The 57,671-nt window shown below is 32.7% G+C and carries 51 protein-coding genes (1 of these 51 running past the window's edge); 28 read left to right on the top strand and 23 right to left on the bottom strand.

What is annotated here, in order from left to right; all coding sequences use genetic code 11:
* The 4 genes from KO515_RS18435 to KO515_RS18420 all read right to left on the bottom strand — a co-directional run.
* Window positions 1–840 carry the 5' portion of a DUF6588 family protein gene (locus KO515_RS18435; protein ID WP_215937817.1) on the bottom strand. It extends 177 nt beyond the left edge of the window, so 840 of the gene's 1,017 nt are visible here — the first part of the coding sequence; it begins with the start codon at window positions 838–840; its stop codon lies off the left edge, out of view.
* Window positions 841–900: 60 nt separating this feature from the next.
* The gene (locus tag KO515_RS18430; protein WP_215937816.1) at window positions 901–3,444 is read right to left on the bottom strand and encodes a TonB-dependent receptor; all 2,544 of its coding nucleotides are present in this window, start codon (window positions 3,442–3,444) and stop codon (window positions 901–903) included.
* Entirely contained in the window at window positions 3,431–4,345 is a 915-nt protein-coding gene (locus KO515_RS18425) for a FecR family protein (RefSeq protein WP_215937815.1), read from the bottom strand. The genes KO515_RS18430 and KO515_RS18425 overlap by 14 nt, the downstream gene beginning before the upstream one ends.
* A 66-nt stretch (window positions 4,346–4,411) precedes the next feature.
* The gene (locus KO515_RS18420; protein WP_215937814.1) at window positions 4,412–4,933 is read right to left on the bottom strand and encodes an RNA polymerase sigma factor; all 522 of its coding nucleotides are present in this window, start codon (window positions 4,931–4,933) and stop codon (window positions 4,412–4,414) included.
* A 195-nt stretch (window positions 4,934–5,128) separates the two neighbouring features.
* Between KO515_RS18420 and KO515_RS18415 the strand changes: the two genes are divergently transcribed.
* From KO515_RS18415 to KO515_RS18405, 3 genes are all read left to right on the top strand, one after another.
* Window positions 5,129–6,181, top strand: coding sequence for a hypothetical protein (locus tag KO515_RS18415; protein WP_215937813.1), 1,053 nt, complete (start codon window positions 5,129–5,131; stop codon window positions 6,179–6,181).
* Window positions 6,182–6,259: 78 nt separating this feature from the next.
* Complete coding sequence (locus tag KO515_RS18410) at window positions 6,260–7,039, top strand: membrane metalloprotease (RefSeq protein WP_215937812.1); 780 nt, start codon at window positions 6,260–6,262, stop codon at window positions 7,037–7,039.
* Between the two features lie 30 nt (window positions 7,040–7,069).
* Window positions 7,070–7,666, top strand: a complete 597-nt coding sequence (locus KO515_RS18405; RefSeq protein WP_215937811.1) for a porin family protein — start codon at window positions 7,070–7,072, stop codon at window positions 7,664–7,666.
* 45 nt (window positions 7,667–7,711) lie between these two features.
* Here KO515_RS18405 and gyrB read toward each other — a convergent pair whose 3' ends face one another.
* Entirely contained in the window at window positions 7,712–9,661 is a 1,950-nt protein-coding gene (gene gyrB, locus KO515_RS18400; RefSeq protein WP_215937810.1) for a DNA topoisomerase (ATP-hydrolyzing) subunit B, read from the bottom strand.
* A 385-nt stretch (window positions 9,662–10,046) separates the two neighbouring features.
* Window positions 10,047–11,708: an asparagine synthase B gene (gene asnB, locus KO515_RS18395; protein ID WP_215937809.1), complete on the bottom strand. Its 1,662-nt coding sequence runs from the start codon at window positions 11,706–11,708 to the stop codon at window positions 10,047–10,049.
* A gap of 270 nt (window positions 11,709–11,978) precedes the next feature.
* Here asnB and KO515_RS18390 point away from each other — a divergent pair, with 270 nt between their 5' ends.
* Together KO515_RS18390 and KO515_RS18385 are read left to right on the top strand one after the other, a co-directional pair.
* Window positions 11,979–12,569, top strand: coding sequence for a DUF2911 domain-containing protein (locus KO515_RS18390; protein ID WP_215937808.1), 591 nt, complete (start codon window positions 11,979–11,981; stop codon window positions 12,567–12,569).
* Window positions 12,570–12,670: 101 nt separating this feature from the next.
* The gene (locus KO515_RS18385) at window positions 12,671–13,207 is read left to right on the top strand and encodes a DUF2911 domain-containing protein (RefSeq protein WP_178984478.1); all 537 of its coding nucleotides are present in this window, start codon (window positions 12,671–12,673) and stop codon (window positions 13,205–13,207) included.
* A 102-nt stretch (window positions 13,208–13,309) separates the two neighbouring features.
* Here KO515_RS18385 and KO515_RS18380 read toward each other — a convergent pair whose 3' ends face one another.
* The gene (locus KO515_RS18380) at window positions 13,310–13,942 is read right to left on the bottom strand and encodes a 7-carboxy-7-deazaguanine synthase QueE (protein ID WP_215937807.1); all 633 of its coding nucleotides are present in this window, start codon (window positions 13,940–13,942) and stop codon (window positions 13,310–13,312) included.
* 184 nt (window positions 13,943–14,126) lie between these two features.
* Between KO515_RS18380 and KO515_RS18375 the strand changes: the two genes are divergently transcribed.
* The 6 genes from KO515_RS18375 to KO515_RS18350 are packed head-to-tail and all read left to right on the top strand — an operon-like array spanning window position 14,127 to window position 18,684.
* A complete protein-coding gene (locus KO515_RS18375) occupies window positions 14,127–15,668 on the top strand; it encodes a helicase HerA-like domain-containing protein (protein ID WP_215937806.1) in 1,542 nt (513 codons plus the stop codon).
* Between the two features lie 18 nt (window positions 15,669–15,686).
* Window positions 15,687–16,244 carry a hypothetical protein gene (locus KO515_RS18370; RefSeq protein WP_215937805.1) on the top strand — a complete coding sequence of 186 codons (558 nt, stop codon included), beginning with the start codon at window positions 15,687–15,689 and terminating at the stop codon, window positions 16,242–16,244.
* 21 nt (window positions 16,245–16,265) lie between these two features.
* Window positions 16,266–16,640 (top strand): cupin domain-containing protein, encoded by a 375-nt coding sequence (locus KO515_RS18365; RefSeq protein ID WP_215937804.1) that lies wholly within the window; start codon window positions 16,266–16,268, stop codon window positions 16,638–16,640.
* Between the two features lie 2 nt (window positions 16,641–16,642).
* On the top strand, window positions 16,643–17,470 hold the full coding sequence (locus KO515_RS18360; RefSeq protein ID WP_215937803.1) for an alpha/beta fold hydrolase: 828 nt from the start codon (window positions 16,643–16,645) through the stop codon (window positions 17,468–17,470).
* A gap of 21 nt (window positions 17,471–17,491) precedes the next feature.
* Window positions 17,492–18,262 (top strand): 23S rRNA pseudouridine(2604) synthase RluF, encoded by a 771-nt coding sequence (gene rluF / locus KO515_RS18355; protein WP_215937802.1) that lies wholly within the window; start codon window positions 17,492–17,494, stop codon window positions 18,260–18,262.
* A 2-nt stretch (window positions 18,263–18,264) separates the two neighbouring features.
* Window positions 18,265–18,684 carry a VOC family protein gene (locus tag KO515_RS18350; RefSeq protein WP_252723911.1) on the top strand — a complete coding sequence of 140 codons (420 nt, stop codon included), beginning with the start codon at window positions 18,265–18,267 and terminating at the stop codon, window positions 18,682–18,684.
* Here KO515_RS18350 and KO515_RS18345 read toward each other — a convergent pair.
* The 4 genes from KO515_RS18345 to KO515_RS18330 form a co-directional block, all read right to left on the bottom strand.
* Complete coding sequence (locus tag KO515_RS18345; protein ID WP_215937801.1) at window positions 18,670–19,404, bottom strand: YwaF family protein; 735 nt, start codon at window positions 19,402–19,404, stop codon at window positions 18,670–18,672. The two genes, KO515_RS18350 and KO515_RS18345, sit on opposite strands and share 15 nt — an antisense overlap.
* A gap of 6 nt (window positions 19,405–19,410) precedes the next feature.
* On the bottom strand, window positions 19,411–20,295 hold the full coding sequence (locus KO515_RS18340) for a bifunctional 5,10-methylenetetrahydrofolate dehydrogenase/5,10-methenyltetrahydrofolate cyclohydrolase (RefSeq protein ID WP_215937800.1): 885 nt from the start codon (window positions 20,293–20,295) through the stop codon (window positions 19,411–19,413).
* A gap of 127 nt (window positions 20,296–20,422) precedes the next feature.
* A complete protein-coding gene (gene ffh, locus KO515_RS18335; RefSeq protein ID WP_215937799.1) occupies window positions 20,423–21,754 on the bottom strand; it encodes a signal recognition particle protein in 1,332 nt (443 codons plus the stop codon).
* Window positions 21,755–22,099: 345 nt separating this feature from the next.
* The gene (locus KO515_RS18330) at window positions 22,100–24,640 is read right to left on the bottom strand and encodes a hypothetical protein (protein WP_215937798.1); all 2,541 of its coding nucleotides are present in this window, start codon (window positions 24,638–24,640) and stop codon (window positions 22,100–22,102) included.
* 101 nt (window positions 24,641–24,741) lie between these two features.
* On the opposite strand from KO515_RS18330, the gene KO515_RS18325 reads away from it, so the two are divergent.
* The 3 genes from KO515_RS18325 (at window position 24,742) to KO515_RS18315 (ending at window position 28,699) form a co-directional block, all read left to right on the top strand.
* Window positions 24,742–25,257 carry an RNA polymerase sigma factor gene (locus tag KO515_RS18325; protein ID WP_215937797.1) on the top strand — a complete coding sequence of 172 codons (516 nt, stop codon included), beginning with the start codon at window positions 24,742–24,744 and terminating at the stop codon, window positions 25,255–25,257.
* Window positions 25,258–25,500: 243 nt separating this feature from the next.
* Window positions 25,501–26,397: a FecR family protein gene (locus KO515_RS18320; protein WP_215937796.1), complete on the top strand. Its 897-nt coding sequence runs from the start codon at window positions 25,501–25,503 to the stop codon at window positions 26,395–26,397.
* Window positions 26,390–28,699 carry a TonB-dependent receptor plug domain-containing protein gene (locus KO515_RS18315; protein ID WP_215937795.1) on the top strand — a complete coding sequence of 770 codons (2,310 nt, stop codon included), beginning with the start codon at window positions 26,390–26,392 and terminating at the stop codon, window positions 28,697–28,699. The genes KO515_RS18320 and KO515_RS18315 overlap by 8 nt, the downstream gene beginning before the upstream one ends.
* Window positions 28,700–28,763: 64 nt before the next feature.
* Here KO515_RS18315 and KO515_RS18310 read toward each other — a convergent pair whose 3' ends face one another.
* Together KO515_RS18310 and argS are read right to left on the bottom strand one after the other, a co-directional pair.
* On the bottom strand, window positions 28,764–30,050 hold the full coding sequence (locus KO515_RS18310) for a carboxypeptidase-like regulatory domain-containing protein (protein WP_215937794.1): 1,287 nt from the start codon (window positions 30,048–30,050) through the stop codon (window positions 28,764–28,766).
* Between the two features lie 169 nt (window positions 30,051–30,219).
* Window positions 30,220–32,001, bottom strand: coding sequence for an arginine--tRNA ligase (argS, locus tag KO515_RS18305; protein ID WP_215937793.1), 1,782 nt, complete (start codon window positions 31,999–32,001; stop codon window positions 30,220–30,222).
* Between the two features lie 800 nt (window positions 32,002–32,801).
* Between argS and KO515_RS18300 the strand changes: the two genes are divergently transcribed.
* Entirely contained in the window at window positions 32,802–34,856 is a 2,055-nt protein-coding gene (locus KO515_RS18300) for a tetratricopeptide repeat-containing sensor histidine kinase (protein ID WP_215937792.1), read from the top strand.
* A 102-nt stretch (window positions 34,857–34,958) separates the two neighbouring features.
* On the opposite strand, the gene ctlX is transcribed toward KO515_RS18300, so the two are convergent.
* Together ctlX and KO515_RS18290 are read right to left on the bottom strand one after the other, a co-directional pair.
* Window positions 34,959–35,891, bottom strand: coding sequence for a citrulline utilization hydrolase CtlX (gene ctlX, locus KO515_RS18295; RefSeq protein ID WP_215937791.1), 933 nt, complete (start codon window positions 35,889–35,891; stop codon window positions 34,959–34,961).
* A gap of 68 nt (window positions 35,892–35,959) precedes the next feature.
* Complete coding sequence (locus KO515_RS18290) at window positions 35,960–36,328, bottom strand: DUF7793 family protein (protein WP_215937790.1); 369 nt, start codon at window positions 36,326–36,328, stop codon at window positions 35,960–35,962.
* 39 nt (window positions 36,329–36,367) lie between these two features.
* Between KO515_RS18290 and KO515_RS18285 the strand changes: the two genes are divergently transcribed.
* The 4 genes from KO515_RS18285 to KO515_RS18270 all read left to right on the top strand — a co-directional run bounded on the left by KO515_RS18285 (window position 36,368) and on the right by KO515_RS18270 (window position 41,664).
* Window positions 36,368–38,125 carry a M14 family metallopeptidase gene (locus KO515_RS18285; RefSeq protein ID WP_215937789.1) on the top strand — a complete coding sequence of 586 codons (1,758 nt, stop codon included), beginning with the start codon at window positions 36,368–36,370 and terminating at the stop codon, window positions 38,123–38,125.
* A 169-nt stretch (window positions 38,126–38,294) separates the two neighbouring features.
* Complete coding sequence (locus tag KO515_RS18280; protein WP_215937788.1) at window positions 38,295–39,740, top strand: RimK family protein; 1,446 nt, start codon at window positions 38,295–38,297, stop codon at window positions 39,738–39,740.
* A 2-nt stretch (window positions 39,741–39,742) separates the two neighbouring features.
* Window positions 39,743–40,969: a glutamate-cysteine ligase family protein gene (locus KO515_RS18275; protein ID WP_215937787.1), complete on the top strand. Its 1,227-nt coding sequence runs from the start codon at window positions 39,743–39,745 to the stop codon at window positions 40,967–40,969.
* A complete protein-coding gene (locus tag KO515_RS18270; protein ID WP_215937786.1) occupies window positions 40,966–41,664 on the top strand; it encodes an N-formylglutamate amidohydrolase in 699 nt (232 codons plus the stop codon). The genes KO515_RS18275 and KO515_RS18270 overlap by 4 nt, the downstream gene beginning before the upstream one ends.
* Here the strand turns inward: KO515_RS18270 and KO515_RS18265 are convergent.
* On the bottom strand, window positions 41,661–42,242 hold the full coding sequence (locus tag KO515_RS18265) for an NUDIX hydrolase (protein ID WP_215937785.1): 582 nt from the start codon (window positions 42,240–42,242) through the stop codon (window positions 41,661–41,663). The two genes, KO515_RS18270 and KO515_RS18265, sit on opposite strands and share 4 nt — an antisense overlap.
* Before the next feature lie 120 nt (window positions 42,243–42,362).
* Here KO515_RS18265 and pyrE point away from each other — a divergent pair, with 120 nt between their 5' ends.
* Window positions 42,363–43,007: an orotate phosphoribosyltransferase gene (gene pyrE, locus KO515_RS18260; protein ID WP_215937784.1), complete on the top strand. Its 645-nt coding sequence runs from the start codon at window positions 42,363–42,365 to the stop codon at window positions 43,005–43,007.
* An 89-nt stretch (window positions 43,008–43,096) separates the two neighbouring features.
* Window positions 43,097–43,492: an SRPBCC family protein gene (locus KO515_RS18255; protein WP_215937783.1), complete on the top strand. Its 396-nt coding sequence runs from the start codon at window positions 43,097–43,099 to the stop codon at window positions 43,490–43,492.
* 26 nt (window positions 43,493–43,518) lie between these two features.
* On the opposite strand, the gene KO515_RS18250 is transcribed toward KO515_RS18255, so the two are convergent.
* Window positions 43,519–44,250, bottom strand: a complete 732-nt coding sequence (locus KO515_RS18250) for a biotin--[acetyl-CoA-carboxylase] ligase (protein WP_215937782.1) — start codon at window positions 44,248–44,250, stop codon at window positions 43,519–43,521.
* A gap of 94 nt (window positions 44,251–44,344) precedes the next feature.
* On the opposite strand from KO515_RS18250, the gene rsfS reads away from it, so the two are divergent.
* From rsfS to KO515_RS18220, 6 genes are all read left to right on the top strand, one after another.
* A complete protein-coding gene (gene rsfS, locus KO515_RS18245) occupies window positions 44,345–44,716 on the top strand; it encodes a ribosome silencing factor (protein WP_215937781.1) in 372 nt (123 codons plus the stop codon).
* A 17-nt stretch (window positions 44,717–44,733) separates the two neighbouring features.
* Complete coding sequence (gene ftsH / locus KO515_RS18240; protein WP_215937780.1) at window positions 44,734–46,722, top strand: ATP-dependent zinc metalloprotease FtsH; 1,989 nt, start codon at window positions 44,734–44,736, stop codon at window positions 46,720–46,722.
* A 109-nt stretch (window positions 46,723–46,831) separates the two neighbouring features.
* Window positions 46,832–47,440 (top strand): LUD domain-containing protein, encoded by a 609-nt coding sequence (locus tag KO515_RS18235; protein ID WP_215937779.1) that lies wholly within the window; start codon window positions 46,832–46,834, stop codon window positions 47,438–47,440.
* Window positions 47,440–48,255, top strand: coding sequence for a phosphatidate cytidylyltransferase (locus KO515_RS18230; RefSeq protein ID WP_215937778.1), 816 nt, complete (start codon window positions 47,440–47,442; stop codon window positions 48,253–48,255). The genes KO515_RS18235 and KO515_RS18230 overlap by 1 nt, the downstream gene beginning before the upstream one ends.
* A gap of 12 nt (window positions 48,256–48,267) precedes the next feature.
* Window positions 48,268–48,921 carry a phosphatidylserine decarboxylase family protein gene (locus KO515_RS18225; protein ID WP_215937777.1) on the top strand — a complete coding sequence of 218 codons (654 nt, stop codon included), beginning with the start codon at window positions 48,268–48,270 and terminating at the stop codon, window positions 48,919–48,921.
* Window positions 48,918–49,184, top strand: a complete 267-nt coding sequence (locus tag KO515_RS18220) for an acyl-CoA-binding protein (RefSeq protein ID WP_215937776.1) — start codon at window positions 48,918–48,920, stop codon at window positions 49,182–49,184. Before KO515_RS18225 ends, KO515_RS18220 begins: the two co-directional genes overlap by 4 nt.
* Window positions 49,185–49,187: 3 nt before the next feature.
* On the opposite strand, the gene KO515_RS18215 is transcribed toward KO515_RS18220, so the two are convergent.
* The 4 genes from KO515_RS18215 to KO515_RS18200 all read right to left on the bottom strand — a co-directional run bounded on the left by KO515_RS18215 (window position 49,188) and on the right by KO515_RS18200 (window position 54,611).
* Window positions 49,188–50,486 (bottom strand): PorT family protein, encoded by a 1,299-nt coding sequence (locus tag KO515_RS18215; protein WP_215937775.1) that lies wholly within the window; start codon window positions 50,484–50,486, stop codon window positions 49,188–49,190.
* Window positions 50,487–50,776: 290 nt separating this feature from the next.
* The gene (locus tag KO515_RS18210; protein WP_215937774.1) at window positions 50,777–52,042 is read right to left on the bottom strand and encodes a hypothetical protein; all 1,266 of its coding nucleotides are present in this window, start codon (window positions 52,040–52,042) and stop codon (window positions 50,777–50,779) included.
* 233 nt (window positions 52,043–52,275) lie between these two features.
* On the bottom strand, window positions 52,276–53,187 hold the full coding sequence (locus tag KO515_RS18205; RefSeq protein WP_215937773.1) for a dimethylarginine dimethylaminohydrolase family protein: 912 nt from the start codon (window positions 53,185–53,187) through the stop codon (window positions 52,276–52,278).
* Between the two features lie 137 nt (window positions 53,188–53,324).
* Window positions 53,325–54,611 (bottom strand): citrate synthase, encoded by a 1,287-nt coding sequence (locus KO515_RS18200; protein ID WP_215937772.1) that lies wholly within the window; start codon window positions 54,609–54,611, stop codon window positions 53,325–53,327.
* A 408-nt stretch (window positions 54,612–55,019) separates the two neighbouring features.
* Between KO515_RS18200 and KO515_RS18195 the strand changes: the two genes are divergently transcribed.
* A complete protein-coding gene (locus KO515_RS18195; protein WP_215937771.1) occupies window positions 55,020–55,598 on the top strand; it encodes a DUF481 domain-containing protein in 579 nt (192 codons plus the stop codon).
* 403 nt (window positions 55,599–56,001) lie between these two features.
* Here the strand turns inward: KO515_RS18195 and KO515_RS18190 are convergent, their stop codons facing one another.
* Both KO515_RS18190 and KO515_RS18185 read right to left on the bottom strand, forming a co-directional pair.
* Window positions 56,002–57,039, bottom strand: coding sequence for a TlpA family protein disulfide reductase (locus KO515_RS18190; protein WP_215937770.1), 1,038 nt, complete (start codon window positions 57,037–57,039; stop codon window positions 56,002–56,004).
* A 25-nt stretch (window positions 57,040–57,064) separates the two neighbouring features.
* Window positions 57,065–57,391, bottom strand: coding sequence for a hypothetical protein (locus KO515_RS18185; protein WP_215937769.1), 327 nt, complete (start codon window positions 57,389–57,391; stop codon window positions 57,065–57,067).
* Window positions 57,392–57,671 lie beyond the last annotated feature (280 nt).

Here is a 57,671-nt window from a genome sequence, read left to right as displayed (position 1 = left end):
CGTAACTCTATAATTTCCTAAAAGGTCTGAATCAGAGGTGCCATTAATTAAACCTAGACCACCATAAAAATTAACTATTGGTAATTTCGTAGAAGCTATCAATTGAAACAACCATGTATTGGTGTCATTTTCAAGTCGTTGATTTTCACCTTCTATTCCAGAAGACTCTGTAAGATTATATGACGCATCTACATGGTTATAAGCAACTAATACCGATAAAGCTACTGGCCAAACCTTGCTTGCCGGAAGCCAATCCGTTACCTCTAATTGCAAACCGGCTCCATACATACTTAAAGTGACATCATCGGTTTCTAATTTAGGTACAAATCGCGCTTTTAACTCAATACCTTTGCTCAGCCCTACTGCACCTTGTACAAAAGCAGTCGGCAATATATTTGCATTACTAGAACCAATTCCTTCAGGAAGCTCAAATTCAGTAGTTTGGGTCCCAAATATTGGATCATCATATTCGACTTGTACAAAAATAGCTGGATTATTCTCTCCTAAAACCGAAGATACCAATTGAGAACTTGAGCCTTCAACAAACTGAACATTGTTATAGTTAGCAGTATTTAAATTGAATACTTTATGATTTTCATTTACTAAAGCAGCATTCGCAACGACTGAAATTTCAAACCCACCTAAAGGTTTCACTTCTGCCGAACTAAACCAATTGGCATTCATACTATGCATTAATCCATTAGATCCTGGAGCTAAATAATCCTTAGCAAAGCGTTGCGCATCATCTATACCAGCTGCCAAAAACACATCGATATCGTTTTGTCCTGTAGCCGATATTGTTGTTATTATAATTAGAATAAAAAGAACTATTTTCTTCATGAGATTATGTATTAAAAGTGCTTATATCACTGTTATATTTATTTAAATTTATCATAGTTTTTAAAAATTACATCTAAAACTAATATTAGGGGTCAAACCCAAAGATTTATTTTTAACTTGAATGGAATTATTTGCATCATTTGGATCAACTTTATAATAACTAGAAATGATATTCTTTCTGTCTAATAGATTTATAACGCCAACTTTTATTGAGGATTTCATATTGCCATTTAGCTTGAAGGTATAATTTAATGACGCATCTAAACGCCTAAAATCCTCTAAATTTTCATTATTAGGTGTATCATAATTTACAAAAGTGCTATTACCATTTTGTACAGTTTCGTTCCCTGCTAAAGGTTTTGTAAAAGGTTGTCCAGATCTCCAAACCCCACCAATAGAAGCTTTTAAATTTTGAAGTACATCGTAGTTAAAAGCTAGTGATACCGAGTGCCTAAGGTCTGCATTGTTAGGAAATACAGATGGTGTTAAGCTTTCAAACTCATAATCATTGGTGCTGTAGGTATAACTTGCCCAAGTACTGTATGAATCCGCTGTTTTATTAATTAAAAACTCAAGACCTTTAACAGTATAGTTCCCTATGGCATTTATAAATTGAAAATTATTATAAAACCCTTGATTAAATGCGGTTATTCCTTCCACGGTTTTATAAAATGCTTCAATATCAACTACAAAATTATTTTTTTGATACTGAAATCCGAACGATCCCTGTTTACTTTCAGAGATAGGAATGGTTTGTTCATTAGCTAAAATCCAACGTCTATTTTCTACGCCTAAAAAATCATCTTGAAAATCTATAATTTGAGTTGCGGATTGGTTTTTAAATTCTCCTTGTAGTTTAACCGCTAAATCCCTTACTAATTGATATCTAAAATTCAGCCGTGGTTCTATGATTAATTTATTAAACTTCTGAAAATAATTAAGACGTACACCGCCTCTTAGAAAGAGTGATTTAGTCTTCAACTCTATTTCACTGTAAAAGGCATGATTTAATAAGACTTCTTTTTTAGTTTTGCTGTAATCAGGATTATTAACCGTTGTGCCATTTAAAATCCCAACTTCAGTAAATTGATACCCATTTAGAAAATTCAAGTTGTTGTGAATCTTATAATTTGTATTCAATTTCAATCCTGTTTCAAGCACTTCATTGGCTTGGGTTAATTGTTGATTTGTTTCCACACGATAATCTACAGCATCCACGTTATACTTAGAATAATATGAACTTAAATGGGTTTCAAAGCGCGAATTCCATTTAGCTTCCCAATACCCACCAAAACCTAAATTTTCTTGTTTTAAATTACTAGTTTTAGATTCACTTTGGTTGGCTGTATTAGTGAATTCCTCTTCATAATCTAAGTTATTACTAATACCTATTACATGTGCTCTAAACTTATGTTTTTCATTTAAATCAAATAATAATTTTGCAGAATAATCATAAAAATAAAACTCAGAATCTGTCGCTACCTCGCTAATATCAGCACTTGTTGTTGTAAGCTCAGTATCTTGAAAGCTCCGTTCAAAATAATTAGCATAGGTCGGCGAATTAAAAACATCTGTAAAAGAGCGTCTACCTGACACGTGTAGCGCCATTTTTTTTTTACGAATTGGAACTTCTAAGAAAGCATCTGTATGAAGTAAATTCGCGCCAAAGCCACCAGAAAACTCTTGATTCACTTTATCTTTTGTAAACATATTAATTGTACTTGAAACACCATCACTATAGGCACTTGAGGTCCCATTTTTGGTCACTATAACTTTAGACGTTAAATAGGGATTATAAGCAGAAATAAGTCCAAAAAAGTGCCCAGAATGATACATTTTTATACCATCCCAAAGCATTAAGTTTTGATCGTTAGTACCACCGCGAACATTAATATTAGCAATACTTTCATTTATGCTTTCTACACCTGGCAAAGCCTGTATAGACTGAAGCACATCGGGTTCTGTAAGTCCAGGAAGGATTCCAAATTTATCCGTATTTAATTGGGTACTTCCATCCCTACGCTGTTGTAAACCTGTGGTTAAAAACTTTGAAATTACAATTTCATTTAGTGCTTCGCTTTTCGATTTCAATATAACCGTTGCACAATCTTCATTCCCTCTTAATTTTAACGCTTGTATAATTTTAGTCTCGAAGCCTAAAAATGACATCGTGATGTTGTGGCTGATATCAATATTATGTAATATAAAGTTCCCGTTTTCATCTGTAACTACACCTTTTGAAGCACCTGAAACGTATACAGATGCCCCATATAAGGACTCAGACGCTTCGGTTTTTAAAACACCACAAATTGATATGGTTTTTTCAATAGTAGATATTGTAATGTAACGTGCTGTTAGAAACTTGAAGTTTAATAAGGTCGTTTCGTTTAAATCTGAAATAATGGATTCTAAAGATGCGTCTTCATTTGGCCTGACCACCAAAACCGAATTCACCTCATCTAAATTATACGAAAATTTAACGTCGAATTTTACTTCTAACTCTACAATGAGATTTACTAATACCAATTCTTCTTTAGTTTGTGCGATTACCGTAAAACCTAAGAATAAGAAATAAATAAAATAAATCTGTTTAGTGTGAATCATAATTATAGAATTCAACATTATTTCCATCTATAATATAACTCAGTTTTAATGGAATTGTAACCGATTTTAAGGCAATATTTTTATCCGTATGTGTAAAAGTACCAGAGAATAAAATCGATGTATTTATGGCTTTTGTTGAAATTGTGATATCGTAATGAATTTCTAATTCATCTATCACTTGCCAAAGTGGTACGTTATCAAAACTCGACTCTTGGACTAACCAAGCAGGGTTTTTATAATTAAATTCCTTAACTATAACTTGTTCTCCTTTTACAATTCTTAATGTTTTTCCTGGTGTTAATATCGTCTTTTCGCTGGCGTAGGTAACACTAACAGAACCTTCGTAACATTTAACTTCAAAATAATCTTGGCGTTCTTTTACATTAAACTGCGTTCCTAAAACTTGAACTGTACCTACACCAGTTTGTACGGTGAATTTTTCACCTTTAGTAACTTTGAAAAAAGCTTCTCCCTGTAAATCTAAAGTTCTATTTTTTTTCCAATCTTTTCTATTAAAACTCAACTGAGATTTTGAATTTAATATAACTTCCGAATTATCAGGTAAATTAAACCGTTCGATTTGCGCAATTTTGGTTGAATATGATGTGGGATTATTAAAAAACAAGACATATGAAGACCCTAACATTACAATTAAAATCGCAGCAATCTTTAAGAACGATTTAAAATTTAGAGGCACGACTTTAGTCGTCTTCTTTTTAAGTTTTCTTGTCTTAAAATCTTCTAAAGCTTTTTGCGCATCAATTTGAGGCAACTCAAACTGTTTTGAATAAAACTGTGATTTCTCTAACGTAGAAAAATCTTCATTAGGATAACGATTCTTTAACGCTTCGGTAGTGATCTCACCGTTAAACCATTTTAAAATGTCATTTTCTCTATTCATTGTTTTAAGCTCTTCAAAAGTAAGACACGTCAATTACTATTTACCCTACGTAATAATTAAAATTAATTAAATATTTACGCCTTTAATCTTTTCTCTTATAGCCTTAAGTGCGCCTGACATTCGTTTCTCAACTGTTTTTTGAGAAATATTTAATAAGTCAGCAATCTCTCTGTACTTTTTATCTTCCATTCTATTTAATAAAAAGACTTCACGCTGCTCAACACTCAACGCTGCAATAACCGTATGAAGTTTTATTTTAAACTCTTCCTCTTCTAAAAGATATTCTGGACTTAAATTTGTTTGGTCTAAATACGGGGATTCCTTAGCGTAAGTGAACACCACTTTTTGATGCCTCACCACATTTAAAAATAAATTATTAACCGTTGTAAATAAATAACTTTTTGCTTTATTAAAATCTATTTGAGAACAATTTTCCCAAATTTTAGCAAAAGCATCTTGCACCAAATCTAAAGACTGTGACTGATCACCACACTTATAGTAGGCAAAATTAGTCACAGCACGAATATGATCTAAATAAAAAGAATTGAAGTGCTTTTCTTCACAGAGTTGAGACTTGGGCTTACTCATAAAACAGAATTACAAAGATATAAATGCAAAAATAAGAATAAAAAAAAACAAATTTTTAATCCTTGATTGTCAGTGCATTAAAAAAAATTATAAAAAAAAACCATAGGGTAAAGAAGAGTTAAAGCGTCTTAATTATAGAAAGCGTAAAACACGCTATTTAATTTTACAATAATATTTAACCCAAAAATCAATAGTATGAAAAATTCAAAATTCTTAACCGCATTATTATTTATGTCCGTATTGGTAGTTACATCATGTCAAGATGAAATTGATAACGAAAATGGGGATAACCCAAACACTAATTCTGCCAATTCTACCACAGCTAGTAATTTAGAACGTTCTGCAATGTACGATGGTAGCTTTGACGACTTTTTAGATGGAATGTCCTGTTCTTCCGTTTTATTACCAGTAACTGCAACAATAAACAATACACAAGTAACACTGGTTACCTCTTCAGATTACAGCTTAGTATTAGATATCATCGGAGAATTTACAGACGATGATGATTCCGTTCAGTTTCAATTCCCATTAACTGCTAAACTAAGTAATTACACAGAAGTGTTAGTTGCTAATCAATCAGAGTTTGATGCTTTAATAGAAGCTTGTGAAAATGCTGAAAATGAGGCTGAGAATGCTATCAATTGTTTAAATATAGATTTCCCAATAACCATTTTAACCTATGATGTTAATGTAGAACAAACAGGAAGCGTGGTTATCGAGTCTGAGCAACAGTTATATGCCTACATAAATAACTTTGATGACACCGCATTCTTTGCTGTGAACTATCCGATAACCGCAACCTTAAATAGCAACACTGCTGCAGAAATAACTAGTGATGCCGATTTGCAAAGTTATATTAATGAATGTTTAACTATGTATGACGACATGGAGGATGCCGAAGAAGATGCTGAAGCCTTAGAAGACATTTTAGTTTCAGGTTTATTTACAATAGATACTTTTGTTACAGCAGGTATTGACACTGCAAATGACTTCAGTGAATTTACCTTAAACTTTGGCAATGATTTAACAATAACAGCAGAGAATACAGTTAACGCAGCTATTTCAGATGTCAATGGTACTTACGAAGTAGCCTCTGAACTTGATATTTTCTTATCATTAACGTTTTCTCAAAATGCCAACTTTGAACTCCTAAATAATACATGGGAAGTTACAAGTTATTCTGAAAGTACCATCTCCCTGCGCAGTACAACTAATGCTGCAGTTACTTTGGTTTTAACCCAAATATAAAACCAGCTTAGCAATAGTAACGTACATGTTATGGCAAAGCAGCTACTGCCATAGTAGATGCTTTTAAAATTAAAAAAGATGAAAAATTATAAACACCTATTTGTTCTTTTAATATTAACAGTGACCACAAGTTGTTCTACCGATGAATCCACTATTAATTCTGAAAATCTAGACATTAATATAAACCTCAACAGACAAAGCGTTGGCAATTCTGCGAATGATTTTTTATCAGACAGCAAATTCACTAGTTTGGTTATAGAACTTGTATATGTAGACGGTTTTGAGCCTAATGCAACCTCCATCAGTAATTTTGTTTCTTTTATTGAAAACAGAACCTATAAACCGAATGGTATTACGGTTGAAAAGAGAGGGATTATTTCACCAGGCCTTGAAAATTACACCATTCAAGACATTGCAGATATTGAGATTCAACAGCGTCAAAATTACAACTCAGAAAATAAATTGACCCTTTGGGTATTTTTTGCAGATGGAGAAGCAGCGACAAATACTGATAGTAGCAGTGTATTAGGTACAGCATATTGGAATACGTCCTTTGTTATTTATGAAGAAACTATTCAAAATCTAAGTAATAGTCCTTTTCAACCCAACCGGTCGGTTTTAGAAACCACCATTATAACGCATGAGTTTGGCCATATTCTTGGACTCACAAATTTAGGATCACCCATGGAAGTTGATCATGAAGACTTAGAACATCCTAAACACTGTAATGATGAAAATTGCCTAATGTTTTGGGCTACTGAATCTTCAAATGGTCTCGATGCTATGGCAAATATGACCTCAGCGCCAGCATTGGATAACGCATGCATTAACGATTTGATCGCCAATGGTGGTAAATAAATATTCTAATTAATTTAAAAAAACAACACAATGAAAATAACACTTATAACAATATTCACATTATTATGTATTGTAGGTAGTATTAATGCACAAGGTACAGATACCGATAAAAATAAATCTAATGCAGGTTTAAAATTTGGTTACAATTTAGCCGCTGTAAGTTTTGATGAAGATAGTGAAACAGGTCAGCGCCATGGTTTCCATGTTGGTTTTTATGGCGAATCTTTTGCGACTAAAAATATAGCGCTTCAGGTAGAATTATTGTATTCTCAACAAGGCTATGAAGTAAAAGATGACAGTGGCACCTTCACTCAGAAATTGAATTATATCATTCTACCTTTAGTACTAAAAGTTTATCCTTCAAACAATTTCTTTTTAGAAGCAGGTCCACAAATTGGGTTTGCTGTTTCCCATAAAGAAGAATTTGATAGTAATTTTAATCTTTTTGACACCGAACGAGAGTTTGAACCAAATAATTTTGATTGGGGTGTGAATTTTGGAGGTGGCTTTAAAACGGAATCAGGAATGAGTTTTGGGGTAAGATATCACTTAGGCTTAGGTGATATTTATGACGAGGGAAGTCCAAAAAATAGAGTATGGCAGTTCTCTTTAGGCTTTGACTTTTAAGAAAAAAAAAACGCATATTAACTATGCGTTTTTTTTTGATTATGATTACGCATCAATATTAGCATAAATAGCGTTCTTTTCAATAAACTCTCTACGAGGTGGTACCTCATCTCCCATTAGCATAGAGAACACTCGATCTGCTTCTACCCCATTTTCAATATGAATTTGACGTAATGTTCTAAACTCAGGATTCATCGTTGTATCCCAAAGTTGTTCAGCATTCATCTCACCAAGACCTTTATAACGTTGAATTTTTGCACCATCACCATATTGTCCCATAATCTCAGCTCGTTCTTCATCGTTCCAAGCATATTGTTTTTTAGCGCCTTTTTTAACTAAATATAAAGGAGGTGTTGCAATATAGATATGACCATTTTCAATCAACTCCTTCATGTAACGGAAGAAGAAGGTTAAAATTAAAGTTTCAATGTGAGACCCATCAATATCGGCATCACACATAATCACTATTTTATGGTATCTTAATTTTGAAAGATTCAGTGCTTTACTATCTTCTTCAGTTCCGATAGTCACCCCTAAAGCTGTAAAAATATTTTTGATTTCTTCGTTTTCAAAAACCTTATGTGTCATCGCTTTTTCCACATTAAGAATCTTACCTCTTAATGGAAGTATCGCTTGAAACATTCTGTCTCTACCTTGCTTTGCCGTTCCACCTGCCGAATCTCCCTCAACTAGGTATACTTCGCATTTTGCAGGATCTTGCTCAGAACAATCTGATAATTTCCCAGGTAAACCTCCAATACTCATTACCGTTTTACGCTGCACCATTTCACGTGCCTTTTGAGCTGCGTGACGTGCTTGCGCTGCCAAAATTACTTTTTGGACAATCGTTTTTGCGTCTTCTGGATTCTCCTCTAAATAATCTGTAAGCATTTCAGAAACCGACTGGCTTACTGCTGCAGAAACTTCACGGTTTCCTAATTTAGTTTTAGTTTGCCCTTCAAATTGTGGCTCTTGAACTTTTACAGATACGATTGCAGTTAACCCTTCACGAAAATCATCTCCAGCGATATCAAACTTTAACTTGTCTAACATACCAGATTCATCAGCATACTTTTTAAGGGTATGGGTTAATCCACGACGAAATCCAGAAAGGTGTGTTCCACCTTCATGCGTATTAATATTATTTACGTAGGAATGTAAATTCTCTGCATAAGACGTATTATAAACCATAGCTACTTCAACAGGTACTCCGTTTTTTTCACCTTCAAAAGAAATAACATCTTTCATTAAAGGTTCTCGATTACCGTCTAAGAATTTAATAAACTCACTTAATCCTTCTTCAGAATGAAACGTTTCTCCTTCGAATTCACCATCCTCTTTTTTGAAACGTTTATCAATTAAATGAATTGTAATCCCTTTATTAAGATAAGCTAATTCTCGTAAACGACTCGCTAAAGTATCGTAGCTATACTCTAAGGTCTGTGTAAAAATTGTTGGATCTGGCTTAAAAGTAACAATAGTTCCTCGCTTTTCTGTATCTCCAACTCGTTTTACTGGATACATCGCTTTTCCACGTTCGTACTCTTGCTCCCAAATTTCACCTTTTCTATACACTGTGGCTTTTAAATGTTCTGATAGAGCATTTACACAACTCACACCTACACCGTGTAAACCACCAGAAACTTTATAAGAATCTTTATCGAATTTACCACCTGCACCAATTTTAGTCATTACAACCTCTAATGCAGAAACCCCTTCTTTTTTATGTAAGTCTACAGGAATACCACGACCATCATCTTCAGTCGTAATAGAATTATCTTCGTTTATAATTACAGTAATATTATCACAATGACCAGCCAAAGCTTCATCAATAGAGTTATCAACCACCTCATAAACTAAATGGTGTAAACCACGCACACCGACATCTCCAATATACATGGAAGGACGCATACGCACATGCTCCATACCTTCTAAAGCCTGAATACTATCTGCCGAATAATTATCCTTATTAAATTCTTCTCTTTTTTCGCTCATTATTTTGAATACATTTTAGTTCGAATCTTTATAAAAAAAAATCTGCCGCTATACAACAGAATCAATTCAGCTATCATAATTTTTAGCGACTGCTTCTTTAAAATTTAGAGCTTTATTGACATAAAAAAAATGACACAGCTGTATCATTTTTGAATACTAACAAATATACGATTTTCAAACACGATATAAAAGCTTTTAACAGTTTGAAGTCGATAATTATCAACATTTGTTAATTACTTAAAACGACTAAAAAACACCTTAGAATGGATTTCAATGCTTTTATCTTAAGCTCAAACCTTGCGTAAAACGCAAAATCTCGCAGAAGCGAGATTTTGAAATTCATATTTAATGGAATTAAGTCATTTAAAGCTCAATATATATCGTTTTAATACGCCTTGTCATGCACATTAGCAATGGCTCTACCAGAAGGATCATTCATGTTTTTAAAAGCTTCATCCCATTCTAAAGCTGTTGCTGTACTACAAGCTACACTAGCTTCTTGTGGTACGCTTAATGCCGCAGCATCACTTGGAAAATGCCCTTCAAAAATACTTCTATAATAGTATTCTTCTTTATTAAGGGGTGTATTTATTGGAAAACGGAAGGCTGCATTTTCTATTTGTTCATCTGTAACTTCTTTGTCTACGAGTTCTTTTAGTGTATCAATCCAACTGTATCCTACACCATCAGAAAATTGTTCTTTCTGTCTCCAAGCTACGCTTTCTGGAATCATATCTTCAAAGGCCTTGCGAACTACCCATTTTTCCATGCGCTCTCCGTTAATCATTTTATCCTTTGGGTTAATACGCATCGCGACATCCATAAACTCTTTATCTAAAAATGGCACACGACCTTCAATTCCCCAAGCTGCTAAACTTTTGTTAGCTCGCAGACAATCGTACATGTGTAGCTTATCTAATTTTCGCACGGTCTCATCATGAAACTCTTCTGCACTTGGTGCTTTATGAAAATATAAATACCCACCAAATATTTCATCTGCACCTTCACCAGATAATACCATTTTAATTCCCATAGATTTAATAACTCTCGCCATTAAATACATTGGGGTTGATGAACGAATCGTGGTAATATCATAAGTTTCTATGTTATAAATAACATCTTTAATGGCGTCTAAACCTTCTTGTATTGTAAATTTAATTTCGTGATGAACTGTACCAATATGGTCTGCAACTTTTTTAGCTGCTGCTAAGTCTGGAGACCCTTCTAATCCTACAGAAAACGAATGTAATTGTGGCCACCATGCATCCGTTGTATCGTCTGACTCCACACGTTTTTGAGCATATTTTTTAGCTATTGCAGAGGTAACTGAAGAATCTAATCCGCCAGATAATAGAACTCCGTAAGGCACATCACTCATAAGTTGTCTATGTACGGCATCTTCGAGTGCTTTCTTTACTTCCGCGATACTTGTTTCGTTGTCTTTTACGGCATCATACTCTGACCAATCGCGCTTATACCATTTTACAAATTCACCATCTTTACTAGACATATAATGCCCAGGAGGAAACAATTGTATTTTTGTACAGATACCTTCTAACGCTTTTAATTCTGAAGCGACATAGAATGTTCCATTTTTATCCCAACCGATATATAAAGGAATAATTCCCATGTGATCTCTAGCAATGAAATATTCATCTTTTTCAACATCGTAAATCGCAAAGCCGAAAATACCATTCATGTCATCAACAAAGTCGACACCTTTTTCTTGGTATAAGGCTAAAATCACTTCACAATCACTTTCCGTTTGAAAATCGTAATCAGGATATTTAGCACGTAACTCTCTATGGTTATAAATTTCTCCGTTTGCCGCTAATATTAACTTTTTATCAGGACTTAACAAGGGTTGCTTTCCAGATGCAGGATCTACAATTGCCAAACGTTCGTGGGCCATAATCGCTTTATCATCACTATAAATTCCACTCCAATCTGGTCCACGATGACGAATTGTTTTTGCCATCTCTAAAACTTGTGGTCTTAAATCATCTACTTTTTGCTTTATATCGAACGCACATACTATTCCGCACATAACTTTTATCTTTTTTGAATTTGGCTTAATCTATTATCAGCCATATATTATTAATTACAGGACAAATATGAACTTAAACTTTCATATTAAAAACATAAATAACCATAATGGTTTCAATATGAAACTTTAAATTGTAAATAAACATCAATACACAACTAAGACAACATTAAATAAACAGATTACCTATTAATTTGTAAATTTTAATATTTATTTACGACTTAGGCTATCTAACATATTATAATTTAATCAAACCAAAAATTAATTCTATTCATGAAAACATCAAAATTACTTACTACTATTAGCTTATCATTTGTAATGCTTTTGTCATTAAATATTAATGCTCAAGAATTTGCGAAAATGGACAACAGCACAATGGACCGTGCTTACTATCCTTCCAATGCACCAAAAAGAACATTTGAAAAAACTGAGGAAGCTAAGAAGCTATCAGAACCACAAATTAGAGTCACTTACTCTAGACCCGCTAAAAAAGGCAGAGACGTATTTGGCAAGCTTTTAAAATTCGGAAAAGCATGGCGCGTTGGCGCTAATGAGTCTACAGAAATATTATTCGTAAATAATGTGACGTTTGGTGGAAAAGAAATTAAAGCAGGACGTTATAGTGTGATTATTATTCCTACTGAAAAAGAATGGACTTTAAAATTAAACACTGAACTTGACGGTTGGGGAAATTACGGTTATGATGAAACTAAAGATATCGCAAGTGTATCGGTGCCTGTAACTAAAAGTGATAAAACTATTGAAAACTTATCTATAGCGCTTTACAAAGCTTCAGATAACACTGTGAACTTAAAAATAGGATGGGACACAACAATTGCAGAATTCCCAATAACCCTAAAGTAAAATATAAACTTTAACATCTGATTGTGATATTTAATATAATATTAAGACGAATGGGTTTTACCTTTAACGCAATCATATTCACCAAAAGTCAAAAACAAATTATGAAAACCACAAGACTATTAACAACCATTTCATTTGCATTTATGATGCTTATTTCTTTTAATGCTGAAGCACAAAAATTTTCAGGCTTAGACAAAAGTCCTTTAGACGTCGCGTCATTTGGAAGAGGTAGCGATCAATTGATAAAAGTTTATTATGGTAGACCACAACTTAAAGGCAGAACTGTAAAAGAATTAACTCAAAAAGATAAAGTATGGAGAACAGGTGCTAACGAAGCCACTGAACTGATTCTTTTTAAGGATATGAAACTTGGAGGAAAGACAATTAAAGCTGGTACCTATTCATTATTTACTATTCCTGGAGATAAGGAGTGGACTATTATTGTAAGTTCTGACGTAAACAACTGGGGAACTTCAGGATACAAAGAAGATAACACTGTAGCTAGTATTACTGTTCCTGTGACAGAAGGTAAAGAATCATTAGAAGCTCTTTCTATTGCATTTGACAAATCTGATGATGGTGTACATATGTTCATCGGCTGGGGCACAACTAGAGTTGCTGTACCTTTTACTAAATAACTGTTAGCTGACATAAAAAAGTTCCGAGAAAATTTATACTTCTCGGAACTTTTTTATTTATACACTTTTCCAATTTTGAAAACCCAACATCTCGCGTTTAAACTAAGGGATATTCAAATATTTATGAGTCTGTAAGGACACTTTCCATTTCGGATTAGCCATGACATAATCAACAATTTTTGGAATCACTTTATCGCGTTTACTCCATTCGGGTTGTAAATACAAAATGCAATTATCATTTACTTTTGCGGCCTGTTCTTCAGCAAATTTAAAATCGTCATTATTATAAATGATACATTTAAGTTCGTGAGCTTTTTCTAAAACTTCTTCGGTAGGTAATTTCATTTTCTTAGGAGATAAGCATATCCAATCCCATTCTCCAGTTAACTTATAAGCACCGGAAGTCTCTATATGAGTCTGAACACCTTTTGCTTTCAATTGCGCCGTTAAAGGTCCCATATCCCAAGTTAGAGGTTCTCCACCTGTAACAATTATAGTGTCGCTATACTTTATTGCATTTTCTACGATTTTCTCTGTTTCCGTAGGTGGATGTAATTCTGCCAACCAACTTTCTTTCACATCGCACCAATGGCAACCCACGTCACAACCACCAATTCGCACAAAATATGCCGCTGTTCCTTTATGGAAACCTTCACCTTGAATGGTATAAAATTCCTCCATTAAAGGCAGTAGTAACCCTTTATCTATTAATTCTTGTCGTTCTCTTCTTGTCATAAGGCTGCAAAGATAGTTATTTAGTTTTCAGTCGCAGTCTCAGTTTGCTTTAAACTATTGGTAAAATTTAATATTTAAATTATAAAGAATTATGTCTTGAAGAAAGTGAATAAGATAATTATGAAATTGAAATCTATTTCATACGTGATTAAATTACATTATTTTTATGCAAATTTTCTGATAAATGAAGAATTCTGAAGCTTTCGTAAAAGAAATTAACGAAGGAAACACATGTAAAGGCGACTATATTACACTTGGATCTGCAATGCTTGACGGCAAAACCATGACTAATACGTTTGTAAACGTTCCCTTAAAAACCATGAATAGACATGGACTTATTGCAGGAGCCACTGGCACAGGAAAAACAAAAACATTACAAGTTTTAGCCGAAAATTTATCAGAAAAAGGTGTTCCTGTTTTATTAATGGACATTAAAGGAGATTTAAGTGGGTTAGCAAAACCAAGTCCTGGACATGCAAAAATTGATGAACGTCACGCACAAATTGGGTTGCCTTTTGAACCCAAAGCGTTTCCTGTGGAAGTTATGACATTATCAGAACAAGATGGAGTCCGTTTAAGAGCAACTATCAGTGAATTTGGTCCTGTTTTAATTTCAAGAATATTAGATGTTACAGAAACGCAAGCTGGTATTATTTCTGTCATTTTTAAATATTGTGATGACAACCATTTACCTTTATTAGACCTTAAAGATTTTAAGAAAATCCTACAATATGCTACCAATGAAGGCAAAGCAGAATTTGAAGAAGCTTATGGTCGTATTTCAACAGCTTCAACAGGCGCCATTTTAAGAAAACTTATTGAGATTGAACAACAAGGAGGAGATGTTTTCTTTGGTGAAACCTCTTTTGATACTCAAGATTTATTGAGGATTGATGATAACGGTCGCGGTTATATTAATATTATTAGACTGACAGATATTCAAGATAAGCCAAAATTATTCTCCACATTTATGCTGAGTTTATTGGCTGAAATTTATTCAACATTTCCTGAACAAGGAGATAGTGGACGCCCAGAACTTATTATGTTTATTGACGAAGCACATTTAATATTTAATGAAGCTTCGGACGCCTTATTAAGTCAGATTGAAAGCATTGTAAAACTCATTCGTAGTAAAGGTGTGGGTTTATATTTTGTAACCCAGAATCCAACAGATGTACCTGAAGCAGTTTTAGGCCAATTAGGACTTAAAGTACAGCATGCCTTAAGAGCCTTTACCGCAAAAGATAGAAAAGCGATTAAATTAACGGCTCAAAATTATCCAGATACTGAGTATTACGATACCGCAGAAATTTTAACCTCTTTAGGAATAGGTGAAGCTTTAGTCTCTGCTTTAGATGAAAAAGGAAAACCAACACCTTTGGCAGCAACCATGTTGCGTGCTCCCATGAGTAGAATGGATATTTTAACGGAATCGGAATTAGCAAATCTATTATCGCAATCAAAATTGGCTAGAAAATATAACCAAGAGATTGATAGAGAAAGTGCTTACGAAATGTTGAATAAAAAAATTGAGCAAGCCGAAGCAGAAGAAGCAAAACAAAAAGCGAAAGAAGAAAAAGAAGCCTTAAAACGGGCTGAAACTAAAAGAAACACAAGAAGCTCTACAAGAAGACAAAGCACAAGACAAAACCCATTAATAAAAGTATTAACAAGCCCTACAGTAATAAGAAGTGTTCTTGGTATATTAACCAAAATGCTTAAATAATATCAACTACAACCTATTATGAAAAACACCCTATTTGCTGCATTAATTTGTGCAGTTTTAATAACAAGTTGCACCAAAGATGCCTCAGTAGACCCTTTTTTAATCTCTAAAACGCGTATAGGTTTACTAACGGACTCTACACAAGTTAAAGACTTAGATGCTATTTATAGTAATGACTCTATTGTAAGATACGTTTCTGGAGATGAATTTATTGGCTCAGTAAACACCATTGAAATCTTTGAAAAAGGAGGCAAAAAACTTCTAGACTTATCTCCAAGAGAAGCTTTAGATTCAACCTCTGTTATCTCCAGCATAAACATCATTGATTCACGATACCACACCAATAAAAACATATCTAAGTTAAGTACATTCAAAGATATCAAGGCAGCTTATAAAATCTCTAAAATTGACAATCTTATCAATGTTATAGTAGTCTCAGTCAATGAGGTTAACGCGTCCTTTACTATTGATAAAAAAGAATTACCTGCTAGTATGCGTTTTAATATGGATATGACAATCGACCCGATTCAAATTCCTGAGAAAGCTAAGATTAAATATTTTATGGTTCACTGGTAGAATAGAAGTTAATTGAAAAACATGGATAAAAAACAAAAATATAAAATTCAAGATTCGCCATTTCTAGTGCCTACAGAAGATGGTAAAATTATAAAAGAGCATTTTGGTAATGCCACAGATGGCAATTCTGAAATAAGCATCGCGCATATGGTGGCTCCTGCAGGTTGGTCAGAACCTTTTCAAACTCCAGAATTTGATGAATATACTTTTATAATAAAAGGAAAAAAACAATTTATTATTGATGGTGAAACTATCGTATTAGAAGCAGGTCAGTCTATTAAAGTTGAAAAAAATACACGCTTACAATACTCTAATCCATTCACTGAACCATGTGAGTATTTAGCAATTTGTTTGCCTGCATTTTCAATTGAAGCCGTTAATAGAGAAGACCAATAAGTATGAGTAGTTTTGTGATTAAATCTATTGGCAATGCACTTAATGCAACCAGTTTAATTTCGTCTAAGTATGCCGTTAAAAAAGCGATAAACATCTTTGCCTCTCCTAGAAAAGGACGCTATAATGATGTTCAAAAACAGATTATAGAATCAGCATTTTACGAAGAAATTCGTTATAATAATATGGATATCGCAACCTATCGTTGGGTTGGAAAAGGCAAAACTGTATTACTTGCTCATGGCTGGGAAAGTAATGCATCGCGTTGGGCATATATTTTAAAAGAACTCAAGGCACAAGATTACAATATTATCGCATTAGATGCGCCTGCTCACGGAAGATCAGACGGTAAACAATTTAATGCTATTCTATATTCTGAATTCATAAATGTGGTAGCTAATAAGTTTAATCCAGACGTATTAATTGGTCATTCGGTTGGTGGTATGGCTAGTGTTTTTTATATGCACAAACATCAATTACCTTCCATAAAAAAACTTATTCTATTAGGAGCTCCTGCACATTTCACAGGAGTATTCGATCGTTATAAATCGATGATGGGTTTTAATACTAAAATTTCAAAAGGATTGGACAATATTATTATTGAGCGCTTTGGACAACCCGTTTCTTACTTTTCGGCAGCAAACTTCACAGAATCTATTGACGCAAAAGGATTAATTATTCATGATAAAAAGGATCGCATTATACCTTATGAAGATGGTTTATTAATTGCAAATCGCTATAAAAATTCTGAATTCATTTCTACTACCGGTTTTGGGCATGGTTTAAAAGATGTTTCTTTAACACCTAAGATTATTGAATTCATTAATGATTAATCTTTATCGTATTTTTGCATCATGTCACAAGATTTAAAACGCCTAAACAAATACCTCAGCGAAGCTGGCTATTGCTCGCGAAGAGCCGCTGATCGCTTAATTGAAGCAGGACGAGTCACCATTAACGATGTAACACCAGAAATGGGAACTAAAGTAGCACCTGACGATGTGGTTAAAGTAGATGGTGAAATAATCGGTGAGCGCCAACAAGATTTTGTGTATTTAGCTTTTAACAAACCGATAGGCATTGTTTGCACCACTGATACGCGTGTTGAGAAGGACAATATCATTGATTATATTAATTACCCTAAACGTATTTTTCCTGTTGGACGATTAGACAAACCAAGTGAAGGTTTAATTCTTTTAACTGACGATGGTGATATTGTAAACAAGATTTTACGAGCAAGCAATAATCACGAAAAAGAATACATTGTTACCGTAGACCAACCGATTTCTCAAACGTTTATTGAGCGTATGGCTGGCGGTATTTATTTAGAAGATTTAGACAAACACACTAACAAGTGTAAAGTAAAAAAGATTGACAAATTTACATTCAGTATCATTTTAACGCAAGGCCTAAATAGACAAATCCGAAGAATGTGCGAGTATTGTAATTATGAGGTTCAATCTTTAAAACGTATTCGGATTATGAATATTAAACTTGATGTGCCTTCTGGTCAATACAGAGAATTAACCAAAGAAGAGTTTAAAAATTTGACTGATTTAATCGCTGATTCTACTAAGACTTACGAAGCTAAAAAGGAAAGTGAAATGCGGAATACTAGACGATAATTATGGCTTTAGCACCCTTTCATCTGGCGATTCCTGTTCATAATATAGAACCATGTAGAAATTTCTACACCAATATTTTACAACTTGAAGAAGGACGATGTAGTGACCATTGGGTTGACTATAATTTCTTTGGTCATCAATTAGTTATCCATTTTAAAGCAAAGCAAACTGAAGAGGATATTACTAATTTAGTAGATGGCAAAGCTGTACCTGTACCGCATTTTGGCGTGGTTTTAGAATGGGATCGCTTTCATCAATTCTCAGAACGATTAAAATCTAAAGGCATCCAATTTATTATTGAACCTTATATTAGATTTGAAGGACTAGTTGGTGAACAAGCCACCATGTTCTTTAAAGATCCTTCAGGAAATGCTTTAGAATTTAAGGCTTTCAAAGATATAAGTCAGTTATTTGCTAAGTGAATTTTTAAATTTACTTGAAATATAAAATGGCACATACACGAAGAGAAACAAAGGAATTAGTATCAACTGGCCAACTAAAATATAATAAGGCCATTCTCCAAAATAATCTAATACAGACGCCGATTTAGGCTTTTCATTTAAGTAAAAATAATTAGCATCCAATGAATAATTTAGAAGCATCATAAGCACAACATAAACTTGAAGTGCCAAAAAGGATTTGAACACACTTTTAAATGTTGGTTTCATTTTTAATTCCACTATAAAATAAAAAATGATGGATAGCAATCCTAAATGCACCACCCAATACCTAAAATAATCAAAACTAGGAAAACCTTGAGTTATATCTGGTGTAATCACCGCTTGTACAGTGCCACCGATAATCCAAAACACTAAAATCTCATACATCCAATACCTACGATAATACGTAAAGACAGGAATAAATAAAGCCATTAAACTACAAAGGTAAAGTGGTAGATCGGTTTTAAAATTATAATTATCGAAAAGCATTCGATATAAATGAAAGCCAATAAGTGTCACCGAAACAAAGCATCCTAAGTAGTGAACGGTCTTCCGCTTCTGAAATTCATTGAAATTCTTTCTAGAATATTTTATAAGAACAACAGTAAATAGAGTCGCAAATAAAATTGGGATTATATGCTGAAAACTACCTATCGTAACTGAATTATAAACGATAGTACAAAGCCTTGTACATATAATCATCTCATATTACTTATTAGCTTTTCTATGTTGATCTCTTGCTATTAGGGTGTTTTTTAAAAGCATTGCAATAGTCATTGGCCCAACTCCACCAGGAACTGGCGTAATGAAGCTTGCCTTTTTGCTAACGGTCTCAAAATCGACATCACCTGTTATGTAATATCCTTTATCAGAATCGTCTGGTACTCTTGTTATTCCAACATCAACAATAACAACATCGTCTTTTACCATTTCTGCTTTTAAGAATTTTGGAATTCCTAATGCTGAAATAATAATATCTGCTTGCGATGTAATCTGTGTTATATTCTTAGTATGACTGTGCGTTAAAGTTACCGTTGAGTTTCCTGGAAAACCTTTTCTCCCCATTAAAATACTCATCGGACGACCAACAATATGTGAGCGACCAATAACAACCGTATGCTTTCCTTTTGTTTCTACACCGTAACGGTCTAAAAGTTCTAAAATACCAAATGGAGTTGCCGGAATAAAAGTAGACATGTCTAATGCCATTTTCCCAAAATTCATTGGGTGAAAACCATCAACATCTTTATCTGGATTAACAGCCATCAATACTTTTTGAGTATTAATCTGTGGTGGTAATGGCAATTGAATTATAAAGCCATCAATAGCATCGTTATTGTTAAGCTCTTCTATTTTATCTAGTAACTCAACTTCGCTAGTAGTATTTGACATACGCACCATCGTCGATTCAAAACCTACACGCTCACATGCTCTCACTTTGCTACCAACATAGGTTAAACTCGCTCCATCATTACCAACAATAACTGCGGCTAAATGAGGCACTTTTTCATCATTAGCTTTCATCTTATCGACTTCGGCTTTGATTTCGTTTTTAATATCGTTACTTACTTTTTTTCCGTCTAAAATTGTCATGCTTTTGGTTATTGTTTTCTGGCAAAGACGCTGAGGCGCAAAGCTCTAGTTGATTGAATTATTATTTATAAAAGTCGACTGAAGACTGCGTATTATAACTACCTACTGACGACTGAAGACTACAAACTTATTTAGGCATATTCTGCATCATCTGCATCATACGTTTTCCGCCTCCACCTTGCATCATCTTCATCATTTTACTCATCTGCGTAAACTGCTTTAAGAGTTGATTTACTTCTTGAACTGAAGTTCCTGAACCTTTTCCAATTCGTTTTTTACGACTTGCATTTATGACTGATGGGTTAGAGCGTTCTTCTGGTGTCATAGAATGAATAATGGCTTCAATACCTTTAAAAGCATCGTCGTCAATATCAATATCTTTCATCATTTTTCCAGCTCCTGGAATCATGCCTACTAAATCTTTCATGTTACCCATTTTCTTGATTTGCTGAATCTGTTTTAAGAAATCATCAAAACCAAACTGATTTTTAGCAATCTTCTTTTGAAGTTTTCTTGCTTCCTCTTCATCAAACTGCTCTTGTGCACGTTCCACTAAAGACACCACATCTCCCATTCCAAGAATACGATCTGCCATACGTGATGGATAGAAGACATCAATGGCTTCCATCTTTTCACCTGTACCAATAAATTTAATTGGTTTGTTAACTACAGATTTAATAGAAATTGCAGCACCACCTCGTGTATCACCATCTAATTTGGTAAGGATAACACCATCAAAATTTAAAATATCATTGAAGGCTTTTGCTGTATTCACAGCATCTTGACCTGTCATAGAATCCACAACAAATAAAGTTTCTTGTGGTTGAATAGCTTTATGAATATTTGAGATCTCGGTCATCATGGCTTCATCTACAGCCAAACGACCAGCGGTATCAATAATCACCACATTGTGACCATTTGCTTTGGCATGTGCAATACCTGCTTGAGAAATCGCAACAGGATCCGTATTACCTCTATCACTAAAAACCTCAACACCAATTTGATCTCCTACAACATGCAATTGGTCAATCGCAGCCGGACGGTACACATCACAAGCCACTAATAAAGGTTTCTTAGTTTTTTTATTTTTTAAATAATTGGCCAATTTACCAGAAAAGGTCGTTTTACCAGACCCCTGTAAACCAGACATTAAAATCACACTAGGAGTACCAGAAAGATTAATCCCTTCGACATCACCCCCCATTAATTCAGTTAACTCATCTTTAACGAGTTTAACCATTAACTGACCTGGTTGTAATGTTGTTAATACATTTTGACCAAGTGCTTTTTCTTTTACACGAACGGTAAATTCTTTTGCAATTTTAAAGTTAACATCGGCATCTAAAAGCGCACGTCTTACCTCTTTCAACGTCTCAGCAACATTTACCTCTGTAATGCTACCATGACCTTTTAATACGTGTAACGCTTTATCTAACTTATCACTTAAATTATTGAACATGTTTCTAGTCTTCAGTTTGCAGTCTGCAAATAAGCAGTCTGTATTATTTAATAAGCTGCAAATTTAAGAATTTATGAGGGAATTTCTAATGAGTTTATAAATTTGTTTTCATTGGCCGCCCCTTCCGATAGCCATTAGAAGGGACGACCTACTTCTACCCTTTTTTTATTGGCAATTGAAACATAAAATGAAGTCCAGACAAAATGGGAATCTACTACGTTGAACGCTCCGAATTATTAAAACGCCATAACCTAGAAATTCATCATGTATAAAAAAGAGCCACTCATGGCGAATGACTCTCTTCTTAACAACTTAACTTACTAAAATTACTAACTTCTAGTTTCTTTATTCACAGGTTCTATCTAGAACAATTTCGAGGCTGCTATCATTAATATTATGCAATACTAATTGGCTTGCAGTACATTCCACCACTAACCAACTACCATTTATAGCTTGAATATTTGGTCCGGCTACATTTGAAAAATCAATCACAACACCATCACTAGCTTGAGAGGTAGACCACGTTGCATCAATGGTAATTGTATCTGTATATATCACTACAATACCTGAGTTTTGTTCAAAATGAAAATTATAATTACTTAAATTATCGCTTCCATTATAACTAGTGACGTTCCATAAGCATTCTGTTAAAATACCATCAATATCTTCTTCTGTACAACTACCAGCATTACATGTAATAACATTTAATTGAATAGTAAAAATCTCTAATTGATTTTGAATTTCAACCCTAACATAAACGATGGAATTGACATCAGGAGTCGTATATGTTGAAGGCTCTGCAATAGCATTTATACCTGTATCAGCATCGGCTTGAGTTAAATGGTAAGTAACTGCATCTGCACTTGGAGTACAATTTGCAAATGCAATAGGAAGGTTAAATTCATACAATCCATCTGTTCCTTCATCACAAACTTCTATAACAGCATCAAAGCTTTCGAAACATTCAAAATAATTACAATCTTCAACGATTAAGTCAATAGTAAAAATATGTTCTATCACATTATCATATACATTTAGTACAGCAGCGTAAATGACAGTAGGATTATACATATTAGTATAGCTTTCCGGATTGTAAATAGGGTTTACATTATCTTGTAAATCGCTTTCAGATTCGTAATAATAAACTCCATAAATTGCTAAATCAGGACCACATTCTTGATTGGCTTCGGTTAAATTAAACGTAGCAAAACCGTCGTTACCACAAGCTGTAATTTGAGTATTAACAAAGCAATCAAAATTTATACAACTTTCGGTATTGAGATATACATTATAAATTTCAAAATCACCGCTATCAGCTTCAATTCTCAAATAAACCTGTGCTACTAATGTCCCGTATGCCTCTGTATCGGCAATGGGATTTGTATTATTCTCTGCATCACTCAAGGTTTCATGAAACGAAGGGCTAAAAGATTCTGTACAAAGTACAAGTCCAATGGTATTTGCACTTAAATTAAAAACAGGAATGTTATTAGCCTGTATACATTCTACCATTTCGAAATCATCAAAACAGCTAAAAAGATTAGCATTACAGTTTTGCTCAAAGACCAAAGTTTGGTCGCCTCTTGTTAATACAATTCTATCTGTATCACATTCCGCAATTAACCAATCACCTTCAAGAATATCTTGAAAGGCGGTTAAATCTACAAATGTCAATAGGATACCTTCATCTGACACTGATAAATTCCAACCTCCACCAATCGCTGAAGCCGCCATACCTTCCGTAATTTGCAAATCTCCACTGGCATTAAAAATCATTTGATCATTCTCAAAATTACCAGAGCCATCACTAAAATCCCAAGGACATTCTTGTAAAATACTACTAATATCAGTGAGTGAACAGTTTAAATCATCCTCACAAACCTGATTTACAACCATCGTCTGTTCGCCTTTAACAACCTGTAATCTATCCGCTTCACATTCTACAATTTTCCAGTCGCCTCCCAAATCTTCAAAATCGGTTTCTAAGTATACATAGCTTTCGCCATCTGTTGAAATTACAGACCAACTACCAACAACATTATAGGTGCTACCATCTTGAAAAATAGCAAATGTGTCATCGGAATAAAAGACTAAATCAATACCAACAAACTCTGGAAAACTAGAATAGGTCGTTATTTTCCATTGACAGTCTTCTAAATTTAATGCTACAGATTCTTCAGTACAATTAGCATCATTACAACCCTCTCCAGCTAATTCAATAGCATCTGATAATTCTTGATTTGTATTAACCTCTGTAGTATCACCATTAGCATATTCTAATGTTACCGGAAAGTTTAAGCTGACAACCACTGTATTTTCTTCATCTTCTAAACCATTCAGAAAATTATACAATGCTTCATCATTTTCAATAAGGACAGTATCAAGAAGATTAAAGCTAGAATTAAATTCTGAAAACGAAATGGGGTAAACAAAATCAACACATGCAATAGCATCATTTTGGTCACTTGCACATTCACTTATAAAACTTTGTAGTTCTTCTTCATTTTCAATCGCGATTTGACTGTAATCACTAAAAACAATGGAAATCGGAAATACAAAATCTAAGAAATCGTCGTTAATAGAAGATTCATTATATAAAGTCTCCAATTGTTGTAAATCGGATGGTGTTTCAATAATTATTGTAATATCACTAACCACAATTGTAACAGGTAGTTCTACAGAAAAGCAACTAGAACTATCTAAAATATCATCAGCAGCACCAAAATTTGCTATTGTTCTACTCATAAGGTTAGCTAATGTAGAATTTGAAACAATGGTTTCTTGATCGTTTGGAGTTTCAATTTGAGTAATCTCATCTTGACAGGAAGAAAAACAAATTAGGGCAAAAAGGAAGCAAAATAAGAGATGTTTAGAATTGATGTTCATGGCTTTAATGCTATTCTATTTATTATAAAACAGTTGTCCCTCAAAATTTCCTACCCAATAATCTAAAATTTTATTTATAATTTGTGGGCCTATTAAAAACCATGAACAAACCCTTACAAGATAATATTTGCGAATCGCGATTGTTTGAGCACTTATATAAGAAGCACTCTAAAAACCTACACGACTTTCTATACTATAAGTATGGGAATCAACTAAATCCGGAAGACAAAGTTCAGGAAGCATTTATAAAACTCTGGCAGAATTGCGGTAAAATTACTACTGACAAAGCGAAAAGTTATTTGTTTACAACGGCCAATAATTTAATGCTGAATGCCTATGCACATCAAAAAGTAGTTTTAAAACACAGTAAAAAGCCCCAAAAGAGCACTACCAACGAAACACCAGAATTTGTACTTGAAGAAAAAGAATATCATCAAAAATTACAACATGCATTAAGTAAATTAAGTGAAGCACAACGTGTAGCTTTTTTAATGAATAGAGTTGAAGGCAAACGGTTTAAGGAAATTGCAGAGCTTTTAAATATTTCCGTAAAGGGAGTGGAAAAACGTATTTATGGTGCTTTAAAGAAATTAAGAGAAGATATTGATGAACTTTGACAAATGAACATTCAGTATCCGTTTTCAGTTGAGCTATTAATGTAAGAAAAATGACAGATGACAGATGACAGATGACGGAAGACCGAAGAATTTGGAATTGAAAAACCATACAAATATCAAGTAGCTTTGAAACCTTGAAACCTTGAAACTTTGAAACTTTGAAACTTTGAAACTTTGAAACTTTGAAACTTAAATTAAGTAGGAGTTTTCAAACCTAAGCTGTTATATACTTGAAATCATATTATGAAGCGAGACGAACTTATAAAAAAATGGTTAGATCATAATCTAAGTACTGAAGAGCAAATTGCTTTTGAGCAGCTAGAGGATTATAATGATTTAATTAAAATGGATACTGCCTTAAAAGATTTTAAAGCTCCAGAATTCTCTAGTGACCAAGCTTATGAAGCGCTTAAACCAAAACTTAAATCGAAAAACACACATTCTAATCAATGGCTAAAACCATTCCTTAAAATCGCTGCTGTTTTAGCAATAGGGTTTAGTATTTATTATTACACCTCAACTTTAGACACTACCGTTGGCACACTTATAGCACAACAAATAACAGTTACGTTACCTGATAACTCCACAGTAGAATTAAATGCCAATTCAACAGTAACATTTAATAAAAGTCAATGGAGTGAAACCCGAGCAATACAACTTGAAGGAGAAGCCTTTTTTAAAGTTGCAAAAGGTCAAAAATTTGATGTTATGACGTCAGAGGGTATCGTTAGCGTTTTAGGAACACAGTTTAATGTAAAACAACGCGAATCGTTCTTTGAAGTGACGTGTTACGAAGGTTTAGTTGCTGTATCGCACAATAACAAAACCACAACGTTAAAACCTGGACACAGCTTCGTAATCATAGATGGGAAATTGCTTGCTACTGAAAAAGAAAACGCTGTGCAGCCGCAATGGTTGCATGGCGAAAGCAGCTTTAAAAGTGTTCCTCTTAAACATGTAATTAAAGAGTTTGAAAGTCAATACCATCAAACAATAATTACAGAAAACATTGATCTTTCGCGTTTATTTACGGGAAGTTTCACACATAATAATTTAGATTTAGCATTGAAGTCTGTCACAATACCATTAAATTTAAGCTACAGCAAATCAGGAAAATCTATTGTATTAAAGCGTGAATAAAAAACTACTTTGTTTCATTTTCTACTTTTTATCGATTGCCTTTTGTAACCTTAGCTATAGCCAGGAACAAGAAGTAGTAATACCGCTTGTCCAAATTCTTCAAGAATTAGAGAAACACCACAATATTGTATTTTCTTTTGAAACGAAATCAATTGAAGGTATTTCCATCCAACCACCTTCAAACAACCTCTCCTTAAAACAACTATTAAAGCACTTAAACGATGTCACCCCTCTTAATTTTGAAATGTTAAGCGATCGGTTTATTGCCATTACCCCTAAAGACACTAAACAGAGCCAAACTCAACAATTAGAAGAGGTTGTCGTTATTAATTATCTTACTAAGGGGATTTCTAAAACCAATAACGGAACAATAACAGCCGACACCAAAGGTTTCGATATTTTACCCGGACTAATTGAGCCAGATGTGCTACAAATTGTACAAAATCTACCCGGAATTATGAGTGTAGATGAACGCATATCTAATATTAATGTTAGAGGAGGTACCAATGACCAGAATTTAATTTTATATGAAGGCATACGCATGTATCAGTCTGGCCATTTCTTTGGATTAATATCTGCTTTCAATCCGTATTTATCAGAAGACATTACCATTTCTAAAAACGGAACTAGTGCTAAGTTTGGCAATGCTGTATCGAGTACTATCGCTATAAAAAACGCAGATAAATTAGATAAAAAATTTAATGCAGGTATTGGAGGAAATATGCTAAGTGTAGATGGTTTTGCAAAAATACCATTAACAGAGAAAACAGAACTTCAAGTATCAGCAAGGCGTTCTTATACAGATGTTCTAGTTTCAGAAACGTACGATGCTTATTTTGACCGTATATTTAATGATTCAGAACTTAATGCTTCTACGCAAATGAATACGCTTTTAGCACAAGACGAGAATTTTCTATTTTATGACTTTAATGCTAAATTTTTATATGACATAGATAACACATCCAAGTTACGAATTAACGTGATGAACATGTCTAACAATTTAAACTTTGATCAGGTTTTCACCACTATAGATAATGATTTTCAAGAATCTAAAAGTCAATTAAATCAGACGAGCTATGGCGCTAGTGCAACCTATTCAAAATTTATAAATACTGATGTTAATTTATCAGCTCAAGCGTATTACTCTAATTACGACTTAGACGCAAAAAATAATAATGTTAGCAACAATCAATTATTAACTCAAGAAAATAAAGTTGAAGATTTTGGCCTTCGGTTTGACCTTTCAAAGACTGTTAGTAAAGATCTTAAAATTAATGGCGGTTATCAGTTTAATGAAGTCGGAGTTACCAATTATGAAAATGTCATTAATCCTAATTACACAAGTTTAATAAAGGAAATTATAAGAACACACGCGTTATTTGGAGAAGTTGAATGGTTTTCCACATCACGCAACACTTATATTCGCTTAGGTTCTAGACTTAGTTATTTTGGAAAATTATCAGAGTTTTTAATTGAACCACGATTTACTGTAAATTATAAATTCCTCGATTATTTTAGACTAGAAGTTTTAGGAGAATTAAAAAATCAATCTATAACCCAAGTAATTGATTTACAACAAGATTTTTTTGGTATCGAAAAACGCAGGTGGCAATTAGCCAATGGTGATGACGTTCCCTTAATTACAAGTGAGCAAGCCTCTATTGGTCTCAGTTATAATCGCAACAACTTACTCATTTCAGTTGAAGGCTACTATAAAGGTGTCCATAATATTACAGCACGTAGCCAAGGGTTTCAAAACCAATTTCAGTTTATTAACGATAATGGTTATTACTCCGTTAAAGGTATTGACTTCTTAATTAACAAGCGCTTTAGTGACTTTAGTACATGGCTGAGTTATACATTTAGTAAAAATGATTATAACTTTAATACGATTAATAATGGGAATGCCTTCCCAAACACTCTCGATTTAAGACATGTAATGAACACATCGTTTACTTACAATCGCGATAAATTTAAAATCGGCATTGGATTGAATTGGCATTCAGGCAGGCCATATACGTCTCCTTCACCTATCCAAGACCATAGCAATTCTTCAATAGAATATGATGCCCCAAACAACGCTCGTTTAGATAGTTATTTTCGAACAGATATTTCTGCGACATATAAGTTCACCCCTTCAAAAGGTATACAGGCAGAGGTTGGTGCTTCTATTTGGAACGTCTTTAATCAAACAAATATTATTAATCGCTACTACACCTTTAATACGGACGATGTTATAGTAGAAATTAACAATGAATCTTTAAAACTCACCCCCAATTTAAGTTTTAGAGTAAATTTCTAAAGGTGACTTATAAAAAAAAACCTGAACTAAATTCAGGGTCTTTAAATAGTATAAAATCTTCTCATTAACCATTAACGGTTTTTTCCTTTTCTTTCTGCTTTTCTATATTTTTCTTTATTTTATCAATGGCAGACTCTATGGATTTATCTGGTTCTATGAGATTATATTGGCCCCAAAAATCTGGATCCGAAAACCCAGAAATAGCATCTGTAATAATAACCGAAGGTCTTAATTTATCCTTGTTTTTAATTTTCTTATCTGCACTGTTCACCTCCCAATCTGTCACGGCCATTTCACTAGACAATGTGTATACTTTATTAAAGAGTTGACGTTTTTTATTCACCTTAAATGTTAGACTTAAATTAGAATAACTATAGTACCATTTATTACCTTTCTCTTTATAATCTACTTTGTAAATAGCTTCTAAAGGATAGACCACCACATCACTAGGCTTCCTTTTTACTAAAAGATTTTTGGTCTTGTTCATATTGCTGACATCTAGAACGTAATTTGCACTTACTAAGGCCAGCGATTGTACATCGATAAAAAGTTTGCCACTGTAATTAACTTGTCGTTGATTCCCTTTTGGATCAAAATCAACCACAAAAACAGTTCTATTATTTATAGTTGAAGGCGTGCTGAAAGTAAATTTATAATCACTAATACTTTCATCTGTAAAAATATACTCAGGATACTTCATAATATCCAAATACATTGTTGAAAAAGGGCCACCTTGCAACTTTACCGAAACAGTATCTAAACGTTTGTAATCCGTACTTTTTCTTGCTTTACCAAGCTGAATAGCATCGCGTTGCTCCGATGAATTTGGCTGTTTCAGAATATTAACTACAGCCTCTGTTAAGGATACATTTCTATTTCTACGTTTAATGGTTTCTCTGTAAAAGGCTGTCATATAAACAGATTCACTACCGACATTTGTATGTTTATCATCAAAAACTTTTCTCACCAAAGTTTCAGCATCCTTAAATGCAGAAATACTTACAGTAGATAGTTCGGTTACGGCTTCATATAATTCTATGACAGATTTAGTATTGGCTAATTCTGACAATGGTACTACGTAAGTATTATAACCCAAAAAAGAAACGATCACTTTTGAATCTAAATAGTGGTTAGGTACTTTTAATGTGAATTGCCCTTCAGAATTTGTAATTGTACTAATATTGGTATTATTAATACTGAGACTTGCAGCTTCTAGTGATTTGTTAGTTCTGCCATCGATTACTTTACCTTGATACTCCTTAAAATCAGTTTGAGCATTCAAAGCAAATAGTACAAATACCATACAAAGGAATGTACTCATGCAACGTTTTAAAGTGTAAGATTTTTCCATAACAATAAGATTTAATGAACATTATAACCTTACCTAAGATACAAAAAAGCGCAGAATACTCTTCTATTCAATATGTTAAATTCTAAATATCAGATACTAAACCGTGCTTTCAATTCTTAAAATTGATATCAAAACAGACTTAAAAGACTAACATGGTCAATAGCGAAAACTACATACGCTCAGGGACCTCAATCCCTAAAACTTGAAACGCATTTTTTATCGTTTGACTAACCAATTTAGACAAAGCCACTCTAAAATTCTTTTCTTCAGCGGTATCTGCTCCAAGGATAGACACATTTTGGTAGAATGAATTAAAATCCTTCACCAAATCATATGTATAATTAGCAATTAACGCAGGACTGTGCTGTTCAGCTGAATTTTGAATCACCTCTGGAAACAATTCTAATTGTTTGATGAGTTGTTTTTCCTTGTCGTGAAGGGTTGTTTGGTCGCTGAGCGAAACCGAGACGTCATTACCAGAATCAGCCTTTCTTAAAATAGACTGAATTCTAGCATATGTATATTGAATAAACGGTCCTGTATTTCCCTGAAAATCGATGGACTCTTTAGGATCAAAAAGAATACGTTTTTTAGGGTCTACTTTTAGGATGTAATATTTTAAAGCCCCTAAACCAATGGTTTTGTAGAGCGCTTGTTTTTCGTCTTCAGTATAATCTTCAAGTTTCCCTAAATCTTTCGAAATATCTTCAGCGGTATCTGCCATTTCCTGAATTAAATCATCAGCATCAACCACAGTTCCTTCTCTACTCTTCATTTTTCCACTTGGCAAATCGACCATTCCATAACTTAAATGGAATAAATTTTTTGCCCAATCGAAACCTAATTTTTTTAAGATTAAGAATAACACTTTAAAATGATAATCTTGTTCATTTCCAACGGTATAAACCATACCACCAACATCTGGATAATCTTTTATACGCTGAATTGCTGTTCCGATATCCTGGGTCATATAAACAGCCGTACCATCACTACGTAATACTATTTTTTCATCTAAGCCGTCTTCAGTTAAATCACACCAAATAGAACCATCTTCTTTTTTAAAGAATACCCCCGTTTTTAAACCTTCAGCTACAAATTCCTTTCCTAATAAATAGGTGTTACTTTCATAATAATAGGTATCAAAATCGACTCCAATATTTTTATAAGTCACATCAAAACCATCATAAACCCATTGGTTCATTTTCTTCCAAAGGGCTACAACATCGTCATCTCCAGCTTCCCATTTAATAAGCATATCTTGTGCTTCTAATAATAATGGGGCATTTTTCTTTGCTTCTTCTTCAGATTGTCCTTCAGCTATTAATTCTGCAATTTCAGTTTTGTATTCTTGGTCGAACTTCACATAGTAATTCCCAACTAACTTATCCCCTTTTAAATCTTCAGTTGGAGTTTCCCCTGCTCCAAATTTCTGATACGCCAACATACTTTTACAAATATGAATGCCTCTATCGTTAATAATTTGGGTTTTATAAACTTTCTTTCCAGAGGCTTTTAGAATTTCCGCAACGCTATAGCCTAAGAGCACATTTCTAACATGTCCTAAATGCAAAGGTTTATTGGTATTAGGAGAAGAATATTCTACCATAATAGCTTTGTCTTCCTTTTGTTCCACAAAACCGTAATTCGTTTTATCTTTTACAGATTGAAAGAAATCGAAGTAATACGAATCATTAATTTCTATATTCAAAAAGCCTTTAACGACGTTGAAACCTTTTACTAAATCAACATTATCTAGCAAATATTGACCAACTTGCTCTCCTATTACAGCCGGATTTCCTTTGACAACACGTAACATTGGAAACACAACCACCGTAACATCTCCCGCAAACTCTTTACGTGTTGCTTGAAATTCTACCGATTCTAATTCCGATTGAAACAACGCTTTAATCGCTGCTTTCACATGTATTTCTAAAGTCTCTTGAAGGCTCATAAGTCTGCTTTATTATTGTATTTTAAAACGTTGGCAAAGATAGAAGTTTTATTGTTTTTTAAAGATTCTATACTAACATAATTACGCAACCCCATTGACTTTTGGAAAATAGTGAAGCAGGTCATAAATTGTAGAATATAATTGAAGCGAATAAAATACTTGTTTTTATTTTCTTTCAATAATCATAACAGCGTGTTACAAAACTGCTAGCTTTAATATTAAAGATGATGTTCCAGATACATCCGTTTTCATAAAGGGATGAATGTATCGTTTCAAAGTGAGTCAGAACATTACAACAATTAAAACTATTCCAAATAAAATAAGTATCGCATTTTGAAATTAGGCTTCTAATAATGTTGCTTAAAAAGGTCATAAAATACACCGCTAAAAATTGGCTTATTAGAAAACTAATACCTCATCGATTTTAACTTCAAGGCCCATTCAACTTTCAAAACACCCAACAATAACTACTTACTAATCAGTATTCTAAACAAAACATGCATTTCATCGATAAAAGCGTATTACTACCGTTAAATTTACCTTTTATCGATAAGTAAAAATTTAAAAAAACTATATTTGTCACTTCAACTAATATTTTGGTATTAAATCCTAAATATTAGCATATTTGTTTACATAATAGCACTTTTGAAGGGCTATTAATCAATGTCCCAAACATTAATGAAGCTTAATAATCAGACATTAACCCTGTTGTTATTGTTTTGTGTTAACTTACTTTTTTCGTCCCTCCCTAAAAGTTTTTCAATCCAAAACAGCGCAATTCGTTTTAACGCTATTTTAAGATGAAACAGTTATTAACACTAGCTGTATGTCTTATATCGTTATCCGTTTTTTCGCAAAACGAAAAAATAGATAAACTTACGGTACAAATAGCTTATTTAAACGCAGACTCTACAAAGGTAGACATGTCGCTTGTGCTTATCAATGAACTTTATGAAAGTAAAGATTTTGGTAAAGCTTTATTATATATTAATGAAACCTCTAAACTTTCTGAAGATCTTAATTACATTAAAGGCCAAGCAGAAAGCAATTACTACCGCGCCTTAATCTATACAGAACGTAACGATTATTTTAATGCTATAGACAACTACAAAAAATCCAGAAATTTATATTTACAAATAAGAGATACGCTTGGTGTAGCCAAAGTAAGTAATAGTATTGGTCTCATAGAAATTAAAAGAGGAAATTACAAAATAGGCTTACAAAACTCGTTATCTGCCATAGATATTTTTGAAAAGCAATACTTAAATGATGAACTAAGTTTAGCATACAACAATCTTGCAGAAGCCTATCATAAAACCAATCAAATTGATAAAGCCATAGAATATAATTTTAAAGCTTTAGAAGTACGTAAGCAGATTAATGATAAGGAAGGCATTAAAATTTCTACTAAAAATATAGCAGGTCTTTACTCTGAATTAAAAGAACATCGTAAAGCAATAGAGTATTATGAAAAAGCACTAGATATTCTAAACCCTAAAACCGATGAAGATCTACGAGGAGAAATACTCCCTAAATTAGGTAGTGAATATTTACGCTTTAATGAGTATGATAAAGCCTCTGAATACTTAATAGAAGGTTTAAAATACAACAGAGAACAAAAAAATAATGAAGGTCTTTTAAGAGCTTTAAATGCTATTGGACATTTAAATCTTCAAAAGAAAAAAGTTAAACTTGCCGAGAAACAATTAAATGAGGCCTATTCAATTGCTCAGAAAATAGATAACAAAACCGAACTTTTAGAAAATTACAAACTTCATATTGCTTTAGATTCTACTCGTGGCTATTATCAAAATGCTTTTTTCTGGCAAAATAAGTTCTATGATTTAAAAGATTCACTTTCTAAAATTGATCAGCCTGTTTTTCCAACAGATTTAGAACCAATAAATATCATTGACAACAGCGCTGTTAGCAGTAATACTTCCGCTAACGAAAAACAACAAGACACTACACCATCTACTTCATCAATCAATCCTTTTGTTATATATGGTAGTATAGCTGCTTTTGCTTTGCTAATAGGTCTTTTAGTTTATAGCTTATTAAAAACTAAAACTTATAAAGAAGCATTAGAAAAACAAAAAGACATTCTAGCTGAAGAGAAAATAAGAACCGATGCTATTTTAGAACAAACTCATCATTTAGAAGAAGTCAACCAAGTAAAGGACAAACTTTTTTCTATTGTTTCTCACGATCTAAAAGATTCAATCTCTTCTATTAAAGCCTTTTTAGATTTACTAAAAGAAGATAGTATTTCTAAAGATGAATTTTATGAGTTAATTCCTGAGCTAAGCGAAAATGCCAATAATGCCTCCTCACTGTTATTTAATTTGTTGAATTGGTCGAAGTCTCAAATGCAAAATTTAGAGCCTAAGCCAGAACGTTTTAATATTCAAGATGTCTTTCACACTAAAATGGCCTTAGTAGAACAAAAGGTTGAAGACAAACGCATTGTTTTAATTGATGAATCTCAAGACGATTTTGTCTATGCTGATCGGAGTATGGTAGAAATTGTAATTCAGAATTTAATTACAAATGCTGTAAAATTTAGTAGAACTGGTGATGTCATTACCATTTCTAATCAAGTTTTAAATGGCAAATCTCTTATATGCATTGAAGACACTGGTGTTGGAATTTCTAAGAGTAATATAGACAAGTTATTTGCGGCACATAAAAACTTTACAACAACTGGAACTAAAAATGAAAAAGGAACTGGTTTAGGGTTATCTATTGCAAAGGATTTAGTTGAATTGAATAACGGTAGAATTTGGGTAGAAAGTATAGAGAATGTTGGTAGTAAATTCTTTGTTGAGCTACCTAAAACAGAATCTTTAGCTTAATCAATTCGACTCAAGATTCAAAATTCAAAAAAATAAAGTAAAGAAGTTGATGTTATGGAATACCTTAACAGGAAACCATAGAACAACAATCGTGTTTATGATTTAAGCTTTCGGCAAAAACACTTCAGCCATCATACAACGTGCACTTCCACCTCCACACGTTTCAATTGTTTCTAAGGAACTTGATATAATAGGGCAATGTTTTTCAATACTAGCCACCTGGGTTTTAGTTAAACTTTGATGTGCAGCTTCACTCATTACTAAATAACGTTGATCGTTTTCACCGCGCAATTGCAACATATTTCCTGCAAACTGATGCATTTGAGCTTCTGTAATAGAAATGATTTCTTTACCATCTTGCTTTAAATGCTTTACAACGTTTTTACGCTCTTTTTTATCGTCAATAGTATCTAAACAAATCACAGCAAACGTTTCCGCCAAACACATCATTACGTTAGTGTGGTAAATTGGTAAACGCTTCCCTTCTACGGTTTGATTAGCAATAAAAATTACTGGTGTATATTCAAAATCTTCACAAAATTCAATAAACAATTCTTCATCAGCTCGTGCAGATAACGCGCAATAGGCAATTCTATTTTCGCGATCTAAAGCCATACTTCCTGTGCCTTCTAGAAAAAAACCTTCGTGCTCCGCAGATGTATAATCAACAATATTTTCGATTATAAACCCCTCTTCTTCCAATCTAATAAACACCTCATCTCTTCGCTCGCGTCTCCGGTTTTCGGCAAACATCGGATATTTAGCAACATCACCATTCCCATGAAAACTCACCCAATTATTTGGAAAAATAGAATCTGGAGTATCATTAAGTTTATCATCATCTTCAACAACCACATTAATCCCTACCGAACGTAATTTTTCCACAAAAGCATCGAATTCTATTTGCGCTTTAGCGTTGATTTCGGCATTTTTTAAATCTAATTCTTCTTGAAAGTAATTATTAACGGCAGTTTGCTCATTCATCCTAAAATTAACAGGACGAATCATTAAAATGGTATTTGTAGTTTGTTGCATTTATTTACGATTAAGCTTGTAAAATGAAATGCGAAGTTATTATTTTTTAGAAGAAATTAACTATAAAGTCAGTCATGATTTTCTAACCATTCTAGAGCCTCTTCACGCTCCTTAAACGTCTTTATATTCCAATTACTCTCTCTATTCACATTAATTAGAACATCTGTCGCTAATTTAGAAACATAGGCATGTGTTACAACAGCCATAGCTTTTATTCCTTCGATATTTACAATAGATTTTTGAGCCTCAAAGGTATAGGTGTACGAATACTTCTTATTAATTAATAAAGAAAAAGGTGTCTCTAATTTCTCGATTAAGAAAGCGTGATAGTCCTCTACCATTTTCAAATCCATGACAACACCATCATATATTACAACTTCAGCGAGATTAGCCTTAAGTATGGTTATTACACCAAATCCCAGTTTATAAGTTTTCATGTTAATAAATATAAGTAATTTTAGCTAAATTTCTAATCCATGAAAAAACTATTACTACTAGCCTTATTGTTTGTTGCTTGTAATGACAATACTGAAAATAAAGCGTTGAATAACGAGAATATCGAAATTGACTTTACTACCATTTTTGAAAAAAGCGACGGGTTAGAAACCGCAACGTATAATGAGACGATAAAATTTTACCAAGATTTAGCCAACAGTTATCCTGAAATTTCGATCCGAGAGATAGGAGAAACTGATTCGGGGAAACCACTTCATATCGCCACTTTGAATATGACACGTTCGGGTGATAATTTTGAATCCTTACGACAAAACAATAGAATTTTATTAATAAATAATGGTATTCATCCGGGAGAATCAGATGGAATTGATGCCACCATGATGCTCTTTAGAGATATTGCTAAAGGTAAAATTGAAGCACCAAAAAACACCATTATTGTAACTATTCCTATTTATAATATTGGAGGTAGCCTAAATAGAAATTCTACAACCCGAACTAACCAAAACGGCCCAAAATCTTATGGCTTTAGAGGTAACGCTAGAAATTATGATTTGAATCGCGATTTTATAAAATCTGATACTAAAAATGCGAAAGCCTTTGCTCAAATTTTTCATGCGGTACAACCCGATGTTTTTATCGATAACCATGTGAGCAACGGAGCAGATTATCAATATACCCTAACCCATTTATTTACGCAACACAACAAATTAGGTGGTGAACTTGGGCAATTTATACATACCGAGATGATGCCAACTCTTGAGCAAAAATTAGAAGCTAAAGCTTGGGATATCACACCTTATGTTAATGTATTTAATCGCACACCAGATTCTGGGTTTACGCAATTTTTAGATTCACCGCGTTATTCTACAGGTTACACAACGCTGTTTAACACCTTAGGTATGATGGTTGAAACGCATATGCTTAAACCTTACAAACAGCGCGTAGAAGGCACCTATGAATTGATGAAAACCATGATTGAAATCACCGAAGAGCAAGGAGATAAAATCGCACAACTGAGAAAAGAACAAGTTAAATTATGGTCAGCTGGGAAAAGCTACCCGTTAACATGGACCGTGGATACGACCACAACCTCTACTCTTAATTTTAAAGGCTACGAAGGAGACATGATTCCTAGTGACTTTACCGGAGCAAAGCGTTTAAAATATGACAGAACAAAACCATTTACCAAAGCCGTTACCTATCAAAATTATTATAAGGCAACAGATTCCATCACAATTCCAAAAGCGTATATTATTCCACAAGGTTGGCATAACGTCATTGATTTATTAAAATTGAATGCTGTAGAATATACCCAATTTAAAAACGATACCACGTTAACTGTTGAGTCCTACAAAATAGGTAGCTACGAAACCCGAAAATCTCCTTACGAAGGCCATTATCCGCATTACCAAACAACGGTAAACACCTCAGAAAAAAATGTGACGTTTAGAAAAGGAGACTATCTAATCTCTACCGATCAAAATGCTATTCGATATTTGCTAGAAACTTTAGAACCCTCTGCACCTGATTCCTTTTTTAACTGGAATTTCTTCGATACCATTCTACAGCAAAAAGAAGGTTTCTCACCCTATGTATGGGAAGATAAAGCGCAAGAACTTTTAAAGGGAAATCCTAAACTTCAAATAGAATACAATGTAAAAATTAGCTATGATGAAGAATTTGCCAATAATTGGTATGCACAATTAGATTGGTTACATAAGCAGAGTAAATTTTATGAGGCTGCTCATTTGCAATACCCTGTTTACAGGTTAAAATAATAAACGCATACAAAGCGCTATTAATTCAAAAATTAGGAGATATCAAAAAGGGTTAACGGTCATGTTTTCAAACAGGAACACCCTTATAAAAATAATTTTAAACCCTTGTAAAACCAATCAAAAAATAATATACTTTTACTTAAAATTATAATAGCGTAACGCGCTCTAAATGAATAAATACATTGTTGTAAATCAACTTGAAAAATGGAACTTTTCAATTGATAATATTACAGTAATTTCTGCTCAAGATTATCTTACAAATCCTAAGTATTCCTTATTAAAAAACGCAAGAATTTTTAATTTATGCAAGGATTACTCGTATCAATCAAAAGGCTATTACGTATCGCTTCTGGCTGAAGCCAGAGGTCATTTACCAATTCCGACCACAAAGAACATCGTAGATTTAAAAGCCTTAAAGCTCGTTAGAATTGTGTCTGATGAGTTTGATGATGTGATTCAACAAAGTTTAAAAAATATAAAATCTCAAGATTTTACGCTAAGCATTTACTTTGGACAAAACGTGGCTCAGAAATACAAAAGCTTAAGTGCTCTTTTTTACAAGCATTTTCAAGTGCCTTTTCTACGTGTTAATTTTAATCATAATTCAAAGTGGAACATACAAAGTATTAAAGCGATTTCCGAAGCTGAAATTCCAGCAGAACACATGTCTAGTGTGCATGAATTTGCGCATCAATATTTCGCTAAAAAACGGTATGACACAGCAAAAGTGATCAATTACGATTTTGATTTAGCCATATTGATTAATCCAAACGATCCTGCGCCTCCAAGCAACACAAAAGCATTAAAAAAGTTTGTAGACATTGCTGAGAAAATGAATATCTACACAGAGATTATTGAACCTAAAGATTTATCAAGACTCTCTTCTTTTGATGCACTTTTTTTGAGACAAAGTACCGAAGTTAATAACGAAGCTTACACCTTTGCCAGAAAAGCACAACAAGAAGGGATTGCAATAATTGATTATCCAGATTCCATATTAAAATGCTGCAATAAAGTTTATATGGCAGAGGCTATGAAAAATGCTAATATAAGCACACCCAAAACCATTATAGTCCATAGCAATAATAGACATACAGTTTTAAAAGAAATCGGTTTGCCTTGTGTATTAAAAGCACCAGATTCCACATTTTCATTCGGAGTAAAGAAAGCAACCAACACAGCGGAATTTGATACTTTGGTTACTGAAATGCTAAAGGAATCCGATTTAATAATAGCTCAAGAATTTTGTCCATCGGACTATGATTGGCGTATTGGTATTATTGATAATAAACCATTTTATGCGTGCAAATATTACATGGCAAAAGGGCATTGGCAAATTTACAATTGGAAAGCTAGTGACAAAAATGAACAAGACGGAGATGCCGAATGTCTACCCATAGAAGATGTACCAAAAAATGTCATTGATATCGCTTTAAAATCGGCAAAGTTAATGGGGTTAGGTCTCTATGGAATCGATATTAAAGTCGTGAATAATAAACTGATGGTTATAGAAATTAACGATAACCCAAATATTGATTTCGGAGTAGAAGATGCTTATTATGGAGATCTGATTTATACCGAAATTCTTTCGGCATTAAAAAAACGATTAGATTAATTATGAAGAAACCGTTTCACTTATTTGATGTTTATGGCATTGAACTCGAATATATGCTTGTTAAAAATGATAATTTTAAAGTTGCCCCGCAAGTCGATGAACTTTTAACCCTAAAGGCAGGCCAATTAAAAGCAGATATCGATAATGGAGATATTGCATGGAGTAACGAATTGGTGGCTCATGTTATTGAACTAAAAACAAACGGTCCGGCAAAACACACGGATGATTTATCAGAAAAATTTCATAAGAATATTCTAGAGATTAATGCATTATTACAACCGTTGAACTTGCAACTTTTAGGTTCAGCTTCACATCCATTAATGAGTCCGGATACGGATACGCAACTCTGGAAACATAGTTACAGTGAAGTTTATGCACTTTACAACACTATTTTTAACTGCAAGGGTCATGGTTGGAGTAATGTACAGAGCACGCATATAAATTTACCTTTTTACGATGATATAGAATTCGAAAAATTACATGCAGCCATTAGAATAATCTTACCATTATTACCAGGACTATGTGCAAGTTCCCCAATTTTAGAAGGACAAATTACTGGGTTTAAAGACAAAAGATTAGAATTTTACAAAACCAATCAAAAGGAAATACCAGAATTGACGGGCTTAGTAATTCCCGAGCGTGTCTTTTCAAAATTAGATTATCATGCAACGATTTTTGAACCTATAAAAAAAGCGATTCAACCGTATGACAAAAACAAGATTCTAGACCAACATTTTTTAAACTCTCGTGGAGCCATTGCTCGTTTTGATCGCAATGCCATTGAAATTCGTTTAATGGATATACAAGAATGTCCTAAGGCAGATATTGCGATTTGTGCCTTTGTCATCGAGGTTTTAAAAGTTTTAGTTAGTAAAAAACTATGTTCTTTAAAAGCTCAAAAATCGTGGATAAAAGAAGATTTATTTCCTATTCTAAATGATGCGATAAAAAATGCAGAACATTCTAAAATTGACAATAAGGACTACTTAAAATTATTCAAAATAAATTCAGCTTCAACTGTAAACGACGTTTGGAAACACTTGTATAATATCGTAAAATCGAAATTACACAAATCACATCATGAGGCTATTGAATTCATTTTAGAAGAAGGCACCTTAGCCACACGATTATTAAAAGCTGTTGGCACTAACACGTCTGAAGCACACATTATTTCAGTATATCGAACTATGCAGAATTGTCTAAAAACTAACGACTTGTTTCAATCATGAAGCTCATTTTAACATGTGAGCATGGTGGAAATGAAATTCCTGAGACTTACAAAAAGCTCTTCAACAATAATAAAGCAGTTTTAGAATCTCATCGTGGTTATGATTTGGGAGTGTTAAATCTATTTCAACATTTAGAACCGTTGTCTGATGCATCGTATTTTAGTACTACGAGTCGTTTACTGGTCGAATTGAATCGTTCATTATTTAGCAAGCACCTGTTTTCAGAATTTAGCAATGGCTTATCAAAACATGAGAAATCAGCAGTCCTCAAAACATATTATTTTCCTTATAGAACAGCAATTGAATATAACATAGCAGAATACATTAAAAGCGAACAGCAAGTACTGCATTTATCTATTCATAGTTTTACTCAAAACCTAAATGGAGACGAACGCAAAGGAGACATTGGTTTACTTTATGATTCTCGTAATAAAAAGGAAAAAGAATTTTGCAAAGAACTCAAAGTAAAGCTTCTCGAACAAAACCCAAATTTAAACGTGCGATTTAATTATCCATATCTCGGGAAATCGGATGGATTCACCACTTTTTTAAGAAAGCAATTTCCAACAAATTATTTAGGTATTGAGATTGAGGTCAATCAGAAATACAGTGAAAATAATGTCATGGCTTTAAACCTCAAACAAGCCTTGTATAAAGGGATTGAAAGTATTCTCTTTAGCTCAAAGGCTAATTAAACTAAAATTCTAATATTAGCATAACTATTATCCAAAGCTTTTTGAGATGCTTCTGCATCTAACCATTCAACTTTAGTAATGCCTTCATTTTCTTGTGGAAATAACTCACCTTCAAAATCGGTTTTCATTTCAAACCAATGCGTAATTTTTATCCTATGCTTTCCATGACGCTTAAAAATATGGTATGTGGTTGGTAAAGGTTTCGTTATTTTCAAACCAGTAACACCTGTTTCCTCTTCTACCTCGCGTATAGCCGTTTCTTCTATCGTTTCTTTACGTTCGGCCTTTCCTTTAGGTAAATCCCATTTATCATTTCTATATATAAAAAGAATTTCGTTTTTAGAATTATAAGCTTTTCCGCCACCAGCAATCACATTAGGTAAAAGCTTCAAAAACTTACTGAGCAGCTTATCTTCATTCTTATGAATTAAGTGCACTGCTTTTAAATCTGTATTATTTAAGGTTTTTATCACCTTACCAATATTTACAGACTTCAAAAGAAAGGATTTAAAATCAGTTTCTTTTTGAGTTTCAGTAGTTAAAATTATAGGTTTATCTCCTACATATATTGTGTACATCGTTTGCGTATGTTTTAACTTTCCTTCTGTAAAAATATTATTTTTTACAAGAAACTATTTGAAATGAAATTTATTTTCGATTAAAATTTTCTAACCTTGAAAAATCATTATTTTTGTAACATGATTTTTAACAAAGATACCGCCAAAAAAACAGCCGAAGTTTTATTGCAAATTAATGCTATAAAATTACAGCCCGACAATCCTTTTACTTGGGCTTCTGGCTGGAAATCACCTATTTATTGTGACAACAGAATTGTATTATCGTTTCCACCTATTAGAAACTATATTAGAGCAACAATCGCTAAAAATATAGAAGAACTATATGGTAAACCAGATGTCATTGCTGGTGTGGCAACAGGAGCCATTGGTATTGGAGCTTTAGTCGCAGAGTATTTAAATCTACCCTTTGTTTATGTTAGACCAGAAGCTAAAAAACATGGTCGTCAAAACCAAATTGAAGGCTATATAGAAAAAGGACAAAGCGTTGTTGTGGTTGAAGACTTAATCAGTACAGGAATGAGCAGCCTTAATGCGGTAAAAGCTTTAAATGAAGCTGAAGCTAACGTTAAGGGCATGGTTGCTATTTTCTCTTATGGTTTTGATGTTGCTACTAAAAATTTTAAAGATGCAAATGTTCAATTACACACGCTTGGCAACTACGAAAATTTATTAGAGCAAGCTGTTGATACGTTTTATATTACTAAAGAACAGCAAGACATTTTAGCACAATGGAATGCCAATCCTAGTGAATGGAACGCTAATTGATATATTATCTTGAAGTTGTTAAGTCAATTTTATGATGAAATCCCATAAAAGCTTAACTCCTATACAATAAACATCTTAACAGAATACACATGAAATTAGAATCCCCAAAAGTAACCTTAGACAAATCTGCAGAAGACACCTTCAACTTCCTTTCTGATGTGAAAAATTTTGAAAGTTTAATGCCAGAAAACATTAGCAAATTTGAAGTTTTAGAAAATGACAAATTTCTATTCGCATTAAAAGGGATGCCAGAAATTGTTTTAAAGAAAAAAGAAGCTATTCCAAATAGTAAGATCGTTTTAGGAGCGGCTGGCGGAAAGTTAGACTTTGCCTTAGTTGCAGATATCCTAGAAACTGAACCAAACAAAACTGATGTTAAATTAAATTTTGAAGGTGAATTTAACGCCATGATGGCCATGATGATAAAAGGCCCTATCAGCAAATTTATTGAGACATTAGTAACCAATATGAAAACTGAGGTTTAGGCACGATAAGGCAAAGAACGGTTAACTTAATACAGTAACTTAATCTCCTTAAGGTCGAAGGTTTTAATAATATCATCTTCTGTCCAAACTTGTAATTGACCGTTTTCAGTAACACCTTGTATAATCCCAGAAAAGCTATCATCTTTAGAGTTCACAAAAGTTGATGGCTTATTTTTTCTAAAAAGTAGGCTTTCGTATTCCTTTTTAATTTCAGCGTATTTTTTAGATTCTAATAAGCTGAAATGAATTTCTAATTGCTTTAATACTTCTGAAAGCACCTCGTGCTTGTTATAGAGAACTCCTGTTACCAAACTCATTGATGATGCTTGAGGTAAATTTTTAAAAATTTTTTGATTTACATTAAGTCCAAATCCAATTATTGAGCCTTGCAGTTTATTATTTTTTATGACATTTTCTATTAAAATACCACATAATTTGGTGTCTGCTGACAAAATGTCGTTAGGCCATTTAATGCGTAATTGAGGTATTTTAAAGCTACTTAAAGCTTTCGTAATGGCCAAAGAAACTGCCATACTTATGTAAAACTGCTCGGTAACACTAAAAAGCGGAAGACTTTTAAACACACTCGCAGTAAGGTTCTTACCACTTTCAGCATTCCATTTAGCTCCCATTTGCCCTCGCCCTTTTGTCTGTAATTCCGCAACTACGACCGTATAATCTTTTGGGATTGCCGCCGTTGACAGATCTTTTAGATATGAATTTGTGGAGTCAATGGCATTAAGTTTGATTATGTACATTTAATAGGCAATTTTATTTTATAGTTTTCTTATGACATTATGCGCGTACAAGAACTAAAAAAATAATAACTTTGCACAAAATTAATACAAATTAATGACGAAACATAAAATCCCTACAGACCAACTCATTACATCAATTATAGGAGGTATTGAAGATGTTAAAGGAAAAGAGATTACACTATTAGATTTAAGAGACATAGAAAATACTGTTTGTGATTATTTTATTATCTGCGAAGGCTCTTCAAATACGCAAGTAAACGCAATCGTCGGTTCCGTACAAAAACAAGTTAGCAAAACACTTAAAGATAAACCATGGCACGTTGAAGGTACTGACAATGCTGAATGGGTCTTAATGGATTACGTTAATGTTGTTGTACATGTGTTTCAAAAACACATTAGAGAATACTACGATATTGAAGAACTTTGGGGAGATGCAAAAATAACCCGAATAGAAACTAGTTACTAAAACGAGAAACGCTACGAATGGCTAAAGACAATAAAAATTTAAACAAAAAACCGAAATTAAACCCGTATTGGATTTACGGAATTATCATTGCTATTTTCTTATCCTTTCAGATTTTTTCTGGTGGATTTGGTGATTCCACTGGTACACAAACCACTCCTGCACAATTTTTGGATTACCTAAGTCAAGGGGAAGTTTCAAAAATTGAAATAGTAAACAAAAGAGAAGCTCGGGTTTACTTAACACAAGAAGCAAAAGAGCAATCTAAACACAAAAAAACTGAAACGAATTCTATATTCCCCTCAGTTGCAGCAGTTCCAAATTACAAATTTGAATTTGGAGATCTTCAGAATTTTGAAAAGGAAGTCAATGCGGTTATTAAAACTAATAATCTAGACACGGAATTGGTCTATGAAACGGAGCATAATGTTTGGGGTGATTTTCTATTAACCTTATTACCATTTGTTCTAATTATAGGAGTATGGATTTTCATCATGCGTCGAATGTCTGGTGGCGGAGGCGGAGGAGCTGGCGGACAGATTTTCAATATCGGAAAATCTAAAGCAAAACTCTTTGATGAAAAAATAGATACCAAAACATCATTTAAAGATGTTGCAGGTTTGGAAGGAGCAAAAGAAGAAGTTCAAGAGATTGTAGACTTCTTAAAATTCCCTGAAAAGTATACGGCCTTAGGAGGTAAAATCCCGAAAGGAGCGTTATTAGTAGGCCCTCCAGGAACCGGTAAAACCTTATTAGCAAAAGCTGTTGCTGGTGAAGCGCAAGTGCCATTCTTTTCATTATCAGGCTCTGATTTTGTAGAAATGTTTGTTGGTGTTGGCGCGTCTAGGGTAAGAGATTTGTTTAAGCAAGCCAAAGAAAAATCACCTTCAATCATTTTTATTGATGAGATTGATGCTATTGGTAGAGCAAGAGGGAAAAATAATATGTCTGGTTCTAACGATGAACGAGAAAACACCTTAAACCAGCTTTTAACTGAAATGGATGGTTTTGGTACAAATACAAATGTAATTGTATTAGCAGCAACAAACCGTGCAGACGTTTTGGATAGTGCATTAATGAGAGCTGGTCGTTTTGACCGTCAGATTTATGTAGATCTTCCGGATGTGAGGGAACGTAAAGAAATTTTTGAAGTGCATTTACGTCCTCTTAAAAAAGAAGAAACGCTAGATATCGATTTCTTAGCAAAACAAACACCAGGTTTTTCTGGTGCAGACATCGCGAATGTTTGTAATGAAGCCGCATTAATTGCAGCAAGAAAAGGAAAGAAATCAGTAAACAAGCAAGATTTCTTAGATGCCGTTGATAGAATTATTGGAGGTTTAGAGAAGAAAAACAAAATTATAACTCCAGCAGAAAAGAGAGCTGTTGCTTTCCACGAAGCCGGACATGCTACTGTTAGTTGGATGTTAGAGCATGCTGCTCCATTAGTAAAAGTAACTATTGTGCCTAGAGGTCGTTCTTTAGGTGCTGCATGGTACCTGCCGGAAGAACGCTTAATTGTGCGTCCTGAGCAAATGCTAGACGAAATGTGTGCTGCATTAGGTGGTAGAGCTGCTGAAAAAGTAATTTTTGATAAAATATCTACAGGAGCCTTAAGTGACTTAGAAAAAGTGACTAAACAAGCTAGAGCTATGGTGACCGTTTACGGACTTAGTGATAAAGTAGGTAACCTAACGTATTACGATTCTTCTGGACAATCTGAATACGGTTTCACGAAACCGTACAGTGAAAAAACAGCGGAACTTATTGACAAAGAAATTTCAGATATTATTGAAGAACAGTACCAGCGTGCTATCAAATTATTGGAAAACAACAAAGATAAACTTACCGAGTTGGCAGAAGTCTTATTAGACAAAGAAGTGATCTTTAAGGACAATCTTGAAAAAATCTTTGGAAAACGTGCTTTTGAAACTCCTGCAATTATTGAAGCGGAGAAAACAACACCGATTGTTGACATTAAAGACGATATTAAGAAGGAGGAAGAGTAAATCATCCCTACCCTACAATCATATAAAAAACTTAAATTAACCCCATGTTAATTTAAGTTTTTTTATATTTGGAAATCACACCAAAATAAGGATTAATAGCAAATATTGAATGAGCATATTTAGTAAATTCTTCGGAAAAAAGTCTAAACAGACTGAAGAACACATACCAAATCATGAGCGCGGCAAATACATGCCAGAAGTAAAGCTACCTGTAGATGAACGTTTTACTATCAACTTTAAAGGTAATGGTGGTAAGTTTTTGTATTGTGAAAATCTAGAAGAAGTAAAAGAAAGCTTTAACGCCATCCTCGATGAAAATAACTGGCACGATGACAAAGTTTTTCTAATCGATCAGCGATTAACTGAATTATTTAAAGATTTTAACCTTAACAGCACTACAAAACTCTCGGAAAGTGCTTATTTTTTATCTACCTGTGAGTATTTAATCTCAGATGATGGGTCATTATTAATTTCTTCCAATCAAATTGCAGAGAAAAAATTAATAGAATTACCAGATCATTTTATAATCTATGCGACCACAAGTCAGTTTGTAGAAACTATAGGAGAAGGACTAAAAGGCATTAAAGCTAAAAGTCAAAAAAAGATACCAACGAATATTACCACTATAAAGCATTTCAAAACTGCTGATGATAAAGACTTTCTATCTTACGGAAGTAGTTCTAAAAACCTATACCTACTTTTACTAGAGGATTTATAATGAAAGAATTAGCAACAAGAGCCATTTCTGGTGCTATCTATGTACTCCTTCTAATAGGTTCACTTAACTCAGAAATTGCAACAATTATAGTAATCGGTTTGTTTGGGTTTATTTCCTTAACAGAATTTAGTCGATTAATAAAGCTGAAGTCCTATATACAATATGTCGTTTTTTCTATTTTATATGGAGCGTTTTGGTATTTGAGTGTACGAAATTCTACAACATTAATTAGTGATGAAGCCATTCAAATTTTACTCGTAATTACCATATTTGTCAATCTCATTTTAGTTAAAGATTTATTCACATCTAAACGAATTCCTCTTTTTGAGTCTAAACGTTTTATAGTTGCAGCATTCTATTTGGCCAGCGGTTTTGTTTTTATGCTACTTATATCTAACTATCATAATGAGTTTACTCCGCTTTTGTTATTGGGCTCATTTATACTCATTTGGGTAAACGATAGTGCTGCTTATATGGTGGGTAAAAACTTTGGAAAGCAAAAATTGTTTCCAAGTATATCACCAAAGAAAACGGTAGAGGGGTTCCTAGGTGGTTTATTTTTTGCTTGTATATCGAGTTATTTTATAGCATACTATACCGAAACCCTCAGCTTTACACCTTGGTTAATCCTAGCTATTGTTGTAAGTGTCTTTGGGACTTTAGGCGATTTAATAGAATCTAAATTTAAACGCCAAGCCGATGTTAAAGATAGTGGGTCCATAATGCCAGGACATGGAGGTCTTTTAGATAGACTAGATAGTATTATATTTGCATCCCCATTTATATATTTATTTTTAAGAATTATTCACTTTTAAGAAAATTAAGCTATGTTTCATAAAGAAGGTCATAAAATTATATTCATAACATTAGTTATTGTTGTGGGTTCATTTTTTTTAATTGATGAATTTGTTATTAATGAATGGTTAAGAAAAGGATTGATGCTGTCCATTTTAATTTTCTTCATACTAATCTTACAGTTTTTTAGAAACCCTAAACGTAATACTCATCCTAATGAGACCCAAGCCGTATCACCTGTTGACGGAAAAGTAGTTGTTATTGAAGAAGTTCAGGAAAATGAAGTTTTTAAAGACAAAAGAATTCAAGTTTCTGTGTTTATGTCACCAATCAATGTGCACGTCACACGTTACCCAATTTCAGGACATATTACGTTTAGCAAATATCACCCTGGAAAATTTTTAGTCGCATGGCATCCAAAAGCAAGTGAGGAAAATGAGCGTACTACGGTAGTCGTTGAGAATGACAGTTTTGGAAAAATATTATATAGACAAATTGCTGGTGCATTAGCCAAACGTATTGTAAACTATGCTAAAGTTAACGATAAAGTAGAACAAGGTTCGGACTCTGGATTTATAAAATTTGGGTCGCGAGTAGATTTATTCTTACCTTTAGATGCTGATATTAAAGTAGAACTTAATCAAAAAGTTCGTGGTGGTGAAAGTATCATTGCAGAAATGAAATGACTTCCAAAGAATTAGACATAGAATTTAAAGACGCTGTAAATCGTGTAAACGATCATACGGAACCTTTTCCTGCGGATTTTTTACTCCGCCTCTATGCCTATTTCAAAAAAGCAACCAATAATTATGATCGCCCAAGCAGTCGTAAACCTATAATTAATGCGTTTAAAGCAAATGCTTTGTTTCAAATCAAAGACATTACTAAAGATGAAGCTAAGCAAGAATATATCAGCCTTGTTAACAATTACTTTTTGTATCGTAAATAGTTATTAAAACAACGTGTAAGAGGCATTCAATGCAACCCCCTTTAAACCAGCATTATTACCTGAGTCTAAATTTACACCTACTGAATAATAATTAATTTCCATAGCGTACTTATTTAGATAATTTAAACCTATACCGAAATGAAAGCCATGATTATTTTTACTACCGCGATTTTGAGTATCAGGTTTTAGATCGTAAAATATATTTGAATCATTAACAATATTTGTTTGGATACTTTCTTCAGAGTTTAAAGTTATATTTAAAGAATATGCCAAGTGTACATATATGCCATATTCATTATTTCCATAAAAATAACGTCTCAACCCTATTGGGATTTGTATAAATGAATACGATAAATCAGATGTAATTTTAACAGGACCAGAACCAGCTGGTTGATTAGGCTCAAAATAACTCTTAACACCTTTAATTTCAGATACATTTTGATAATTTGGCGATACGAAAATACTCCAGTTATTATTTTGATATGTCAAGCGAAGTTCTAATTCTACCCCAAAATTTAAATTAAAAGCTGTATCATAATCTTCAATTCTTCCTATAGATCTATTAACTTCAGTTGAACCTTCTTGGATACTATATGAGGAAAGATAGTTCGTGTCATTTGTTGGGTGAGTAATAAGATTTAAACCTCCTTTTAGCTTAAAATTAAATTTTGCTTTTGTTCGTTGATCGTATACATTTAAATAATCTTCACCAATACATTCATTATAGTCAGAAAAAAAATTTGATAAATCCTTTGCATTATAACTTATTTTCGAATAAACTTCTAATGTAAATTTAGTGCATTTAAAACCATCAAAAAGTTGTTTTTTAAACAATTCATTTTCCCTTATTATATTGTTTTCATCAATGTATTTTTTGTATTCTAAATAAACTAATATATTATTCTTCTCGTAAAAATAAAAATAATTACCTCGATGATTATAATATTCAAGTAAATCATCATCACCGTCTACCAAAACACGCAAAAAAGCAATATTATCAATTATATCCATCTCCCCAAACATATCTCCAACCAGCTGTTCATCAACATTATATTTAACATAAAATTGATCAGTACCGATAATCCTAAACTCCTTTAACTCACTTATGGGAATTGTAATGATCTCTGAATTTTCACTCAATTTGTAATCTATATATGTTGGGCTGCGCTCTAAATCTTTATTTTCTATTAAACAGCTAACTTTATGGTTATCCTTATCAATAAAGTATCCTTCTTGAAAATTAATTTGCGAGAAAATAGCTGTTGAACTTAATAAAAATAGAAATAAAACAAACTTGCTCATAATACTTTTAGAATTTAAATAAAATATTAAAGTTTAAATAACAGTTATAAAATTTCATGAATTTATTATTATCCATTTAGCCATAAAAAAACGTTTTTTTATTATAGCAATATTTAAAATTGATCAGTTCCTTTTTAAGCTAACAATCATAAAAAATATGAATTTTAAAATCTTATCCCCTAATTAATAGCACTATTGAACAACTTAACGAAACGTCTTAATATTAATAATGAATTCTATGCTCTTGATTAGTAAAAATACAGATAAATTTAAAATTTAAAAAAGTAAATTTAGAAAATAGTATATGAGCCAAAAAGAGATACTGCTCCTTTTGTATCAATGCTTAAATTTTTACCTTCTCGTATGTTTTTTTCGAAATAATAATTAACTCCTAGTGCAAATTTCTTATACGTTATACCAGCACCAAAAAATACATTAAAATTCTTCTTATTACTGCTTCCTAATTCCGAAGAAAAATTAGAGTCAATTTCCTCTAAACCTTGACTATAATCTGAAGATATAATTAAGTTAGTAGACATTGCTAATTGTGTGAAAACTTGTGTGTTTTCGTCTAAATTCATATAATACCTAACACCAATAGGTAGTTCGATAAGTGAAATAGACGATAACTCTATAACATAGTTAAAATGATGTTCTCCAACTTCTTTAGAACCAGATAAAGCAGATAACTTTTGGTATGTAGGTGAGATAAATACACTCCATTTATTTCTGTTTAAAGGTAGAAGTATTTCCACCTCGGCACCATAAGAAAAATTAGTCTGAGCATCAAAATTTATAGCACCATAATCTGAATCATACCCCTTTCCACCTCCAGCGCTAGGAGGTAAATCATATTCAAAAACATAGCTAAATTCATTGCTAAATGAAGGATGTATATTTACGCCTGCAATAGCCTTTAACCTAAATTTAGTCTTAGTTCTTTTATTATAAAAATTATCATACCCTATTCCATTACATGTATTATACTCTAAAAACAGTTTAGTTAATTCACTTTGTCTATAATGCAGTTTCTTAAAAGTCTTTACGGAAAAACCGTCACACTTTAAATTTTTATAAAGTTCACTTTTAAATGTATCAGATATTATTTTACCTTTTTTATTCTTTTTTATGGGTGCAGCTAAAAATTTTAAATCATCATCGCCAAGATTATAAACAAAATAAGACTTGTCATTAAAATATTCATAAAGTGACCCCTCTCCTTTTAATAGAACTTTTAAAAAAATAAAATTTCCCTTGGCTTCTATTACCTCATTTTTCTGATTCTTTAAATCTTGATCTAATTTATATTTAATATAAAACAAATCCGTATTAAAAATTCTAAATTCTTGTAAGTCTTTAAAGTTAATTGTCTGAACGATATCATTTTCAGTTAATTTGTAATCAAAATTTTCAGGGATATTTATCCAATCCTTATTTTTAATTAAACAGCTAACTTTATGGTTATTTTCATCAATAAAATATCCTTTTTGAAAATTCATTTGCGAGAAAATAGTTGTTGAACTTAATAAAAATAGAAATAAAATAAATTTGTTCATTAGTCTTAGAGTTTAGATCGATAAAGAAACAATAAATTATTAAAATTCTAATAGTCAGTTTAATAATATTAGGATTGCATGAAGTAATTTATAATTAAAATAAATTAAGAAATCAACGCCAAGTGCATCAATTTCTAATTATCATTAATAAACTCTTTTTACTTACAGTAATGTTAAAAAGTTAACAGCTCCTAATTCAGCAATAATCCATAAAAGATATGACTATTAAAAACTTATTCTCTAATCAAAGGCATTGTGGAACAACGCAGTAAGCCTTCTTGTTTTGCAATTTCAGTATAAGGCACCTCTTCAACTGTAAAGCCATTATCTCGCAGCCATGTATTTAGCCTTAGAAAGTTTTTTTCAGAAATAATAACATCTTCAGAAATTGAAAACACGTTACTATTCATATGATACATTTCTTCTTTTGTAATTTCAAACACATTCTCTTTCCCGAAGAAATCTACCAACCAGTCGTATTCGCGTTCAATTAAGAATCCATTTTTATGCAGTATCGCTTTGTCCTTTCCAATTGGTTGAAAACAGCAATCTAAATGCAATGCATTTTCTTTTGGGTCTGTGTTAGATTTACGTAACTCAAAAGCCTTAACGGTTTTATGTGGAAACAATTCTTGAATGGCAATAACAGCATCCATATTTGTTCGTGCTGTAATATAATCTGAATAATCATCGCCAGAATAAGTTCCTATAAAGATATAATCGTTATATGGCATAACATCACCACCTTCTACATGGCATTCCTCTGGAAGTATAATGACATGATCCTCTCCAATTTCCGCTATCACATGATGAATGGCTGTGTACTCGCGTTCGCGATCGGGTAATATATTTGCTTTTATTAATTTATCTTCAATTACAAAAGCAATATCTCTTGTAAATATTTGATTGTAATCCTTTATAACTTCAGGTCGGTAAACTTTAACATCATATTTTTTAAACACCTGAGCAACAGCTTCCATTTCCCTTTGCATATCGCTTTCTTTAGGATATGTACCAGCCTTTATATGTTGAATAGATTTAGGATCGTAAGCGTCATGTATGGACGGAATAGACCCTATACTTTCAGCTGTTCCTAAGACAACCGCTCTCAATCGGGATGTTTCGTTTTGTATGTTTAACTTCATGTGCTAAAATTAGTTATTTCTTTTATAGTCTCATAGAACATCCATATTATGATTTTTATGGTAATTGCATCATTAAATTGAGACTAAAAAAAAGCTTCATATTATGTATGAAGCTTTTTTAAATCTATAAAAAATAATTATCTATTTTCAATCGCTTTAAATGGTCTGTGTGTTTCACCAATATATAATTGTCTTGGACGACCGATTGGCTCATTATTTCTTCTCATTTCTTTCCACTGTGCAATCCAACCTGGTAAACGACCTAAGGCAAACATTACAGTAAACATTTCTACCGGAATTCCCATAGCTCTATAAATAATACCTGAATAAAAATCTACATTCGGGTATAATTTTCTATCTACAAAATACGGATCTTCTAATGCTTCTTTTTCTAATCCTTTAGCAATATCTAAGATAGGATCTTCAATACCTAAGTCTGATAATACTTCATCAGCAGCAACTTTAATAATCTTAGCTCTTGGATCAAAGTTTTTATAAACTCTGTGACCAAAGCCCATTAATCGGAAAGGATCACTCTTATCCTTTGCTTTTGCCATATATTTCTTGGTATCACCTCCATCTTCTTTTATAGCTTCTAGCATTTCTAAAACCGCTTGGTTAGCACCACCATGTAATGGTCCCCAAAGTGCAGAGATTCCAGATGCTAATGACACAAAAAGTCCTGCATGTGATGACCCTGTAATTCTTACCGTTGACGTAGAACAATTTTGCTCATGGTCTGCGTGTAAGATTAAAAGTTTATCTAAAGCATTGACAAGAATTGGATTTTGTTTGTATTCGCTATTTGGGCTCTTAAACATCATTTTAAGAATGTTCTCAACATAACCTAGGTTATCATCTCCATATTCTAATGGTAATCCTTGTTTCTTACGCATGGTCCAAGCTACAATAACAGGGAATTTACCTAAAATAGTGACAATAGAATTATACATTGCCTCTTCCGATGCTACATTTACAGACGATGGATAAAATGCTGTAAGTGCACTTGTTAATGACGATAAAACACCCATTGGATGCGCTGACTTAGGAAAAGCATCTAATATCTTTTTGAGATCATCATCTACAACAGAATGCGATTTTATATCTTCATGAAATTTATCTAACTCGCTTTTGTTTGGTAATTCACCGAAAATAAGCAGATACACAACTTCTAAAAAATCAGCTTTTTCTGCTAACTCTTCAATAGAATAGCCTCTGTATCTCAAAATGCCTTTTTCACCATCTAAAAAGGTAATTGCACTTTCACAACTTCCTGTATTTTTATAGCCTGGGTCTAAAGTAATTACTCCACCTGTTGCACCTCTTAAACTTTTAACATCTATAGCAACTTCGTTCTCAGTACCAGTTATAATAGGAAACTCATACTTTTGGCCATTAATTTCTAATGTAGCTTTATCTGACATATTTTCTTTTCGGATTTTAATAAATTATAAGGACTGTAAATTTACGAAATATCAAACGATTTCGAAAGGAGATTTATAATGGTTTTAACAATTTCTGCTAATTCCATAAAATGGCTATTTTCATTACAATTTGGAAACAAAAAAATAACATTAATAGATTTTTTTTCTATTTTTTAAATCCTATACAAATAAAATGAGTTCATTATTTTTGTTTCTATTTTAAACTTATGAAGCCTTATATTTTAATAGTTTTTTTTAGCGCTTTTCGGAAGTAATGAGCTGTACGCACAAATTGTAAATGTAGAATCTTTACGACGGGTTTCTGACACATCAAAATGGTCTGGATCTGCAAGTTTGGATATTGGACTTATAAAAAATACACAGTCTATATTCAAAATCACTAACAATTTGAGGCTTCAATATAATACGGATAAAAACCTCTATCTTTTTATTAATGATTTAAAGCTTGAACAGATTGAAGACAACTCTTTTGTGAACAAAGGCATTCAGCATATTAGATATAATAGAAAATTTACTGAACGTTTAAAGCTTGAAATGTTTGCACAAAGTCAGTACGACGAGATTTCTGAGATTAAATTTAGACGATTATTAGGTATTGGCCCACGATTCAAATTATCTAAAAGTAATAACTATAGGTTTTATTTAGGCACACTATTAATGTTTGAACACGAAGAAGCATCAAGCCAAAACGTTGAGATCTTAAGAGATTTTAGAGGTAGTATTTACCTTTCTTGTAGTCTATATCCTTTAGAAAACATATCTATAGTGAGCACAACCTATTACCAACCGTTGTTAGAACAATTCTCAGATTTTAGAATTGCTAATCAAACCTCACTCGGAATTAAGGTTTTAAAGAATCTACTTTTTAAAACGGTATTCATCTATAATTTTGATTCGGATCCCATTTTGGGCATTCCTAAAACACAGTATGAATTGACTAATGGGATTGTTTATACCTTTGATTGAAAAAAGATATAAGACCGCTGCGCTTTTAGAAACAAGAGTCAAGTCTTCATTGCAACTAACTGTTAACATAATAGGTTATCTTAAAAACATTTCTTCTTAATTTAATCAAAATTATTTTACAAGAACAAAAGGTCAATTTAAAACCAATTAAAATCCTAGATATATTTAGTTACACTTTACTGAAAAAACAGGATTCTTTTTGCTAATTATTTAGTTTAAAACTGGGCATTGATTTTTATTCCAATGCAAAATATAGTAAAGGTGCATCTATTAGCTGTTCTAAAGTTAGTTTTACACCTAGCCTCCTTAATTCTATTTTTTTTAGACAGTTTGGACCGCAGTCTTTCGCATCCTTTTGCTTATAATACGGAAACCCTTTAATCATCTAACTTTATAAATAGTATTACCAATACTCATGGTTCTTAACATCTTGCAATTTTGACAAAAACTGAGGCTCTTGTGGATGATAAAATGCTTGATCTATTAAATTCATATCCTTATCTATTAAGATATATCTTGGGATGGATTGCATTTCGATAAATTTTATAAATTCCTTAGTGTCACTATCTGTTTCATCTATCCAATAAGAAAGAGATTGCTCTAATTCTTTAGTCTTAGTTTTCCATTTCTGTTTATCCTTCTCTTTATCTACACTTATGCTAATTACCTTTATGTTTTTCGGTAACTGCATTTTATTCATTGTTTTAACTCCTTGAATACACGGTGCACACCATGTAGCCCAAAAATCTATGAGAAAATATTGGGTCGGGCTTTGTTTAGTAATTTGTGAAAAGCTTAATTGTTTATTTTTCGTATCTGAAAAAGTTAGTTCTGCTAATTTTTTTTTGAAATTTTCATTGTCTAATGGTTCAATTTCTTTTTCAATAGCTTCTTTGTTTTCTTCATACATTTTTGTTCCTCTCAACCAATTTTTAGCATTTAAAAATTTGTTGTAGCCTTTATTTTCTTCATTTCTTAAAAACGCAAATACTCCTAAAGAAACGAACTCCACATAAGATTTAGAAAAATTTAATGTATCAATTTTATCAAAATCAATTGTAGTAATTCTATTTTCTATATAACGATTTAGGAAGTCATATAAAATACTACTAGCTATATAATTATTTGTGTTTAATTCATTTTTTAAGAAATCGTCAACTTTATCATTTAAAGGATCTATTAACTGAAGTCTGTCATAATAATAAAGCTCATTTAAGTTGAATTTTAAGAATTCTTTTCTATCATTAAACTTATTTCTGTAATAAGCGTAAAGTGTATCTAATTCATTTTTATAAAAAATTTTATTCTTTTTAGATCTTAATATTTTTGTTTTTATCGCGCTATAGGTATTATTAATCGAATCTATATTTAGTTTGTGATTTTCAAACCTATATGTTCGTGAGTTATACTTTAGATTAATAATACTATCATCAGATATCAAATAATTTTGTTGGACAAATTCTCTTTTACCATTTTCTGAAGGTATCGATCGATACAGAATAACTTACTATAAATGAATCAAAATCTCTAGATATAGTATGTGATGTTTTTTTATCATTAAATGTTAGTGGGTAACTATATAAAAAACGATCTGGCACACTTAAGAAGGCATAACCTTTGTCCGTAAAATTGATTGAAAATTTTATAGAATCACTTAGCTTTTGGTTTTCTTCGTTAGCTTTTATAGGCGATTTCTTAATTTCCTTTTTACAAGTAAGTAACGTAATACTCATAAAAAGCAACAAGCCAATAGGCTTATTACATAAAAAAGCTTTTTTTAAATGGTTTATCATCTTATTTCATTTATTGTCCCCATCCATCATAATCGCAATCATATCTACAGCTGCTTGCACCTGCATTGATTACTTGATAACGCATTCATCAATATTGCACAATTTTTAGAGCCTAATGTTTAGGCTATTAAAAAAATAAATTTGTGTAATCAACAACGAATTAATTAATCCTTAGGGTAAGAATTTGTATAAAACTAATACTTTTTTCTCGCAAATAATAATGGTGAAATTGAACTACATTATTCTAAATATCTAACTTAATTTTTATGGATTAAAGTTA

Origin of the sequence: Winogradskyella psychrotolerans, from assembly GCF_018860545.1 — a bacterium.
Classification (GTDB): Bacteria; Bacteroidota; Bacteroidia; order Flavobacteriales; family Flavobacteriaceae; genus Winogradskyella; species Winogradskyella psychrotolerans_A.
The sequence above is the reverse complement of the archived record's forward strand: the minus strand, read 5'-3'. Positions and strand labels throughout refer to the sequence as shown.

Coding starts and splice junctions, on each gene's coding strand:
- KO515_RS18430 (WP_215937816.1), bottom strand. CDS start 3,444: ATGATTCACACTAAACAGATTTATTTTATTTATTTCTTATTCTTAGGT.
- KO515_RS18425 (WP_215937815.1), bottom strand. CDS start 4,345: ATGAATAGAGAAAATGACATTTTAAAATGGTTTAACGGTGAGATCACT.
- KO515_RS18420 (WP_215937814.1), bottom strand. CDS start 4,933: ATGAGTAAGCCCAAGTCTCAACTCTGTGAAGAAAAGCACTTCAATTCT.
- KO515_RS18415 (WP_215937813.1), top strand. CDS start 5,129: ATGAAAAATTCAAAATTCTTAACCGCATTATTATTTATGTCCGTATTG.
- KO515_RS18410 (WP_215937812.1), top strand. CDS start 6,260: ATGAAAAATTATAAACACCTATTTGTTCTTTTAATATTAACAGTGACC.
- KO515_RS18405 (WP_215937811.1), top strand. CDS start 7,070: ATGAAAATAACACTTATAACAATATTCACATTATTATGTATTGTAGGT.
- gyrB (WP_215937810.1), bottom strand. CDS start 9,661: ATGAGCGAAAAAAGAGAAGAATTTAATAAGGATAATTATTCGGCAGAT.
- asnB (WP_215937809.1), bottom strand. CDS start 11,708: ATGTGCGGAATAGTATGTGCGTTCGATATAAAGCAAAAAGTAGATGAT.
- KO515_RS18390 (WP_215937808.1), top strand. CDS start 11,979: ATGAAAACATCAAAATTACTTACTACTATTAGCTTATCATTTGTAATG.
- KO515_RS18385 (WP_178984478.1), top strand. CDS start 12,671: ATGAAAACCACAAGACTATTAACAACCATTTCATTTGCATTTATGATG.
- KO515_RS18380 (WP_215937807.1), bottom strand. CDS start 13,942: ATGACAAGAAGAGAACGACAAGAATTAATAGATAAAGGGTTACTACTG.
- KO515_RS18375 (WP_215937806.1), top strand. CDS start 14,127: ATGAAGAATTCTGAAGCTTTCGTAAAAGAAATTAACGAAGGAAACACA.
- KO515_RS18370 (WP_215937805.1), top strand. CDS start 15,687: ATGAAAAACACCCTATTTGCTGCATTAATTTGTGCAGTTTTAATAACA.
- KO515_RS18365 (WP_215937804.1), top strand. CDS start 16,266: ATGGATAAAAAACAAAAATATAAAATTCAAGATTCGCCATTTCTAGTG.
- KO515_RS18360 (WP_215937803.1), top strand. CDS start 16,643: ATGAGTAGTTTTGTGATTAAATCTATTGGCAATGCACTTAATGCAACC.
- rluF (WP_215937802.1), top strand. CDS start 17,492: ATGTCACAAGATTTAAAACGCCTAAACAAATACCTCAGCGAAGCTGGC.
- KO515_RS18350 (WP_252723911.1), top strand. CDS start 18,265: ATGGCTTTAGCACCCTTTCATCTGGCGATTCCTGTTCATAATATAGAA.
- KO515_RS18345 (WP_215937801.1), bottom strand. CDS start 19,404: ATGATTATATGTACAAGGCTTTGTACTATCGTTTATAATTCAGTTACG.
- KO515_RS18340 (WP_215937800.1), bottom strand. CDS start 20,295: ATGACAATTTTAGACGGAAAAAAAGTAAGTAACGATATTAAAAACGAA.
- ffh (WP_215937799.1), bottom strand. CDS start 21,754: ATGTTCAATAATTTAAGTGATAAGTTAGATAAAGCGTTACACGTATTA.
- KO515_RS18330 (WP_215937798.1), bottom strand. CDS start 24,640: ATGAACATCAATTCTAAACATCTCTTATTTTGCTTCCTTTTTGCCCTA.
- KO515_RS18325 (WP_215937797.1), top strand. CDS start 24,742: ATGAACAAACCCTTACAAGATAATATTTGCGAATCGCGATTGTTTGAG.
- KO515_RS18320 (WP_215937796.1), top strand. CDS start 25,501: ATGAAGCGAGACGAACTTATAAAAAAATGGTTAGATCATAATCTAAGT.
- KO515_RS18310 (WP_215937794.1), bottom strand. CDS start 30,050: ATGGAAAAATCTTACACTTTAAAACGTTGCATGAGTACATTCCTTTGT.
- argS (WP_215937793.1), bottom strand. CDS start 32,001: ATGAGCCTTCAAGAGACTTTAGAAATACATGTGAAAGCAGCGATTAAA.
- KO515_RS18300 (WP_215937792.1), top strand. CDS start 32,802: ATGAAACAGTTATTAACACTAGCTGTATGTCTTATATCGTTATCCGTT.
- ctlX (WP_215937791.1), bottom strand. CDS start 35,891: ATGCAACAAACTACAAATACCATTTTAATGATTCGTCCTGTTAATTTT.
- KO515_RS18290 (WP_215937790.1), bottom strand. CDS start 36,328: ATGAAAACTTATAAACTGGGATTTGGTGTAATAACCATACTTAAGGCT.
- KO515_RS18285 (WP_215937789.1), top strand. CDS start 36,368: ATGAAAAAACTATTACTACTAGCCTTATTGTTTGTTGCTTGTAATGAC.
- KO515_RS18280 (WP_215937788.1), top strand. CDS start 38,295: ATGAATAAATACATTGTTGTAAATCAACTTGAAAAATGGAACTTTTCA.
- KO515_RS18275 (WP_215937787.1), top strand. CDS start 39,743: ATGAAGAAACCGTTTCACTTATTTGATGTTTATGGCATTGAACTCGAA.
- KO515_RS18270 (WP_215937786.1), top strand. CDS start 40,966: ATGAAGCTCATTTTAACATGTGAGCATGGTGGAAATGAAATTCCTGAG.
- KO515_RS18265 (WP_215937785.1), bottom strand. CDS start 42,242: ATGTACACAATATATGTAGGAGATAAACCTATAATTTTAACTACTGAA.
- pyrE (WP_215937784.1), top strand. CDS start 42,363: ATGATTTTTAACAAAGATACCGCCAAAAAAACAGCCGAAGTTTTATTG.
- KO515_RS18255 (WP_215937783.1), top strand. CDS start 43,097: ATGAAATTAGAATCCCCAAAAGTAACCTTAGACAAATCTGCAGAAGAC.
- KO515_RS18250 (WP_215937782.1), bottom strand. CDS start 44,250: ATGTACATAATCAAACTTAATGCCATTGACTCCACAAATTCATATCTA.
- rsfS (WP_215937781.1), top strand. CDS start 44,345: ATGACGAAACATAAAATCCCTACAGACCAACTCATTACATCAATTATA.
- ftsH (WP_215937780.1), top strand. CDS start 44,734: ATGGCTAAAGACAATAAAAATTTAAACAAAAAACCGAAATTAAACCCG.
- KO515_RS18235 (WP_215937779.1), top strand. CDS start 46,832: ATGAGCATATTTAGTAAATTCTTCGGAAAAAAGTCTAAACAGACTGAA.
- KO515_RS18230 (WP_215937778.1), top strand. CDS start 47,440: ATGAAAGAATTAGCAACAAGAGCCATTTCTGGTGCTATCTATGTACTC.
- KO515_RS18225 (WP_215937777.1), top strand. CDS start 48,268: ATGTTTCATAAAGAAGGTCATAAAATTATATTCATAACATTAGTTATT.
- KO515_RS18220 (WP_215937776.1), top strand. CDS start 48,918: ATGACTTCCAAAGAATTAGACATAGAATTTAAAGACGCTGTAAATCGT.
- KO515_RS18215 (WP_215937775.1), bottom strand. CDS start 50,486: ATGAGCAAGTTTGTTTTATTTCTATTTTTATTAAGTTCAACAGCTATT.
- KO515_RS18210 (WP_215937774.1), bottom strand. CDS start 52,042: ATGAACAAATTTATTTTATTTCTATTTTTATTAAGTTCAACAACTATT.
- KO515_RS18205 (WP_215937773.1), bottom strand. CDS start 53,187: ATGAAGTTAAACATACAAAACGAAACATCCCGATTGAGAGCGGTTGTC.
- KO515_RS18200 (WP_215937772.1), bottom strand. CDS start 54,611: ATGTCAGATAAAGCTACATTAGAAATTAATGGCCAAAAGTATGAGTTT.
- KO515_RS18185 (WP_215937769.1), bottom strand. CDS start 57,391: ATGATAAACCATTTAAAAAAAGCTTTTTTATGTAATAAGCCTATTGGC.